Origin of the sequence: Streptacidiphilus sp. BW17 (assembly GCF_041262485.1) — a bacterium.
Lineage (GTDB): Bacteria > Actinomycetota > Actinomycetes > Streptomycetales > Streptomycetaceae > Streptacidiphilus.
Window position 1 is genome coordinate 401,261 of record NZ_JBGCCR010000001.1, and the last position, 57,671, is coordinate 458,931.

A 57,671-nucleotide genomic window follows, 5' to 3' on the forward strand; every position below is an offset into this window, starting at 1 on the left:
CGCTGGAGGCAGGACTTGGACGGGCACATCGTCGTGGTCGGCTACGGCACCAAGGGTCGCAACGCGGTGGCGACGCTGCTGCTCAAGGGCACGCCCAAGTCCGACATCGTGGTCGTCGACCCGCAGCGCCGGGTGATCGAGGCGGCCAACGCGGACGGCCTGGCCGGCGTCGTCGGCGACGCGACCCGGACCGACGTGCTGCTCCGCGCGCAGGTCGAGCGGGCGGCACAGGTGGTCGTCGCGCCACAGCGGGACGACACCGCAGTGCTGGTCACCCTGACGGTCCGCCAGCTCAACAAGGGCGCGGTGGTCGCCGCCGCGGTCCGCGAGGACGAGAACGCGCCGCTGCTGCGCGAGAGCGGGGCGACGGTGGTCGTCTCCGGCTCCAGCTCGGTGGGTCGCCTGCTCGGAGTCTCCACGCTGAGCCCGAACTCGGGCGCGGTGCTGGACGACCTGCTGACCGCCGGGCACGGGCTGGACGTCATCGACCGCCCGGTGACCCGCGAGGAGGTGGGCCGGTCGCCGCGCGACTGCGGGGACCTGGTCATCGCCGTGGTGCGCGGCAGACGGCGGCTCAGCTACTCCGATCCGGAGGCGGCGGCGCTGCAGCCGGACGACCGCGTCATCGCGGTCCATCGCCGGTAGCCCTGCCGCCCGCCGCAGGAAACCGGCACGGCCTACGGCGGTCCCGGGCCCAGCAGCCAGATCGCCCCGTACGCTGCCGAGACGGCGGTCAGCACGCCCAGCGTCGCCGCCGCGCGCGAGGTCCTGATCCGTGACAGCCAGGCGGCGAGCGGGAGCAGCAGCGGGAAGCCCGGCAGGAGCAGCCGTGGCTTGGAGTTGAAGTAGGCCTGCGCGCCCAGCGCCAGCGCGACGATCACCCCCGCGTAGACCACGGTGGCCAGCGGTGGCCGCCGCCGGATGCAGGCGACGAGCGTCCAGACCACCAGGCCGACGAAGACCAGCAGTCCGACGCCCGCCGCTGGGCTGGTCGTCAGCTGGTGCCAGACGAACCGCCCGTAGGCGGCGCCGAAGTCGAAGCCGTTGCCCCAGCCGTTCTGAATTCTGAGGTAGGCCGGGATGCCGCCGACCCACCCGGCGTAGGCGAGCAGGCCCGCGGGCGCGAGCAGCATGCCCGCCACCGCCCGCAACAGCGGGGCCTCGCGCCGCCACAGCGCGAGCAGCGCCCCGGCCCAGACCGCCGCGATGATCGCGGCCGCGCTCGGCCGGGTCAGTCCGGCCAGCGCGGAGAGCAGACCCGCCGTGATCCAGTTGCCACGCAGCACGCACCAGAGCGACCAGGCGGCCAGCGCGGTGAACAGCGCCTCGGTGTAGGCCATCGACTCCAGCACGCCGATCGGCAGCGCCGCCCAGAGCACCACCAGCACGAGGGCGGCCCGTCGACCGGCGATCCGCTCGCCGACGGCGAAGATCCCGAGCGCGGCGACCAGCGAGGCGACCGTGCTGACGGCGAGTCCGGCGTCCGCGTAGGAGAGGCCGGTGGCCACGTGCAGGCCCCGCTCCAGCCAGGGCAGCAGCGGGAAGAAGGCCAGATGGGAGTGGACGCCCGCGCCCCTGGTGCCGGGGGTCGCCTGGTAGCCGGCCCAGTGGTACCCGTGCCCGGCGATGTCGGTGTACCAGAGCGCGTCCCAGCGGGCCGAGAGCACCTGGTGCGGGCTGCGGCCCTCCGCGCCCGACCAGACGGCGAGAACGACCAGGCCGAGCACGCGGATCGCAGCGAACAGCGCGAGCGCCGGGGCGGCCCGGCGGAGCAGGGTCCGCACGAGGGTGCGTTCCGTGTCGGAGGCGTGCTCTGTACCGGTCACGTGTTCCGTGCCGGTGAGGGGTTCTGTGCGGGTGGTGCCGTTGGTGCCGTTCGTGCGAGTCAAGCGGTCCTGCTGTCGGTCGAACTCGGGCACCGACAGGTCAGACGGCGTGTCCACGAGCCAGCTCCTCGGCCGCCTGGCGGCCGACCGTCGCGCTCCGTGCCAGCGCCTCGACCACGCCGGGAAAGCCCTGTGCTCCGACGGCGGGTCCGAAGACCGCACCGACGGTCATCGTCGTGTCTTCCGCGAGCTGGCTGACGATCAACCGGACCACTGCCGCGAGATACGGGTCGTCGACCAGGTAGACCTGCCGTCTCCCCTCGCGGCGCGAGCGGACCAGCCCGGCCAGGCGCAGCTTCGCCAGATGCTGACTGACCGCAGGCAGCGTCCCGCCGACCTGCTCGGCCAGGCTGCTGACGTCGCACTCGCCCGCCGCGAGGATCCACACGATCTGCAGCCGGGTCGGCGACGCGAGCAGCCCGAAGGCCGCCGCGGCCTGCTCCAGCACGCCCTGGTCGGGCCCCTCGTACCGGTCTGCCGCCGCGCTGCCTGCCACAGCCCCCGTGGCAGCGCTGTCATCCATTCGCGTGCTCCCTCGCCCTCCCGCATCGTGCGGATCCTCGGCCTCGCCGCTCCGGTCGCCCGACCAGACTAGGCCCTCTCAACGCACAGACCCTGCAGCCGCCCGCCCTCCGGGCATGATCATGGCGCGGAGTTCGGGACGTTCGCGGACTCGGCGTAGGCCTGGGTCGGGGTCATCCCGACGCCGTTGAGCTCGACCGTGTCGTAGGTGCTGACCGGCGCGCAGACGTTGCTGTCGTTGGCGGTCTGGGAGTGCGAGTCCTGCAGTGCCGTCTTGGTGTCGACCGGCGCGGGCTTGGCGGTTCCGCCGGGGTAGGTGTCGCCGGTCGTCCAGTCGGTGCCGACCAGCAGCACGACGCCCTGCATCGAGGGGTCGGAGGAGATGTGCGAGGCGGGGATGCCCAGCGACGCGGCGACCGTCTCGGCCTCCGCCTTGTCGGTGCTGTACGAGCCGTAGTGCAACTCGGTGGTGCTGACGTTCTGCGGCGCGGTCACGGCGGTGGTGCCGGAGCCGTAGCCCTTGCCGGTCAGGTAGTTGGCCAGGTCGCCGCCACGGCCGTTGACGCCGCTGCCGTTCTCCACCTGCACGTCGATCTGCGCGGCCGGGAACGCGGGGGCCGTCGGGGACGCGCTGGCGGACGCCTTCGGCGAGGCGGAGGCCGAGGACGACGACGAGTCGCCGCTGCCCGAGGGCTTGCCGCCGCCGGAGAGCGACTGGTCGTTGACGATCGCGGCGAACAGCGACTGCGCGCTCGCTGCCGGAACCACACGGTTCTGGTTGGTCGGGTCCGCCATGGTCTGCATGGTGGTGAATGTGATGTGGCTGGTCGGCACCTTGGCCGCCTCGGCCGCCAGATTGAGCAGCGAGCCGACGCTGCCCAGGCCGCCGTCGACGGTCAGCGCCTTGGTCGCGGAGTCCGCCAGGCTGTAGAGCGCGGTCGGGCTGGTCAGCGTTCCGGCGCTCTTGACCGTGCGCATCAGCGAGCTCAGGTACATGTGCTGGGCGTAGGTGCGGCCCAGGTCGCTGCCGTCGCCGAAGCCGTGCCGGGAGCGGAGGAACTCCAGCGCCGAGACGCCCTTGAGGGTGTGGCTGCCCTTGGACAGCTTGAGGTGCGAGTAGGTGTCGTAGACGTTGTTGTCCACGCAGACGTTGACCCCGCCGACCGCGTCGGACATGTTCACCACGCCGCTGAAGTCGATCATCATGAAGTGCTGGAGCGGGATGTTCGTCAGGTCGTGGATGGTCTGCATCTGGCACTGCGGACCGTAGGCGAGGGCGCTGTTGATCTGCCCGTAGTAACCCGTGGTGGAGTTCTTCGCGTCGTTCGGGTCGGTGCAGGCCGGGACGTTCACCATGGTGTCGCGCGGGATGCTCATCACCGTGGCGTTCGACCGGTCGGCCGATATGTGGACGACCATCTCCACGTCGGCGTTGCCGTAGCCGCTGGAGCCGCAGTCGCCGCCGAGCTGGCAGTCCTCGGCGCTGTTGCGCGCGTCGGTGCCGATGACCAGGAAGTCGATGGGGGTGCGCCCGTAGGGGTCGGCCTTCTCGGCGCCCATGGAGCCGCCGATGGCGACCGTGTGGAGGTTGCCGCTGAACTTGTTGTAGAGCCAGGTACCCACGCCGGCGACGATCAGCACGAGGACGGAGAGGACGATGCCGGCGATCTTGGCAATGCGGTAGGCCCGGGACTTGGGTTTACGCCGCTTGCTCCGTCGCGCCTTGTTGCCGTCCACCTCGTCGGTCATGCTCGGTTTCCTCAGGTTTCACTTGCGTCGGGTGCCGGGTGACACCGACGGGGACGTCGGGGGCGGGTCCAGCGGTTGCACGGTTGCGCAATTCAGCAAGCGTACGCCCGTTCCCTGTGCGACTCCTGCCGACCCACGGTCGTCCTCACGCCCCGTAGTGTCAGCACCTTGTCCAAGGTTCCGTGCACCTTCCCTGGGGGCTCCCAGGAATCACCAAGCTCCAGCTCAAGCGGTTCTCACCCCTGCCGGGCGGGCTTCCGGGGCCGGGCTGCTTCGATCACGATGCGTAGCTGTCGTTGAGCCGGACGTGCCTCTCTGCCGTCGCCGGGGAGTACTGACCGAGGAGTGCTGAGGAGTGCCGAGCAGTGCTGGGGAGTGCTGTGCTCGGGGGTACCGAGGAGTAGCGTCGGCACCATGCGAGCGATCACGATTGAGACCCCCGGCGGGCCCGACGCACTGGTGCTGCGTCAGGCGCCCGATCCCGTCCCCGGTCCCGGCGAGGTGCTGGTCGACGTCGCGGCCACCGCCGTGAACCGTGCGGATGTGTTGCAGCGTCAGGGCTTCTACAACCCGCCTCCGGGCGCGTCCCCCTACCCGGGCCTGGAGTGCTCGGGCGTCATCGCCGCGATCGGCGAGGGCGTCACCGGCTGGGCCGTCGGCGACGAGGTCTGCGCCCTGCTGGCGGGCGGCGGCTACGCGGAGAAGGTCGCCGTCCCTGCGGGACAGCTGGTGCCGGTCCCCAAGGGCGTCGACCTGGTCACGGCGGCCTGCCTGCCCGAGGTGGTGTGCACGGTCTGGTCCAACGTCTTCCAGGTCTGCCACCTGCGGCCCGGTGAGACGCTGCTGGTGCACGGCGGCTCGTCCGGTATCGGCACGATGGCGATCCAGCTGGGCCGGGCGATCGGCGCGAAGGTCGCGGTGACGGCGGGTTCGGCGGAGAAGCTCGCGGCCTGCCGTGAGCTGGGCGCGGAGGTGCTGATCAACTACCGCGAGCAGGACTTCGTCGCGGAGCTGGCGAAGCTCGGCGGAGCGGACGTCATCCTGGACGTGGTCGGCGCGAAGTACCTGGACCGCAACATCGACGCGCTGGCCCTGAACGGACGGCTCGTCATCATCGGTATGCAGGGCGGCGTGCAGGCGGAGCTGAACATCGCGAAGCTGATGTCCAAGCGCGGCGCCGTCGCCGCGACCTCGCTGCGTGCCCGCCCGTTGGAGGAGAAGGCGGCCGTGGTCGCGTCGGTGCGCGAGCACGTCTGGCCGCTGATCGAGTCCGGCGTGGTCAAGCCGGTCGTCGACCGCACCCTCCCCCTGGCCGACGCGGCGGAGGCGCACCGGCTGATGGAGTCCTCGACCCACATCGGCAAGATCCTGTTGCGGGCCTGAGCGCTCCCGGCGCGGGGCCGCCGAGGTCAGCGGTCCCGCGCGGTGGCGTCAGGGCGTGTCCAGCCAGCCGGCCTGCGCGGCTTTGATCCCCGCCTCGAACCGGCTGCTGGCGTCGAGTCGTTCGCACAGGTCGTTCATTACCCGGCGGACCGTGCGGTCGCTGACCGCCAGGCGGGCCGCTGCGGCCTCGTCGGTCATGCCTGAGGCGAGAAGCTTCAGTACCTCCCGCTCCCGTTGGGTCAGGCCGTGGCGACCGGGTGCGGCGCTGGCACCGAGCGGGGTGGAGGTGTTCCAGATGCTCTCGAACATGGCCGCCAGTGCCTGCACCAGGCTGGGGTCGGTCACCAGGAGGGCGCCCTTGCCCGAAGCGCGGGCGTCGATGGGGACGAAAGCGGTGGCCCGGTCGATGACGATCAGACGGTGCGGCAGCGTCGGAGAGGTGCGGACCTCGCTGCCCGACTCGGTGAGCCACTGGGCGTGCGCCGCGGTTGCCGGATCGTTTCGGCAGGAGTCCTGCATGATCTCACGGATCGTCAGCCCGCGTTCCAGCGCTCGGGCGTCGTTGCGTCTCGCCGCCTCGAGGTCCGCCGGTTTGCGTGCCGCTCCCGGGGTGATGCCCAGCACGTCGCAACGAGCGGTCTCCACCTGCTGTTCGATGCGGGCGATCACCACGTCGGTGCCGGTCAGACGCTCGGTGCCGGTGTCCCTCGGCAGCGCCGCGGTCCGTTCGGCGATCATTGCGGCGATCTCCGCCTGGGAAGCGGCGATCCGGGCCCGCTTCCGTTCCAGGTCTGCGTTCTGCCGGGCCAGCAGCGTCTGCAGGCCGGTCTGCGGGTCGACCGCCCGCCAGCCGCCGGTGCGGTCCGAGGAACGGCGGATCAGGGCGAGCGCGAACATCTGGTCGAGTGCGTGTCGGACCTGGTCCTCGGTCAGGTCCAGGGCCAGGCAGAGTTCGTCCACGCCGAATGTCTTCTCTGCGAGCAATGTCCGGTAGACGAGCTCGGCAGTGCGGTCCAGTCCCAACGCGTCCAGCACGAGCGTGGCCCCCCTCGTCGTCCTTCGCCGAGATCCTCCACGGTTATCGGTGTACAAGCAAGCGCTGGCGCGTGACAGCCGTGTGACGAACCGCGACGCTGCCGTGGGGCCGTGTCCGGGTCCGGCCAGTCCGCTTTCGTACAGGTCAAAGCCCTGGTCGGTGCTCGGTCTCGCCGGGCAGAGTCATTCCTGTCAGCGGCTCACCGCTCCGGAACATCGGTTCCGGAATCTTCGGTGGACCGGCCGGAAAAGTCTTTTCTGGAGGAGATCCACATGGGCAACGACGCAAAGCAGCTGATGGCGAACCTGTACGCCAACGGTGCCGAGTTCGACGCCGACTGGAGCGGTGTCAGCGACGAGGCGATGACGCGTCTGCGTGAGGCGTCCGAGTCGGGCGACGCGGCGGTGCAGAGCGTGCTCACCAACCTGGCCTTCTCGAAGTTCGAGGACGCGGACCAGGCGCGCCGTCTCGCCGCGTCCCTGGCCGGCATCAAGCAGGCCGTGACCGCCAGCATCTTCGACGAGCTGCCGACCACCTCGATCGACGACCTGCGCGCCGCCGCCGAGGCCGCGGGCTACGAGGTCGAGGTCCTGGCCTGAGGCCACGGTCTGAGCAGGCGCACGCGCATTGATCCGGGTCACCGAGCCGTCTCGGCCCGGTGCCCCGGATCGGGCGCGACGCATCGGACGCACGAAGAAGGAGGAGTCGGATTCATGAACGATTCATTTGCGATCCAGGGCCTCGAGTGGCGGGCGAACTGGCGGATTGAGAATGGGAACGACTCCTACGTCGTGCCGTTTCCGACTCTGCGTCCGGCCACCCTGGTTTTCCACGGGGAGACCGAGTTCAGCTACGGCCACTACGGGATCCACCTCGGGCAGGCTGACGTCCTGACCTTCCTGGGTCCCAGCGAAGGCACCGTCACCGGCTATTTCATCGACTGCCGGGTCGGCTCGCCGACCGCCGGGATGCGCGAGACCGTGACCTGGTCCCCCACGTCGGCCCGGGCGTTGTACATCCCGAACGGAGTGGCGCACACCTTCGACGGGCTCGAGCGCGTGAACACCATCAACAGCTACGAGCTGTTTCTCCCGTCGCCGGAGGACTGGGTCCACGGCGACCTGGACTGGCAGCCCGACGCGGACATCATCAATCTCCCGCTGGACGTCGCGGACGAGGACCTGCCCTACTTCGTCCCGAACAGCCACCCGGCCGGCGAGGCCTGGTACGACCTTGTCGCCGCGCGGCAGCGCGCGTCCATCCCCCAGACAGCGCCGCTCGAGTACCCGATGACCCGGCAGATGCGGCTGGCCGACGGCACCGTCCGACGGGTCGAGCTGCGACGCCGGCTGACACGTACGGCGAAGCCGGCCTGGGAGCCCTTCGCCGGCGTGTTCGGGGTCGGCTGGGTGCGCCATCCGGTGATCCCGAGTGGGGAGGAGTCGGGATTCTCCGTCCTGGTCGACCGGTACCCGCTCTACTTCATCGACCACGGCGAGACCGGGTACACCCACGACGCCTACGGGATTCACCTCGGGCAGGAGGACCGACTGACCTTCGTCGGCCCCAAGGACCAGACCGTGACGCTCCGGCTGATCGACACCAGGCCCGACTCGCCCACCTACGGGGCGGACACCAGCTTCACCTTCACCCCGGACCCGGAGCGTTACCTGCTCCTGCCCCCGGGCGTCGGGCATGCCTTCGAGCACATCGAGAAGGTCTACACGATCAACCGTCCCCGGACGCTCCTGCCGGTGGACGGCAAGGAGTACCTGCCGGGCAACGACGTGATCGACTGGCCCGTCGAGAAGCGTCCGATCCCGCGGCTGGAGGTGAACTCCGTCCCCGCCGGAAGCGACTACTACGAGGCCAGGGTCGCCGAGCAGAAGCAGCTGCGGCAGACCCAGGCTGTCCGGTCCACCCCTGCGGTGCTGCTGACGCGGGACGAGAACGGCCGGGAGATCCGGGTGGCGCTGCGGAGAAAGGTCGAGGCGGCCTGAGCCCCACCCCGCCCGGGTGGCCGGCCAGGTGCCTGGCCATCCGGGCGAGTGTCCGCCCCGGGCGAGTGTCCGCCCCGGGCGGCTGTCCGCCCCGGGCGGCTGTCCGCCCCGGGTGGTCGATCCTGACCCGCCGTCACCACGCGCAGTCCCTGTCGCAGTCACCAGCCTCGAGCAATCGCGGAGGAGAGATGGAAGCACCGCCCCCGGACCTCGGTCGGAGTACGAGCCTGTGGCGCAACCGGGCGTTCCTGTTCCTGTGGGGAGGCCAGTCGGTCAGCGTCCTGGGATCGACCGTGTCAGGGATCATCATCCCTCTCTACGCGGTGCTCGTGCTGCACGTCTCCACGTTCGAGATGGGCCTGCTGGCAGCCGCCGGTTCCGTCCCCTACATGCTGGTCGGGCTTATGGCGGGAGCCGTCGTCGACCGGTTCCCGCGGCGTCGGCTCATGTTCTGGTGCGACCTGACGCGCGCGCTGGCGCTCGCCTCGATCCCGCTCACCATGCTGCTGTCCGGCACGCCGCCGATCGGTCAACTGCTTGCGGTCGCAGTGCTGGTAGGGGTCATGACGGTCTTCTTCGACGTCGCGTACCAGAGCTATCTGCCCGGTCTGGTCGAGAACGAGCAACTGATCGACGGTAACGGAAAGCTGTCCACGACCGAGTCCGTCGCCGAGGCGGTGGGTCCCGGCCTGGCGGGCGTGCTCATCACGGTGCTCGGCAGGGCGGGCGCGATCCTGTTCGACGTCGCCACCTATGCGCTCAGTTGCCTGTCCCTCGTCCTGATCAGGACTCCGGACGAGGTCATCGAGAAGCGCGCCGTGCCCACACCGCGGCAGCTCGTCCGTGATGTGGCCGAAGGCGCCGGGTATGTCGCACGCGATCGGATCCTGCGCAGGCTGGCGCAGTTCGCGGTGACGGTCAACCTCTTCGGCTCGGCGTACGGCTCGCTGGAGATCGTGTTTCTCAACCGCGACCTGCATGCCCAAGCCTGGATGATCGGAGCGGCCGCGGCGATCGGCAGCACCGGAGGCGTGCTCGGCGGTCTGGCCGCGGCGGCACTCGGGCGCCGCATAGGTTCCGCACGTGCCACGTGGCTGCCGCTCCTCGCGCTCGGCTGGCTCGTCCTCCTGGTTCCCCTGGCCCAGCCGGGGTGGGGCTTCGTCCTCGTGGGCCTCGGGACGGCCGGCAACGTCGCCTCCATCGTCATCTACGCGACCGGCGCGGTGAGCTACCGTCAGGCGACGTGCCCGCCTCACCTGCTGAGCCGGGTGACGTCCTGCCAGCGCTGGATCTCCTGGTGCTCGATGCCGGCCGGAGCACTCTTCGGTGGCTTGCTGGGCACCCTTGCGGGTCTGCGGGCCGGGATCTCGATCGCGGTGGTCGGCTGCTTCCTCGCCGGTCTGTGGCTCTACTTCTCCCCATTGCGCGGGATGCGTGACCTCCCGCTGGCGCGCACCGGCACGGAAAACGCCGGAGAAACCCTGGAAGAACAGCTCGAGCCGAGTTTGGCGACATGACAGAAACGGACCAACCAGGCCAATCCGTCTGGTATCTTTGTCTGCCACACAGCCAATTCTCCAGGGAGTTGCCATGAATTCTTCGGTCGAGCTGGACCGCGAAATGCGCGAGGCGATCGGACTTCGGGACAGCGGACAGTTCGAGAAGTCGTGCGCCGCATTCCAGGATCTCGCCCGCCGATTTCCCGACAGCGCCGAGGTGAGCTTCCAGGCCGCGTGGTCGCACGACCGGGCGGGACTCGAGGAGGAAGCCTGTGGTTACTACGAACGGGCTCTGCAGCTCCCGGGCCTGTCCCGGGAGGACCTCCAGGGAGCCCTGCTCGGGCTGGGGAGCACCTACCGCGTGCTGGGGCGGCATGACGAGTCCGTGGTGACCCTGGAACGGGCCGTGCAGGAATTCGCCGACTTCCCCGCTCTGCGTGCTTTCCTGGCGATCTCCTATTTTTCCGCGGGTTCGCAGGAGAAGGCGCTCGGAACTCTGCTGCGCCTGCTGGCGGACACGAGCTCCGACCCGTCGGTCGAGGAATACCTGAGGCCCATCCGGCAGTATGCCGATGAATTCCTGGAGCTCTGAGCAGCGGAATCGGCCGAGCGGGGCCTGATGGGCGGGTGTCCGGCTCCGGACATTCCGGTTCCGTCCAGGGGTGGAACCTGTTTCGGACGGGCTGCTGCAGATAGTTTCTGCCTTGCGGGCGATTCCGGACCGGAAATCTCCGACGATTCGGCCGCCGTAAGGAATCTGCTCGTCCGAGCCCATGACCCAAGGCGGACCCATGTCGAAAACCGCTCGTAATCTCCTCGTGGCGCTGGCCCTGACCCTCGGCCTCGGCGCCGCCGCCGTTCCGGTGGGCGCTTTCCACCACGCCGGCGTCGTCGACGCAGCTTCGGGGTCCGCCGCGTCCACTGCCTCGCCGAACGACTTGTCCTGGGGCTGAGATCCCGTGTCCGCACCCGGTGGACCGGCCCTTGCTCCGGTCGGCGCGCTGATCGGGATGCCAGCGGGCTGAGCCCGGGCGGCGTGCGGACGCCGGCTCTGACCCTCGCTTCATCGACGGAGGAAGTACGGCGGTGTACCTCGCCATCATCACCCTGGTTCCCGGCGCCGAAACGCCCCGGCAACCCATTGATGCGCAGGTGCTCGTAGACGTCCTGTGGACCCGGGTCGCACCGACCGACCGCATCGAGCACATCAGCACCGCGGTCTCTGCGGACGCCATCGAGCTGGGCTTCTACCTCCACGCGGAGAACCGTCGCGAGGCCGACCGGGCGGCGCAGTCGATCGGCGACCGGGCTTGCGGGACCGTCCCCGTCCTTCGCGAGTGGCGCCCGGTGCCGGGGGCGCGGGGCCAGTGAGCCGCCCGGAAAGTGATGTGCCGTCCGGACCCGGTCCGGACGGCACATCACCATGCTGTGACTACCTGTCAGCTCAGCGACTTGAGCGCGGCGGCGTCGTAGGGCTTCAGCTCGTCGAGGCGGCCGGCCAGGACCTTCGCGGCCCACTCCGGGTCCTGGAGCAGGGCACGGCCGATGGCGACCATGTCGAACTCGTCGCGCTCCATGCGGTCGAGGAGGTTCTCGATGCCCTGGACCGGGGAGCCCTCGCCCGCGAAGGCGCGGATGAAGTCGCCGTCCAGACCGACCGAGCCGACGGTGATGGCGGGCTTGCCGGTGAGCTTCTTGGTCCAGCCGGCGAGGTTGAGGTCCGAGCCGTCGAACTCCGGGATCCAGTAGCGCCGGGTGGAGGCGTGGAAGGCGTCGACGCCCGCCGCCGCGAGCGGGGCGAGGATCTCGTCGAGCTCCTCCGGGGTCTCGGCGAGGCGGGCGTCGTAGGCCTCCTGCTTCCACTGCGAGTAGCGGAAGATCACCGGGAAGTCGGGCGAGACCCGCTCGCGGACCGCGGCCACGATCTCCGCGGCGAAGCGGGTCCGGGAGACCGCGTCGCCGCCGTAGGCGTCGGTGCGGCGGTTGGTGCCCGCCCACAGGAACTGGTCGACCAGGTAGCCGTGGGCGCCGTGCAGCTCGACGCCGTCGAAACCGATCCGCTCGGCCGCAGCGGCGGCCTCGGCGAAGGCGCCGATGACGTCGTCCAGGTCGCGCTGGGTCATCGCCTTTCCGGTGCCCTCGGTCCCGTCGACGCGCAGCCCGGACGGGCCGACCGCCGGGGCGTCGGCGAAGGGCGGCTCGCCCTGGTTGCGGACCATGCCGATGTGCCACAGCTGCGGCACGATCGCGCCGCCCGCGGCGTGCACGCCCTCGACGACCTTGGCCCACCCGGCCAGCTGCTCCTCGCCGTGGAAGCGCGGCACGCGGTCGCTCTGTCCGGCCGAGTCGTGGCCGACGTAGGTGCCCTCGGTGACGATCAGCCCCACCCCCGCGGCGGCACGCCGCGAGTAGTACGACCGGACGTCCTCGCCGGGGACGCCGCCCGGGGAGAACATGCGCGTCATCGGCGCCATGGCGATGCGGTTGCGGACGGTCAGACCGTTCAGCGCGACGGGCCGGTCGAGGATCTCGGCGGCGCGGGAAGCGGAGGACGCGGTGGTGGTCATGGGGTTCCTCATGGGGTGCCGGGCAGGGGTGCGTGTGCAGCAAATGCTTGAAGAGGTCAACTGTTGTGCCGGACGGAAGATTTCTCCCAGGGGGTCCCACCGCATGTGATCCCGGACACGTTCGGGCCCTGAGAATCGTGGCTGAACGGCCGTGGCCCTCCCGCTTCTGCGGGAGGGCCACGGCGATGTCCCTTGAGAGGGCAACGGGTTGCTACGAGCTGTAGACACCGTCCGGTTCCGCTCCGCCTCGGACCCGAACCGAGGAGCCGTTGCGGACGTCGATCTTCCCGTCGGCGACCGGGACGACAACCTGGTGGGAGATCGCCTGCCCGCTTGTGAAGTCGCCGTAGACGTTGTTCAGGGTCCGCGCCGGGCCCACCGGCTTGAACAGGCCCTTGGGCGGTCCCGCTACCGCGGCCGTGACCGAGTAGGCACCGGGGTAGTAGCCGGGCGAGGGCGTTCCCGCGGTGTAGCCGACGCTGTTGAGCACCAGGTCGTAACGGCCCGGGGTGAGCCCGGACGTCGAGAGCTGCACGGTGAGCGACGTTCCGGCGGCATTGGTGGCGACGACATGATTCTGCTGGTAGTTGCTCACCACACTGCCGTTGCTGGCCAGGTTGATCTCGGTGCCCAGGTTGAGACCTGTGCCCGTCAGGACGACCTGGTTGGTGGCGTCTGCGGGGCCGGAGGCGGGCGAGATCGAGCTGACTGTCGCCTGTACCGGCGGGGTCGCGCAACCCTGCACGCAGATTCCCTGCATGGTGTAGCTGATCGGGGTAGGGCTCGTGTAGGGCATCACCAGCAGCACGCCCTGGACGGCCGCCTGCGAGGTGTTCTCGCACTGGACGGCGAGGTCGCTGACGCCACCGGAGATGCCGCACAGCCCGTACATACTGGTCCAGTCCGCGTCGTCGTAGATCGTCGCGTCCGGGGCGGCGGTTCCGCCGGACGCGACCAGGCCGATGCCGAACAGCTCCGATGGCGGCATCGACACCACCGCGCAGTACCCGGTGGTGCTCTCGGTCAACGTGCCGCTCTGCGGGGCGAAGCCGGTGCCGGACAGCTGGTGCGCAGTGCACTGCGGTGCCCAGCCCGACGCCGTCTCCACTCGCCAGGTGTCCACATGTGCGGGGATGGCGACGCCGGCGTATCCGGAGGCCAGCACGAGGACCTGGTACGACGTGGAGCCGGTGACGTTGCAGGACGGACCCCACTGACGACACACGACGGCGCCAGACGGATCGGCGACCTCAAGCACCACCCCGGCCTGGCCGGGCGCGTCGGACCGGGCGGCGAACCAGACCTTGTCCGTCGCCGCGGCCGAGACCTTCAGACATTCCGCGTCCAGAGCCGAGGTCAGCACCAGACCGGTTGATGGCCCACCCACGGTGGTAGACGTCGGGGCGGTGCAGGCGGCCGTCTGCGTGACGTCGCGGCGGACCACCTTGTAGGTGTCAGGGGCGGTGAGGCCGACGGCCATCACCAGAGCGGTGTAGGCCGTCCCTTGCGAGTAGGAGCAGACCGTGGTGGTGGAGTCCTGACAGATCAGCTTGCCGGTCGCATCGTTGACGTTGATGCTTCCAAACTCGGTGTTGCTGTCATTGGTGTAGTCGATCATCTCGCCGGTGGAGTGCTGCGCGGCGGGGATGGTCAGGCACTGCACGGTCGAACTGGGCGTGAGCGTGACTTCAGCACCCCAGGACCCGCCGAAGCCCGACTGCGGCCAGGCCGAGCAGCCGGAGGTCGAGTCGGTGCGCTGCACGAGAACCTGGTAGCCGCCGTTGGCCTCCTGCGCGTTCAGGACCACGTGGAACGGCGCGGTGCCGGTCAGCTGGCAGACGGCGTAGGTGAAGGAGGCGTTGGGGCACTGCTGGACGCCGGTGGCGTCCAGAACCTGCATCTGCGGCGAGCTGCCGTCGGCCGTCGGCTGGTCGAACATGTAGTCCGTCAGGCCGGAAGCGGTCGGCAGGGTCAGGCAGATCTCCTCGCCCATCCCGGCGAAGTTGCCCTTGGCGGCGCCACTCGCGAAGTCGGTGTCCGAGGCCGCGGTGCAGCCACCCGCCTCGTCCGCGGCGATGAAGGCCACGCCGAAGGCCGAGGGGGAGGGGAGGTACTGCTCGGCCACGAAGTCGTAGCTGCCCGCGGCCAGCTGGCAGGTGGGGCCGAAGTTGGCGCAGGCGGCGGTGCCGCTGGTGGTGTAGAGGCTGCCGGTGACTCCGCCGGAGGCCGCTGATGCCGCGTAGACCTGGTATTGGTCGGCCTTGGTGACGGTCAGGGTCCGGCACGCCACGGTGGAGCCGGTGTCCGGCACCTGGCCGTAGGTCAGCTGTGCTGCGGTGACGCAGCCCTGTGGCTGGGTCAGGTCACTCAGCTGCAGGTAGTAGCTGTCGGCGCTGCCCTGCTGGTCGTAGGCCAGGACGCGGTAGGGGGCTGTGCCGGTCAGCGCGCAGTCGCTGTTGGTGTATGCGGAGCACACCTGCGTGCCGGTGGCGTCGTACACCGTGACCTGGACCTGCTGGTACGAAGCGGCGGTCAGGGCGGTGTGCAGGACGCTGCCGCTGGTCATGGCGAGCGTGTAGCAGTTGCCCATGCTGCCCGCTGCCAGCGTGCCCTGGACCGCCGACGTGCCGAAGGAGGTGTCGGCCGCCGAGCAGGAGGTGTCCGAGAGCAGGGCGACGTAGGACAGCGTGAAGGCGTTGCCGCCGTCCTGGATCGCCAGGGTGTAGCTGCCGGACTGGGTGGTCGGGCAGACGGCCGTGGGCGAGTAGGACGACTGGCAGGTGACCACGGAGCCGTTCGGAGCCGTGACGGTGATCATCAGTGCGCCGCCCGCCGACGACATGGCTCGCACGGCGAGCAGGTCGGTGGCGGAGGGCAGGCTGAGCGTGTAGGTGTCCGTCCCGGCCGGCGCTGTGCAGGGGTAGACGGTGTCCGCCGTGATGGAACCCGAGCAGGTGCTCGCCACGGTGCTCTGGGCCAGGACGCGGTGGGTCGTCGCGGCGCGCAGCGACGTCGCGCGGGTGGCGGCGGGGCCGGTCCGGGGCGCGGTCGGCAGGGGCTTGGCCGCGGGCGGAGGCACTGGCTTGGTGACGGTCTTGCGGTGCGCGGCGGCGGGTGCGGTCTGGATCGCCTTCGCGGTCTGCCCGGCGTGGGCGGCGGAAGAGCCGTGCGCGGTCGCCGCACCCGCGACCGGCTGGGAGACGACGGCGTAGGCAGCGCCGGTCGGAGCGAGCAGCGCGGCCAGGACCGCGACGAGCAGCGCGAGCACCGACCAGGCCGACCCGCGCCTGCGTCCGGGTCTCGGGCATATGGAGTTTGCAGGTGTTGGCATGCTTTTTCCGATTCCCCCTCAATGTGGAATAAAGAGAATTTCGAGAAGTTCTGACGGGAGACGTTCTGAAACGTCCGAGGGCCCGTGGGCCGCTGGTCACGACCCTTGTGGGCCTTGCGGTGAGGCGGGCAGGGCGGAGCGTAGCAGTGGGTCTGCATCCGTGGATGTGAATTTCCCGGCAGGCACGACCGCCGTGAATTGAGTCGAAGGCGACAAATACGTGGTGCTGCTCGGGGGCGTCGGTCCGGGTGGCCAGGGCGGCCTTGGTCGCGGCGTTCGGGGGAGGGGCGGCCTGAACGGCGTAAGCCTGCTTGCTCAGCGTTCGAGTCGATGCCCTAATTGCCCTATATGAGCGTGTTGTCGGGTGGGTCGATGCCGGTTGCGGCGAGCGTGGTGGGGCTCGCGGTCGCTGCCGTACTCGCGCTCGGTACGCCGCTGGCCTGGGCGAACGAGGCAGGTACCGGTTCCGCTTCGGCCGGCATCACGGTCCGGCTGCCCGACGGCCATCCGCTCCGCTTCGTCTCGGTGCGGTCCGCCCGGACGCCGACCCGGACGCCCGCGCACCGCCCGTCGCACGTGCCCGGCCACCGGCCGCCCGGCGGTGTGGCGAGCGCCCCGCCCGTGAATCCCGCGCCCGGCGGGCCGCCCGGCGCGGACCCGTCCGTGAGCGCGCTGCCGCTCCCCGTGGTCAGCCCGTTGTTCCCGTCCCCGCCCGCGAGCGGCAAGCCGTCGGCATCGAGCGCGGCGTCGAAGGAGCCCCGTCCCGGCGCACCGGGGCGTCCCGCGCCGGGGGGCACGCCGTCTCGTGCGCCGGGCGGGGGCGGGTCGGGGAGCCGCTCGCAGCAGGTGGTTTCCGTGCCCGTCGGTCAGGACGCGGTCCAGCCGATCGACCAGGCGCCGCGACCGGCCGCCAGCGTCCCCCCGCCGCTCGGCCCGCAGGCGGTCCTGCCGCCGGAGTCGGTGCAGCAGGCGGGCCCGAGGGCGCGGTTGGCCGCCCGGGACACCGGCCTGGACCTCGGCCCGCACGCCCGGATGCTCGGCGTGGGTCTGGCCCTGATCGGGGCCGGAGCTGCGCTGTTCGGCTGGCGGATCCGTCGGCTGTAGACCGCACGCAGAGCGAACCGCACACGTGTTCTGTCGAATATCACGCCCTCTTGACACCCCTGTGGGACAGAATGTCGTTCATGAACAGCCCGAGCTCTCGGCCAGAAGAAGGCCCCCAGGTCCTGATCGTCGGCCCCGACGGCATGCCCGTCGGCGCCGGCTCCTCCGTTGAGGGTGAGCCGAGGGAGCTGCCGATAACGGAGATGGTGGAGCAGCCCGCCAAGGTCATGCGGATCGGGAGCATGATCAAGCAGCTGCTCGAAGAGGTGCGCGCGGCACCTCTGGACGAGGCCAGCCGGGTGCGGCTCAGGGAGATCCACGCCAGCTCGGTCAAGGAGCTGGAGCAGGGCCTCGCGCCCGAGCTCGTCGAGGAGTTGGAGCGGCTGTCGCTCCCCTTCACCGAGGACGTGGTCCCCAGCGAGGCGGAACTCCGCATCGCGCAGGCGCAGTTGGTGGGTTGGCTGGAGGGTCTCTTCCACGGCATCCAGACCGCGCTCTTCGCCCAGCAGATGGCTGCCCGGGCGCAGTTGGAGCAGATGCGGCGCGCGCTGCCGCCGGGTGCGCCGGGCCACGACGAGGGCGAGCCGGGCCACGGCGGTATCCACGCCGGTCCGTACCTCTAGTTCTTCCCGCTCTCCTCGCTCCCGCTCTTCTCGTTGTTTGGGCTCCTTTTCCGTAGCCGTACGCGATTTCCCTCTGCGTACGGAAGTTCGCAGCGGTTCAGGGCGGACGCACTGCCGACTGCCTGCGGAGGCTCAGGTTCCGTCCGGTTCAGGGTTGGACCGGACGGAAAACCCGGCTGTGTGAGGCCCTGCCCGTACCGCTAACGTTGGGCCCTGACGGCGCGCCAAGGGGTAGGCCGGTTGGGGGAGACGAGCGCATGAGCGAGCAGGGCGGCGCGGACGGCGCGGGGCGGACGGTCGGCCACGGCCGTTATGCGCTGCGGGACTTGCTCGGCCAGGGCGGTATGGCCACGGTCCATCTCGCGGACGACACGGTGCTGGATCGGCCGGTGGCCGTGAAGACGATGCTCGGCGAGATGAGCCGCGAGCCGTCGTTCCGCGAGCGGTTCCGCCGCGAGGCGCAGGCGGTCGCCCGGCTCAACCACACGAACATCGTCGCCGTGTACGACAGCGGCGAGGACGACACCGACGGCACCCCCGTGCCGTTCATCGTCATGGAGTACGTCGAGGGCTCCTCGCTCAGCTCGGTGCTGCGCAAGGACATCACCGAGCTCGGCGCGATGCCCACCGAGAAGGCGCTGAAGATCACGGCCGACGTGCTGGCCGCGCTGAGCGCCTCGCACGAGGAGGGCCTGGTCCACCGCGACATCAAGCCCGCCAACGTGATGCTGACCAAGCGCGGCGTGGTCAAGGTGATGGACTTCGGCATCGCCCGCGCGATGCAGTCGGGCGTCACCTCGATGACCCAGACCGGCATGGTCGTCGGCACCCCGCAGTACCTCTCGCCCGAGCAGGCGCTCGGCAAGAGCGTGGACGCCCGTTCCGACCTCTACTCGGTCGGCTGCATGCTCTTCGAGCTGCTGACCGGTCGCCTGCCGTTCGAGTCCGAGTCGGCGCTGGGCATGGCCTACCAGCATGTCCAGGAGACGCCGCCGGCGCCGTCCAGCATGAACGCGGCGATCCCGCCCGCGGTCGACGCGCTGGTCGCGCGGGCGCTGCGGAAGGACCCGGCGCACCGGTTCCCGACCGCCGACGCGATGCGCGAGGAGTGCCAGCGCGTCGCCCAGGGCGCGGGCACGGCGGCCAACCAGCCGCAGATGCTGGTCGACGGCCCGCACCAGGGGCACGTCGGCGGCTCCGGCCAGAACGCCGTCTTCCCGGCGGCCCAGGGCCCGTTGAACACCCCGATGCCGCCGGTGCAGACGCCGTACCCGCAGCAGATGGGCGGGCAGCAGATGGCCCCCCAGCACATGGGCCAGACGCCGCCGCCCTACCCGCAGCGTCCGACGCCGCCGCCGTTCGCGCAGCCGCGCCCCACGCCGCCGCCCTTCGCGCAGCAGGGTCCGGCGCCGACGCCGCCGCCGTTCGCGCAGCAGCGGCCCACGCTGCAGCCGTTCACCCAGGCACGGCCGACCCCGGTGCCACAGCGTCCGGCGCCGACTCCGCCGCCGTTCGCCCAGCCCCGGCCCCCGGCGCCCGCGCAGGCTCCGTACGTGCCGTCGGGGGCGCCGCAGACGGACGCCGCGCGCGGCTGCGGCCGGCTGGTGCTGATCCTGTTCATCGTCGGCGTGGTCTTCGCCGGGTTGATAGTGCTGATCGCGGTGCTCGCGTTCAACAGCTCGTCCAACGACAACACCGGCGGACTTGGCAGGACGCCCGTGGCCGGAGTGGTTCAGGCGGACCGTGGTGTGTAGGCCACTTCGTGGTTTCGGCCTTCTGACCTGCGGCGCTCCGCATCGTCCTCCGGAAACCGGTAGCGTGCGGAGTTGGTTCCTCCCTCTCGGGAACGGCTGAGAGGCGCGGCGAAGCGCGATCCCCGGCGCCCGCCCGGTTCAACCGGGCAGTACAAGCAGTACGGGACAGCAGTACGGGACAACGGGGCAGTACGGATCGACGACGGCACGGAACGACGGCGGAGAACGATGGCAGACACGCAGCACCCCGGGGACGAGGACGCCATGGATCCCCGGTCCGGGTACGGCGCTGCGGGAGCAGCCGACGCGTCCGGTCCCTTCGTCACCACCAGTGGCCTGAGCGTCGTGGGCGACGGCCGCTACCGGCTGGTCCGCCGGCTGGGCCGCGGCGGGATGGCGGAGGTCTACGCCGCCGAGGACCAGCGGCTCGGCCGCACCGTCGCGATCAAGGTGCTGCGGCCCGAGCTGGCCGAGGACTCCATCGCCCGCACCCGCTTCACGCGTGAGGCGCACTCCGTCGCCGCGCTGAACCACCACGCCGTCGTCGCTGTCTACGACACCGGCGAGGAGGCGCGCGGCCACGAGACCGTCCCGTACATCGTGATGGAGCTCGTCGAGGGCCACACGGTCCGCGAGCTGCTGCAGAGCAAGGAGCCGCCGCCGGTCGACCAGGCGCTGATCATCACCGCCGGGATCCTCGAGGCGCTCGCCTACAGCCACAAGCACGGGATCGTCCACCGCGACATCAAGCCGGCCAACGTCATCATCACCAACTCCGGTGCGGTCAAGGTGATGGACTTCGGCATCGCCCGCGCGCTGACCGGGGCCACCTCGACGATGACCCAGACCGGCATGGTCATGGGCACCCCGCAGTACCTCTCCCCCGAGCAGGCCCTCGGCAAGGCGGTCGACCACCGCTCCGACCTGTACGCCACCGGCTGCATGCTCTACGAGCTGCTGACGCTGCGTCCGCCGTTCACCGGCGACACGCCTCTCTCCGTCGTCTACCAGCACGTTCAGGACATGCCGGTGCCGCCGTCCCAGGCGAACCCGCGGGTCCCGGCGGTGCTGGACGCCCTGGTGATGCGCTCGCTGGCCAAGGACCCGGACGACCGGTTCCAGTCGGCGGACGAGTTCCGCGCCCACATCCAGCACGCGCTGCGCCAGATGCACGGCGGGACCGGCCCGACCCAGATCCTCGGCCAGGTCGGCGGGGTCTCGCCGACCGCCCCCACGGCGATGATCGCCTCCGCGCCGGGCGACGACTACCACCCGACCACGGTGCTGGGCGCGGCGACCCCGCCGCAGCCGATGCCGGCGGCAGGCGGCGGCATGGGCGGCGCGGTGCCGCCGACCTACGACGACCACTACGACGACGAGGGCGCGGGCCGCAACCGACGCGGACTCTTCGCGGTGATCGCGGTCCTGGTGGTCGCGGCGGCGGTGGCGGTCGGTGTCGCGCTCGCGATGAACGGCAGCGGCGGTAGCGGAGGCGGGCCCACGACGTCGTTGTCGCCGACGGTCACCCCGAGCACGACGCCCTCGCAGACCCCGAGCCAGAGCATCACGCCGTCGCAGAGCCAGACGCCGAGCTACACGCCGTCGTACACGCCGAGCTACACGCCGTCGTCCACGCCCCCGGTCTCCCCGTCGACGACGCCGAGCACGACACCGTCGCAGACCACCTCGGGATCCCCGAGCACGACGCCTTCGGCGCCGGCGACGTCGCCGTCGACGCCGTCCGCGCCGCCGTCGACCGACCACACCACCCCGCCGGGCTCGCCGTCGGCGGGCTCGACGTCCTGACGTTTCGCTCCCGGAGGTAGTTGCAACCCCCAGGAGCGCGGGGCTCTGCTGATGTGCGGCTCCGCCGCGTGGGCGCGGCAAGCCTGGGCGTTCGCTCCCGCAGGTGGCTGCACTTTTCTCAGGGGCGCGAGGCTCTGCTGATGTGCGGCTCCGCCGCGTGGGCGCGACAAGCCACCCAGTGTCGTGAGTCCCCGAACTACCAGGGCCATCCGCACAGGGTGGTAACTCGCGCAGCTCCCCGCGCCCCGAGACAGTGCGACGTCCCTCTGCGAAACAGTGACCCTCACTGTGTGTACGCCTCCGCGACGAGCGGGTAGCGGTCCGTCCACCAGACGATCTGCGCCGCCGCCGCGGGAAACAGCACGCTTGCGCGGTCGTCCCGCCGCGCATAGCGCCAGCGGAGCATCCAGAAGTCGTTGAGCCGCTCCCACCAGACGCGGTGGACCGCCGCGGTCAGGTGCTCGGGTGTCGCGCCGGAGGCCTCGCGGTAGGCGCGGGCATAGGCGGTGATCCGGGTCAGGTCCATGGCACCGCTCGCCTCGTCGGAGAAGAACTGCGTCGCCGCACGAACCGCCTCCTCCGCGACGGGTTTGATGCCGAGCCGGTCCCAGTCCAGGACCGCCGCGACGCGTCCGTCGCGCCGCAGCAGGTTCAGCGGGTGGAAGTCGCCGTGCACCCACCCGGCCGGGGGCGCGCTGCGTGGGCCGGGGCGGCGGTGGGCGTGGGCGGCGAGCAGGACGCGGCGTTCGAGCAGCCGACGCTCCGCCAGGGCGTCGAACGGGTCGGCGGGGTCGCGGCGGGCCCGGGAGCGCGCCGCGGAGAGCAGGTCGGCGATGGTGCGCCGGGTGTCCAGCGGGTCCGCGCTGGGCCAGGGGCCGGGGTCGAGGACGGGCGGCTGGATCCGCCGCAGCTCGGTGTGGATCCGGCCGAGCAGCGTGCCGAGATCGGCCCCGGCGGCGAGGGGGAGGGCCCGCCCGGTCGGTGGCGGCGCGCCCTCGACGAAGGGGAAGAGCGCGTAGCGGCGGCCACGCAGCAGCACCAGGGTCCGCCCGTCCGCCGCCGTCACCGGCGGTACCGTCGGCAGTCCGGCCGCCGCCAGCGCGGCGATGGTGCGGTGCTGGGCGGCGAGCGCGCCGCTGGAGGCGTGGCCGCCGTCGTCGAGGTACTGCTTCAGCACCCATGTGGCCCGGCTACGGCTGCCGTCCTGCTGTTCGATCGTGACCAGCCAGACGCGGTTCAACAGCCCGTGCCGGGTGCGCTCCACCGCGACCGGGCGACCCACCCCGAACCGGGCGACGACCCCCACCAGCCACCCCGGTACGGAACCCGGAACGGCTGATAATGCACTTGTCGGAGCAAAAGCCTGACCCTGCGTCACGAGCCAGATGGTACTGCCGCGTTGGCGGGTACGGCCGTTCGCGATCTTCTCTGACCGGCTCTGATCGTCAGCCTTCGGACGCGTGCATCTTCGCGACGTACGCGGCGGCCTGTGTGCGCCGTTCCATGCCCAGTTTTGCCAGCAGGCTGGACACGTAGTTCTTGACCGTCTTCTCCGCGAGGTGCAGCTCGCCGCCGATCTGCCGGTTGGTCATGCCCTCGCCGATCAGGTCGAGGATCCGGCGCTCCTGCTTGGTCAGACCGGTCAGCCGTTCGTCCTCCTTCTCGCCGCCGTCGCGAAGGCGTTCGAGTACGCGGGAGGTGGCGACCGGGTCCAGCAGCGACTTTCCGGCCGCCACGTCGCGGACCGCCGAGAGCAGGTCGGTCCCGCGGATCGCCTTGAGGACGTAACCGCTGGCCCCGGCCATGATCGCGTCGAAGAGCGCCTCGTCGTCGGAGAAGGAGGTGAGCATCAGGCACCGGATCTCCGGCAGCTCGGAGCGGATCTCCCGGCAGACCTCCACCCCGCTGCCGTCGGGCAGCCGGACGTCGAGCACCGCCACGTCCGGCCGGGTGGCCGGGATCCGGGCCAGCGCCTCCGCGGCCGTGCCGGCCTCGCCGACCACCTCGATGTCGGATTCCAGCGAGAGCAGTTCATGGACGCCGCGACGTACCACCTCGTGGTCGTCGAGGAGAAAGACCCGTATATGTCCTGTATGTCCAGGTTTGCTCATGGTCACAGCCTTGCATACGGCTCACCGAGTTGCCGTGCACGGAGGAGCTTTTGTCCCGGTTTAGGGGTGAGCATGGTAGTTGGACGTCCTAGGACAGAGGAAATTGGGTCTTCCCCTGGGTAACGTTCTCGAAGAGGATCAGGGCACACCTATCCGCCGATCCGATGTCGTCGCCCACCCGAAGCGATGACGCACGGAGCAGGCGACCGGACCGGTTGCCGGCAACCCCGGAGGCCGGAAATACCGAGGAGTGAACGTGACCGTCGAGAGCACGGCGGGGACGGCGACCGCTGCCGTCCCGGAGCTGGTGCAGCTGCTCACCCCAGAAGGCGAGCGAGTCGAGCACCCGCGCTTCTCCCTGGAGACCACTCCGGAAGAGCTGCGCTCCATCTATCGTGACCTGGTCCTGGTACGCCGTTTCGACGGCGAGGCCACCGCGCTGCAGCGCCAGGGCGAGCTGGGCCTGTGGGCCTCTCTGCTGGGACAGGAAGCCGCTCAGGTCGGCTCCGGCCGCGCCCAGCGCCCGGGAGACTGGGCCTTCCCGACCTACCGCGAGCACGGCGTCGCCTGGTGCAAGGGCGTCGACCCGTTGAACCTGCTCGGCATGTTCCGGGGTGTGAACCACGGCGGGTGGGACCCGTACGAGAAGAACTTCCAGCTCTACACCATCGTCATCGGCTCGCAGACGCTGCACGCGACCGGCTACGCGATGGGCATCACCAAGGACGGCTCCGACGACGCCGTGGTCGCCTACTTCGGTGACGGCGCGTCCAGCCAGGGTGACGTCAGCGAGGCCTTCACCTTCGCCTCGGTCTACAACGCCCCCGTGGTCTTCTTCTGCCAGAACAACCAGTGGGCCATCTCCGAGCCCACCGAGCGGCAGACCCGCGTCCCGCTCTACCAGCGCGCGGCGGGCTTCGGCTTCCCGGGTGTGCGGGTGGACGGCAACGACGTGCTGGCCTGCCTCGCGGTCACCCGCTGGGCCCTGGACCGCGCCCGCGCGGGCGAGGGTCCGACGCTGATCGAGGCCTTCACCTACCGCATGGGCGCCCACACCACCTCCGACGACCCGACCCGCTACCGGATCGCGGACGAGTTGGAGGAGTGGAAGCTCAAGGACCCGATCGAGCGGGTCAAGTCCTACCTGGTCCGTGAGGACTGGGCGGATCAGGAGTTCTTCGACGCGGTCGAGGCGGAGAGCGAGCAGTTGGCCCGCCGCGTCCGCGAGGGCGTCCGCAACATGCCCGACCCCGACCCGACCTCGATCTTCGAGCACGTCTACGCCGAGGGCCACGCGCTCGTCGACGAGGAGCGTGCTGAGTATGTGGCGTACGCGGCGTCGTTCGACGGCTCCGAAGAGGTTGGGGAGGGCCGCTGAGATGGCCGCTGAGAACTACAGCATGGTGAAGGCCCTCAACGAGGCGCTGCGGCGCTCGCTGGAGGCCGACCCGAAGACCCTGATCATGGGCGAGGACGTGGGCCGTCTGGGCGGCGTCTTCCGGGTCACCGACGGACTGCACAAGGACTTCGGCGACAGCCGCGTCATCGACACCCCGCTGGCCGAGTCCGGCATCATGGGCACCGCGATCGGCCTGGCGCTGCGCGGCTACCGCCCGGTGGTGGAGATCCAGTTCGACGGCTTCGTCTACCCGGCCTTCGACCAGATCGTCACCCAGCTGGCCAAGATGCACGCGCGTGCGCTGGGCCACGTCAAGCTGCCGATCACCGTGCGCATCCCGTTCGGCGGCGGCATCGGCGCGGTCGAGCACCACAGCGAGTCGCACGAGGCGTACTTCGCCCACACGGCCGGTCTGAAGGTCGTCTCGCCCTCCAACCCGCTGGACGCGCACTGGATGCTGCGTCAGGCGATCGCCTCGGACGACCCGGTGATCTTCCTGGAGCCGAAGCGCCGCTACTGGGACAAGGGTTCGGTGGACCCGCTGGGCGAGGCCCCGACCCCGCTGCACTCCGCCCGAGTCACGCGCCCGGGTCGGGACCTGACGCTGGTCGCCTACGGCCCGATGGTCAAGGTCTGCCTGGAGGCGGCCGAGGCCGCCGCTGAGGACGGCCACCAGATCGAGGTCGTCGACCTGCGCTCGCTCTCGCCGCTGGACATGGACACCCTCACCGCCTCGGTCAAGCGGACCGGCCGCGCGGTGGTGGTCCACGAGGCCCCCGTCTTCATGGGCATGGGTTCGGAGCTGGCCGCCCGGATCACTGAACGCTGCTTCTACTCCTTGGAGGCCCCCGTGCTCCGGGTCGGCGGATACTTCTCGCCGTACCCGCCGAGCCGGGTGGAGGAGACGTACCTGCCGGACCTCGACCGGGTGCTCGACGCCGTCGACCGCGCCCTCGCCTTCTGACGGGGGATGGAGAGCACCATGAGTACTGCGGTTGAGAACGTTCGTCAGTTCAAGATGCCGGATGTCGGCGAGGGACTGACCGAGGCCGAGATCCTCAAGTGGTTCGTCCAGCCCGGCGACACGGTCGCCGACGGCCAGGTCGTCTGCGAGGTGGAGACGGCGAAGGCGGCCGTCGAGCTGCCGATCCCGTTCGACGGGGTGGTGCAGGAGCTGTTCTTCGGCGAGGGCACGACCGTCGACGTCGGCACGGCGATCATCAGCGTCGCCGTTGCGGGCGGCGCTGCGGTTCCGGCGGAGGCGGCTGCTCCTGCGGCTGCCTCCGCTGCCGAGGAGGAGACCGAGCCGGAGCGGCGCGAGGTGCTGGTCGGGTACGGCCCGCGCTCGGGCTCGTCGAAGCGGCGGGCGCGGAAGCCTGCGGCTGCGGCGGCGCCGACGGTCGTGCAGGCGGGCGGGGAGGGGACGTACTACGCGCCCAAGCCGGCTGCGGTTGCACCGGTCACCCCGGCTGCACCGGTCGCTCCGGCTGCTCCGGTCACCCCGACTGCTCCGGCCGTTCCCGCGTCCGGTGAGCGTCCGCTGGCGAAGCCGCCGGTGCGGAAGCTGGCCAAGGACCTGGGCATCGACCTGGCCGCAGTCACCCCGACCGGCCCGCAGGGCACGGTCACCCGCGAGGACGTGCACGCGCACGTCACCGCGGCGACGGCGCCCGTGGCCGTCGCGGCTCCGGTGGCGGCACCGGCCGCTCCCGCCGCCGAGCCGGTCGCGGTCGTGTCGGGTGCGGTCGTGTCGGGTGCGGAGGACGTCCGGATCCCGATCAAGGGCGTGCGCAAGGCGACCGCGGCGGCGATGGTCAGCTCCGCGTTCACCGCGCCGCACGTGACCGAGTGGGTCCAGGTCGACGTCACCCGCACGATGAAGCTGGTCCGCAGCCTCAAGGAGAGCGGCGAGCTGGGTGCGGGCGTGCGGGTCAGCCCGCTGCTGCTGGTCGCCAAGGCCTTGCTGATCGCCATCCGGCGCAACCCGGAGATCAACGCCAGCTGGGACGAGGCCAACCAGGAGATCATCCACAAGCGCCGGATCAACCTCGGCATCGCCGCGGCGACTCCGCGCGGCCTGATCGTCCCGAACATCAAGGACGCGGGCAGCATGGCTCTTCCCGAGCTGGCGGGCGCGCTGACGTCGCTGATCGAGGTGGCCCGCGAGGGCAAGACCTCGCCTGCGGCGATGCAGGGCGGGACGGTGACGATCACCAACGTCGGCGTCTTCGGCGTCGACTCGGGCACCCCGATCCTGAACCCGGGCGAGGCCTCGATCCTGGCCTTCGGCCAGGTCCGGGAACTCCCTTGGGTGCACAAGGGCCGGGTCGTCCCGCGCCTGGTGACCACGCTGGCCCTGTCGTTCGACCACCGGATGGTCGACGGCGAACTGGGCAGCAAGGTCCTGGCGGACACGGCGGCAGTGCTGGAGCAGCCGAAGAGGCTGATCAGCTGGCAGTAGGTGCAGTTGCACCTTCCAGGGGCGCGAGTTGAGGTTGCGCTCCCGCAGGTGGTTGCAACACCTAGGGGCGCGGGGAACTGCGCGACAAGCCACCGTGTGTGGTGAGTCGCCGGGCGCACAGGGCCATCCGTCACAGGGTGGTTCTCGCGCAGTTCCCCGCGCCCCTGTTGTTGCTGGCCACTCGCATCAGTTCCCAGCCCCCTGAGCAACTGCATGGTCCCCACCTGCCGCACCCGGCTCACTCGCGGGGGTGAAGTTGGGCGGGAGCTGTATAGCGGTGAGCGGCACGCGGAGACGATCCGCCCCGTGCGTCGTCACCTGAGTGTGTTTCTGCTGCTCCTGGTCCTGCTCCTGGCGGGCGCCGCCCCGCCGCCCGCGCTGGCGTCCGAGCCGCGCGTTGTCGACGAGGCCACGCTCGTCGACAACGGGCCTGCGGCGAACCGGATCACGCTGGTGCTCATCGGGGACGGCTACACCGCCGACGAACTCCCGCGCTTCCGTGCGCAAGCCGCGGATACCTGGCGGGCACTCAGTTCCGTGGAACCGTTCCGGAGTTACGCGCCGCTCTTCGACGTGCGGCGGATCGACCTGGTGTCGCCGCGCTCCGGGATCGGTGCCGGCTCGCCGCTCGGGATGCACTTCGGGTGCCAGGGCATGCCGCGGCTGCTCTGCGCGGACGACGACGCCGTCACCCGGTACACCGGCACGCCGGACGGGCCCGAGTACGTCATCGCGCTGGCCGACTCCGACCGGTACGGCGGTGGTGGTGGCACCGGGGTGACCACGCTTGCCGCCGGGGCGACGGGCGCCGGGCTCATCATCCAGCACGAGATGGGGCACACCGTCGGGGGTCTCGGCGACGAGTACGACGCCGCGCCGGGCGGGGACAGCGACTTCCCCAACCTCTCCTCCGCCGACGCCGACACGCTCGCGGCCACGCACGCCAAGTGGTGGCGCTGGCTGGGCGCGGAGGACCCCACCGGCGGACTGGTCGGCGCGTACCGGAGCGCCAACGGTCTGTACCGGCCGACCCAGGACTCGATCATGCGGACCCTGGGCGCCACCTACAACCTGCCCTCCCGCGAGGCGATCATCGAGTCGCTCTACCGTCACGTCAGCCCTGTCGACACGGTCTCACCGGCCGCCGACGGCAGCGCGGTCGACGCCGGGACGACGCTCCGCGTCGCGCCCGTGCTCCCCGCAGACCCCGAAGCCGACGGCAGCCGACTGACCGTCAGCTGGACGGTCGACGGCGGGCCCGCGCCCGGCAGTCTGCTGGGTGAGCGCGGGCTGGCGTTCGACACCAGGGGGCTGGAGCTGCCGTCGGGCGCGCGGGTGACGGTCCGAGTCGTCGTCACCGACCGTACGTCGTGGGTCCGTGACGACGCCTTCCGGCGGCGGCGGATGAGCAGGACGTTCAGCTGGGTCGTGACGGCGAAGTGAGGGTTGTGACGGTTCCGACGGGCTGGAGCCGGGCAAGGTCAAGTTCTGCTAACGGGCTGCAGTCACCCTTAGGGGTGACAGGGAGGCATATGAGAGTGTGTGAGCGCAGGTAGGCACTGGGGTGGGGAGATATCGGGTGGGCGAGCGTAAGCGCGGTCGGAGCGTGGCGATCAAGGCCGCTCTTGCGGGTCTTGTCACGCTGGGTGTGGCCGGTGCGTTCGTCGCGCCGACCGCGTTCGGCGCGAGCGCCAACGGGCCGACACCGGCGGCGAGTTCGAGCACCGGTTCGTCCGCTGCGGCTGCTGCCTCCTCGGCTCCGTCCGGTGGGGCCGCGACGCCCGGTGCGCCCGGTTCGGGCAGTATGTCCGTCGCCCCGCGCGTCGCCACGGTGGCCGCCACCACGTGGAACTCCGCCGCCGCGGCGAAGTTCTGGACTCCGGCGCGCATCGCTGCGGCGATTCCGGACGAGGCGGCCCCGGCCAAGGTCGGCGGTTCCGGTGTCCAGGCCGCGTCCACGACCGTCTCCCACGCGGCCACGACCGCGTCCAACACGGTGACCTCGGCCACGATCGCGCACTCGTACCACTTCGGCGGGACGCCGGAGACGGGCATCATCGTCTACGCGTCGAGCAACCTCACCACCCACTACTGCACCGCCAGCGTGGTCAACAGTGCCGGGCGCAACATGATCCTGATGGCCGCCCACTGCAACCCCGGCAGCTGGATGGCCTACGTGCCCATGTACCAGCACGGTGCGCTCAGCCAGCCGTACGGGATCTGGGCGGTCACCAAGGTCTTCAAGGACGCCCACTACAGCAGCGGCGAGTCCGACGCGAGTGACTACGACTACGCCTTCGCCCAGGTCGCGCCGAACGCCTCGGGCCAGCTGATCCAGAACGTGACCGGCGGCTACCACCTCGCCTACACGTCGAGCTACTACCTCTACATCACCGCCCTCGGCTACCCGGACATCTCCTCGGACCCGACGGACGAGGCGATCCGCTGCAGCCCGAACTACCGGACCGGCAAGCTCGCCGGCTACCGGCAGATGGTGCTGTACTGCACCGGTTTCTACGGTGGCACCTCCGGCGGTCCGTGGGTCACCTACTTCAACGGGACGACGGGCAACCTGATCGGCCTCACCGGCGGCTACGAGGAGGGCGGGCCCAACAGCTGGACCAGCTACAGCCCGATCTTCGACAGCCGGATCTTCTCGCTCTTCAGCTACGCGCAGACGCACTGACGCCACCGGCTGATGCCTGGCTGACCCCGGGTGACTCCCGGCTGACTGCGGCTGAGGGGTACGTCTCACTTTCCAGACGGCAGGAACAGGCCCAAAGGTCCTACCTTTAAGCTGTCAGCATCATGTCTGCTGCCGAGCCTGCCGCCGCGTCCGGTACCGCTGCCACCACCGCAACTGCCGCGACCACCGCCGATGGCGCCGACGCGGCGATCGGGCTCCGGCGGGAGCCGCCCGGCGGGCGGGGCGCGTGGACCGCGTGGGGCATCGGCGTCACCGTCTACGTCCTGGCCGTGGTCCACCGGACCAGCCTCGGCGTCGCCGGGCTGGACGCGGCGGCGCGGTTCGGGATCAACGCGTCGGCGCTGTCGACCTTCTCCATTCTGCAGATCCTGATCTATGCGGGCATGCAGATCCCGGTCGGCCTGCTGGTCGACCGTTTCGGCCCGCGCCGCATCCTCAGCGCGGGCCTGGTGCTGCTCACGGCCGGGCAGCTGGGCTTCGCGCTGGCCACCTCGTTCACCCCGGCGCTGCTCGCCCGCGGTGTCCTGGGCTGCGGCGACGCGATGACCTTCGTCAGCGTCCTGCGCATCGGCGCGCGCTGGTTCCCGGCCTTCCGCAACCCCTTCATCGCCCAGCTGACCGGCCTGGTCGGCACGGTCGGCAACCTGGTCAGCACGCTGGTGCTCTCCCAGGTCCTGCACAGTGCGGGTTGGACGCCGACCTTCGCCACCACCGCGCTGTTCGGCGTGGTCGTGCTGGCCGTGGTCGTCCTCGCACTGCGGGAGACGCCGGACAGTGCGCCGCGCGAGCCGCTGTTCGCGCGCCGCGCACGCGCGACCGAAGCAGCGGTCACCCCGCGTCCGGCGGGTTTCTCGCTGCTGGAGCAGATCCGGGTGAGCTGGCGCGAGCCGGGCACCCGGCTGGGCATGTGGGTGCACTTCACCACGGCGTTCCCGGCGTCGAGCTTCCTGCTGCTGTGGGGGATGCCCTTTCTGATGGACGGTCAGGGCATGTCCCGCGCGGAGGCGGGCGGGATGCTCAGCCTGGTGATCCTCAGCGGGATGGGCTTCGCGGTCCTCTTCGGCCAGCTGATGTCGCGCCGGCCGGGCCTGCGGACGCCGACGGTCTTCGCGGTGGTGCTGGGCACCGGCGCGGTCTGGGCGGCGGTGCTGCTGTGGCCGGGCGGCGGCGCGCACGTGCCGCTGTGGCTGCTGCTGGTCCTGGTCGTGGTGATGGGCAGCAACGGCCCCGCGTCCCTGATCGGCCTCGACTACGCCCGCCCGGTGAACCCGCCGGAGCGGGTGGGGACGGCCTCCGGCATCGTCAACATGGGCGGCTTCATCGCCGCGGTCATCGCGCTGTTCCTGATCGGCTTCGTCCTCGACCTCGCGACCCCGCACGGCGGCGCGGACTACACGCCCGCGGCGTTCCGACAGGCCTTCGCGATGCTGTACATCCCGATGGCGCTGGGGCTGTTCCAGATCCTGCGCCTGCGCGGTCGGGCGCTGGCCCGCGAACGCGAGCTGGCGCGCGGGCGGTAGTCGCAGGGGCATTGCACTATCTGGGGGCGCGGGGCTCTGCTGATATGCGGCTCCGCCGCGTGGGCGCGAGGAACCACCCAGTGGGGATGGCCCTGCCCGTTCGGCGACTCACCACACGGGTGGCTTGTCGCGCCCACGCGGCAGGGCCGCTAGTCAGCAGAGCCCCGCGCCCCCGGACGTTTGCAACGTCCCTTGCGCAGAAAGCTCTGCCCTCAGGGTGTGACCGAGAAGTTGTCCAGGATGCGACGCGCCAGCGCCTCGTCGCCCTCGGACTTCACGTCCGCCGACGATCGGGCGATCCGACCGCACGCGAGGCGGGCGTACGTCTCCCAGTCCATGCTGAACCGCGCCGCAGGCGCCAGCGGGACGGTGGCGTCGACACTGCCGCGGCCCCCCTCGTCGACCCGGACGGTGGTCATGAACTCCTGCGCGCCGTGGACGTCGAAGACGACCGTGCAGCCCGCGGGAGCGCCCGCCAGCTTCGCGACGGCGCGCGGCAGCAGCTCGACCAGGTAGTCACGGGTGATGCCCGCCGCCGCGCTGTCCAGGCCGCCGGGAGCGCGGAGCGCCCTGCGGATGTCCTGCTCGTGGGTCCAGACGTCGAAGACGCGGGTGCGGAGCAGCTGGTGGTAGGGAACGTCCCGGGTGTACGGGCCCATCGGCCAGCGGACCTCGTCCGTCGGCTCGTGGCGTGGCTGCCGCAGCGCGCGGGACCTGCGGATGATCGTGTACTCGAGCTCCGCGGTCATCTCCGGAGCGGTGTGGCAGCGCCGCTTGTCGACCGGCACCTCGCAGTAGCGGGTGAACTCGTCGACCACGTGCCGCAGGTCGCGGGGCAGGGTGTGGATCGGTCGGGGGTCGCCCAGCAGCTCCAGCTCCATGCCTATGACGTGGGAGACCACATCGCGGACGGACCAGCCCGGGCACTCGGTGGGGCGGTTCCACTCTCCCTCACTGAGCGGGGCGACCAGCTCGGATATGGCCTCGATGGACTGGGTCCAGGCATCGGCGTACGCCTGAACCGTCTGCTTGTCGGTCACGTTCACGACCCCTTGAGCGGTGCAGCCAATTGCGCTATCGGCACGTTACGCTGCCTGCTGTCCCCAGGTCAGCGCTTTCCGGTGTTGATCGGTCTTGATCGTAGGGCCCCTGACGGAGTGGGTGGTACGGTGCGCGCTTCTCTTGTCCAGATCGATGTCAACGAAGCGGAGTCCGTGGACGACCGCAGGACGCGCGTGAGCGCGCTGGTGCGGGCCCAGCACGGGGCGGACCTGGTGGTGCTGCCGGAGCTCTGGAACCTGGGCGGATTCGCCTACGACGCGTGGGCACCGGGCGCGGAGCGGCTGGACGGGCCGACCGCGGAGGCGATGTCCGCCGCCGCGAGGGGCGCGGGCGTCTGGCTGCACGCCGGCTCGATCGTCGAACGCGACCCGGACGGGCCGCTGTTCAACACCTCGCTGCTCTTCGCGCCGGACGGCGAGCTGCACGCCGTCTACCGCAAGATCCACCGCTTCGGCTTCGACAGCGGTGAGGCGGCGCTGATGGCGGCCGGGCAGGAGGTCTGCGTCGTCGACACGCCGTTCGGTCGGATGGGCCTGGCGACCTGCTACGACCTGCGGTTCCCGGAGCTGTTCCGGGCGATGCTGGACCGTGGCGCGGAGCTGTTCGTCGTCCCGGCGGCCTGGCCGGCCCGGCGCGCCGAGCACTGGTCGCTGCTGGCCCGCGCCCGCGCGGTGGAGGAGCAGGCCCTCGTCCTCGCCTGCAACACCGCGGGCACCCACGGGGGCGTCCCGCAGGCGGGCCGCAGCGTCGTGGTCGACCCGTGGGGTGCGGTCCTGGCGGAGGCCAACGGCGGCGAGTCCGGCAGCGCGGAGGAGGTGCTGACGGTCGACCTGGACCCGTCGGTCGTCGCCCGCACCCGCGAGGAGTTCCCGGTCCTGCGGGACCGTCAGAAGTGGTGACCGGCCACCAAGTGGCAGGAAGATGCCAGTGGGTTCAGTGATGCCACTGATGGCAGTGGTGGCAGATTGAACGGTGACTCACCGAGGTCGCCATGATGATCCACGCTCTCACCGGATTCTGGTTGGCCTGCGACCAACTATGCGGTAGATGTGATGAGTGCCTGACAAAACAGCGTCCCTCGAGACGCCTCTCCCCTCACAGGCGCGCTCTTCGCTGTGGCGCCATCGTGATTTCATGCTGCTCTGGGGCGGCGGTGCGGCCAGCGATCTCGGTTCGGCCGTGTCCACGCTGCTCATCCCGCTGCTGGCTGTTCAGAGTCTCGGAGCGACGACGTTCCAGGTGGCCATGCTGAGCCTGGCCCGCAGACTGCCCGCAGCGGTCTTCGCCCTGCCGGCGGGGGTCGTGGTGGACCGGCTGCGCAAACGGCGGTTGATGCTCTGGTGCCAGGTCCTCAGCGCGCTGGTCGTGGGCTCGGTGCCCGCCGTCGCGTTCGCCGGGCACGTCCAGCTGTGGCAGCTCTACGCCGTCACCGCCGTGGTGGGCAGCATCACCGTCTTCTTCAGCATCGCCGATGCCAGCTACCTGCCCAACGTGCTGACCCGCGAGCAACTCGTCGACGGCAACGGCAAGCTGAACGCCACCGAGACCGCCTCCGACGCGGCAGGCCCGGCGCTCGGTGCGCTGCTGGCCGGAGTGGTGACGGCCGCGCGGGCCGTCGCCGTGGACGGTGTCTCGTACGTGGTCGCCGCTGTCACACTGCTGCTGATGCGCTCGCCGGACCCCCGGCCCGAGCCGGACCGGACCCGGACCGCGCCCGTCAGCTTCCGCGTGGCGATGACCGAGGGCCTGCGCTTCGCCTGGCGTAACCCGGTGCTGCGGGCGATCACCTGCTGCACCGCGACGGCGAACCTGGGCATCGTCGCCGTGGGCAGCCTGGAGGTGGTCTACCTCGTCCGCGCACTGCACACCTCGGGCCCGCTCGTGGGTGTGGTGATCGGGACCGGCGTGCTGGGCGGGTTCGTCGGCAGTCTGCTGGCCAAGCCGCTGACCGCCCGGCTGGGCAACGCCCGGGCGATGTGGGTGTCGTTGATCGTCTGTGCCCCCTTCGCGCTGCTGATGCCGCTGGCGGGCCCCGGCGCGGGACTGATCCTCTACTCGCTCGGATGGGGCGTCTTCAACGCGGGCGGAGCCGTCTACCAGACCGCGCAGATGGCCTACCGGCAGTCGAGCATCCCCAGGGAGATCCTCGGCCGCGTCAACGCCGGTATCCGCTGGGTGATGTGGAGCACGATGCCGCTCGGCGCCCTGCTCGGCGGCACGGTGGGCACCTGGTTGGGGCTTCGCACCGCGCTCTGGGTCGCCACCGGCTTCCTCGCTGCGACGGGCCTGTGGCTGCTCGCCTCACCGCTGCGCGGCTGGCGGGACATTCCGGAGAGTCAGTCCCGCTGATCCGTACGGGCGTTGCGCTGGTTGCGCGTCGAGCGGATCAGGGAGAGCAGCTCGCGCGCCGGGCCCTTGGGCTTCGCGCCCTTGGGCCACACCGCGCGCAGGGGGCGCTCCAGCACCAGGTCGGCCACGGGCACGGCGACGAGCCGGCCTGCGGCCAGATCGTCGGCCACCGCGAGTTCGCTGACCACGGCGGGCCCCGCACCGCTGGTGGCCGCTGACTTGAGCGCTGTCGTCGACGCGAGCGTGAGCAGTGGCTCGGCCAGTCCGCCGACGGGGGCGAGGGCCGCGTCCAGCACCTCCCGGGTGCCGCTTCCGTGCTCGCGCAGGATCAGCCGGGTGCCGGCGACCTCGGCGGGAGAGAGCGGGCTGCGCCGTCGTGCCCACCGGTGTGCGGGGGCGACGAGCACCAGCAGGCGGTCGCGTGCGACGACCACGCCGTCCAGGCCCGTCGGGATCCGCACACCCTCGACGAAGCCGAGGTCCGCCTCCCCGTCGAGGATGTGCGCGGCCACCTCGGTGGAGTTCGCCGCGCGCAGGGTCACGGCCGTGCCGGGCAGCGCCGCGTGCAGGGCCAGCAGCCAGCCCGGCATCAGGTACTCGGCGACGGTCAGGCTCGCCGACACCCTCAGCCGTGCGTCCCGGCGTTCGCGCAGTGCGGAGATTCCGGCGTCCAGCGCCTGCGCCGCGCCCACGACCTGCGCCGCCCACTCGGCGACGAGCGCACCGGCCTCCGTGGGCCGGGAGCCGCGCGGGGAGCGTTCCAGCAGCGTGACGCCGATCTGCCGCTCCATCGCGGCGATCCGGGCCGAGGCCGCGGGCTGGGTGATGCCCAGCTCGGCCGCCGCCCGGCCGAGGCTTCCGAGCCGGACCACGGCCAGCAGCAACTCCAGCGCGCCGAGCTCCGGTACGTGCGAGGAGAGCGGGACGTTCGCCGGGCCTGGGGTCGAACTCATAGCACCAGCTTATGTCCCCATCGGAGAATGATCCCTACCGGCGGCGACGCGCCGGAACGACGGTGGACACATGACCCCCACCGCGCTCGCCCTGCCGCTCACCAGGCGATTCACCCAGCACCCCGTCACCCGTCACCCCGTCGTCGAAGCGGCCGGCCGTTTCGGCCCGAACTGGTACGCGGCGGTGATGGGCACCGCCATCGTCGCCAACGGCGCGCACGTCCTGCCGGGCGTCGGGTCCGCGGGCTGGGCGCAGGTGTGGGCGGAGGCGTTCTGGGCGCTGGGCTTCGCGGGCCTGGTGGCGCTGGCCGGTACGCGGCTCGTGGGCCGTCTGCACCACGCGCGGGTCCGGCCCCTGGACGACCCGTCCGTCGCGGTCTTCCTCGGCTGCCCGCCGATGGCGCTGATGGCCGTCGGCTTCGGTGCGCTGGGCGCGGGCGAGCCCCTGCTCGGACCCGGCCTGGCACTGGCGCTGGACGCGGTGCTGTGGACGCTGGGGACGGTCTACGGGATCTGGGCGGCCGGGACGGTCCTGTACCGGCTGGCCATGCACTATGACGTGGCCCGCGCGGACTCCGCGCCGACCTGGCTGCTGCCAGTGGTCGCGCCGATGGTCTCCGCGACGCTCGGCCCCGCGCTGATCCCCCATCTGCCGTCCGGGCAGGCGCAGTCGACCATGCTGCTCGCGTGCGTGGCGATGTTCGGCATCAGCCTCGTGGCGGTGCTGATGCTGCTGCCGACGCTCTTCGCCCGACTCGCCCACGAGGGGCCGCTGCCACCGGTGTTGATCCCCACGCTGTTCCTGGTGCTGGGCCCGCTCGGGCAGTCCGTCACGGCGGTGACCCAGTTCGCCGCGCACGGCCCGGCGGAGTTCGGCGGCGTCCTGGGCGGCTTCGCGCTGCTCTACGGCGTGCCGGTGTTCGGCTTCGCACTGCTGTGGCTGGCGATCGCGGGCGCGGCGACGGTCCACGGCCTGCGGAACGGGATGCCGTTCGCCATGACCTGGTGGGCGTACACCTTCCCGGTGGGCACCTGCGTCACCGGCGCCGCGGGCCTCTACGCCCGCACCGGTCTCGCCGCCTTCGCGGTCGCGGCGGTGGCGCTGTACGCGCTGCTGGTGTCGGCCTGGGCCGTGGCGGTGGTGCGCACGGCCCGATCGCTGCCGACGTTCCTGCGCGGCTGAGGTCAGGACGCCTCGGGGTAGGTGACCGAGGTGTCGGCCCAGTCGAGGGCGGCGATGATGGTGTGCCGCAGCTGGGCCTCGGTCCAGGTGGTGTCGAACTCGAGCGGCAGCACGGGGGACACCTCCTCGAGCGTCGAGATCATCGGGCTGTGTGCGACTGCCTTGTCGACCAGCAGCACGACGGGCTTGCGAAGCGCGGTGGCCCAGCCGAGCTCCATGCCGACACCGGCCGAGAGGGGCGAGCCGACATACGCGACGGCGAGGTCCGCGGACTGCATCGCCCGGAACGCCGAGGGGACGCGCATGCCTATACCGACACCGCGAGTGGCCCAGACGTCGTCGTGGTGCGTGCTGAACACGCTGACACCGGCGTCGAGCAGAGCCTCCCGCACCGAGGAGATTCTGCCGCGAAGCGCCAGGCTGAAGACACCGTCGGCGGGACCGGTGAGGCGGAGGGAAGGGGCAGCGAGGAAGACGCGCATGGTGCGGCGTGCGTCGGCCGCGAGCTCGGCGTCGGACAGCTCGGTCATCACGATCGGCTCCATCGACAAGGTTGACCGCGAAACGACAAGTCCCGTACGTTGCAGGATGAATGTCGCCCGGTCAGACAGGGATTCAGGTGCCGGCGCCGGCAACCCTTGGGGGGATGCTTCGATGGTGCTGGGAGGAACGTGTGAGAGTCCACGAGAGGCCTGTGGCATGAAGCTGTCGCGCACTGGCATGAGAAGGCGTCACTCGTCGCTGTCCCGTCGCTTCAACAGACCCAGCTGAGCTGCGCGGACGCCTGCCTCGAAGCGGCTTTCGGCGCCGAGCTCCTGCAGCAGGGTGGCGATGTGGCGTCGGCAGGTTCTCACCGACATGCCGAGCCGTCGGGCCACCACCTCGTCCTTGAGGCCTTGGGCGAGCAGTTCCAGCAGTGACCTCCTCAGGTCGTCGGAGGCGTTCTGGTAGCCGGGGCCTTCGTCGAGGAACGGGCTGGAGGTGATCCAGAACTGCTCGAACAGCGTGCAGAGGAACGAGATCAGCACCGGCTCGCGGACGACGAGCGCGCCCGGCATCTGATCGGCGTGGGTGCGCTTGGGGATGAACGCGATCTCGCGGTCGACGATGAAGAGGATGTCGGGCAGTTGGTCGGCGGTCCGTATCTCCGCCCCGGCCTCCACCATGGCGCTGACATAGGACCGCATGTGGAGCTGGGTCCTCGTGGTGTGCTGGTAGATCATCCGGAAGCGCACGCCACGTCGCGCGATGTTGAGGTCGAAGGGCAGGGACTGGAGCTGTGCGGTGCTGCGCTTGCCGCCGGGCTGGACGGTCATGAGGTCACGGGTGCACTTGGTGGCGGCATTGTTGATCAGCAGCTGGACCTCCGCGGGGTCCGAGATGATCTCCAGACCACCGCTCACCGGTCCCGAGATGGTCCGACCGAGGTAGGCCGGCATGAGCTGCAGCAGTTGCTCCCGGGTGCCCTCCGCGGCGGTCCGGTAGGCCCGGATCGCCTCCTCGTAGGGTTCCGCGAGCTTCGCGGCCGCCAGCTCCGGGTTGATCGGCCGTAGCCGTTGGTCGCTGGGGGAGATCGGCTGCAGCAGGAAGTGGGCCACGAGCTCGTCGCGCGCCTGCTCCAGGACATCCTTGTCGAGGCCGGTCGCCGCGGCGGCGTTGTCCCAGACGAACTCTCCGTCCATCAGGGCGCGCCGGTAGATCGCGACTGCCTCCGCGCTCAGAGCGTCGGGGAGCTCCGGGCTGCTCATCGAAGCTATGCCCACTTCATCCCGTTTCATCCTGTGGCCATTTCAGGTCTGGTCATTTGTTGCCACTATCGAATACTGACTGGTGCCAAATGCGTACCCCATTGTGGTGGATGGCCGCCCTCCGGTCGGCGGTCATCCATGGGATCGATCTTGTCCATCTGGTCGGGACGATCCCCGAGAGAGAGGAAATACTCCATGCGCGCGTCGCACCGTACGTTTTGGAGGGCCGCTCTCGCTGGAAGCGTTGCCATCGCGGCACTGATCATCGGCTCCGGCGCGGCGTCCGCTGACACGACTTGGGGCGGTAGTCAACCGTCCGCCGTTGTCGCACAGCAGTAAGAAGCTCCCCGGCCGATCCTCCTCGGCGACCGGGGTAAGCGACAACTGAGGGGCCGTGCCTCCCCGGACACGGCCCCTCAGTTGACGCATTTCTCGTGACATGTCCGCGTCAGCGGGTGTTCCCCTCGCCGCGGGGCTTGGGACGCCAGACGACGAGCGCCGAGCTCTGCTGGTACGGCACCAGGTCGCGGCGGTACGACGCGTGGACCGCCGCGGCTGCGGCCTCCGCCGCGCCCTGGAGTTCGGCGACGCGGGCCTGGAGCGCGGCGACCTGGTTCTCCAGCTCGATGATGCGCTTGATACCCGCGAGGTTGATGCCCTCCTCCTGGGAGAGCCGCTGGACCTCGCGGAGCTGCTCGATGTCGCGGGACGAGTAGCGCCGGCCGCGTCCGGCCGTGCGGTCGGGGGAGACCAGGCCGAGCCGGTCGTACTGACGCAGCGTCTGCGGGTGCAGACCGCTCAGCTCCGCCGCGACCGAGATGACGTAGACGGGGGTGTACTCCGTCAGTTGGTACGCCACCCGCGGGCCGCGTGCCGCTCCGCCGCCGACCGGGTTGGAGCCGACCGGGTTGCCGCCGACCGGGTTTCCTGGAGCCCCCATGCCGGGGCCTCCCACGCCGGGGGTTCCGCCGTCGTTGGTGCCGGGCATCTCACGCCTCCTCGGCTGCCTTGAACAGCGCCGCCCGCGGGTCGTCCGCGGCCGTCGCCTCGCGGTACTTCTCCAGTGCCGCCCTGGCCTCGCCCTCCATCTCCGGAGGGACCGCGACCTCGACGGTGACCAGCAGGTCGCCGCGGGTGCCGTCCTTGCGGACCGCGCCCTTGCCTCGGGCCCGCATGGTGCGGCCGTTGGCGGTGCCCGCCGGGATCTTCATGGTGACCGCCGGACCGCCGAGGGTCGGCACCCGGATCGTGCCACCCAGCGCCGCCTCAGGGAAGGAGACCGGCACGCTCACCGTCAGATTGTCGCCGCGTCGGCCGAAGACCGGGTGCGGGGTGACGTGGACCGTCACGTACAGGTCGCCCGCCGGGCCGCCGCGCTCGCCCTGGGCGCCCTTGCCCTTGAGCCGGATCCGCTGCTCCTCGCCGACCCCGGCCGGGATCCGCACCTGCATGGTCCGGGCCGACGTCGCGCGACCGCTGCCGTGGCAGACCTCGCACGGGTCGTCGACCAGCAGGCCGCGGCCCTTGCAGTCGCGGCAGGGCTCGCTCAGCGCGAAGCTGCCCTGGCCCCGGCTGATGTGGCCGGTGCCGACGCAGGTCGGGCAGACCCGAGGGGTGGTGCCGGCCTTGGCTCCGGTGCCCGCGCAGGCCTTGCACGGGGACTGGCTGGTCATCCGGATCGGGACCGTGGCGCCCTCGACCGCCTCGACGAAGCTCAGCGTGACCTCGGACTCGACGTCCGCGCCGCGCCTCGGCTGGGTGGTGGTGCCCCGACCGCGGCCGAAGAGGCCGCCGAAGAGGTCGCCGACCCCGCCGCCGAAGCTCCCGCCCTGGCCGCCCTGACCGGGCTGTGGGGCGCCGCCGAACAGGTCGCCCAGGTCGAAGTTGAACCCGCCCTGGCCCGCGCCGCCGCGGAAGCCGCCGTTGGCGAAGAGCGTGCGCGCCTCGTCGTAGTCCTTGCGGCGCTTCGGGTCGGACAGGACGTCGTTGGCCTCGGAGATCTCCTTGAAGCGCTCCTCGGCGGCCTTGTCACCCTTGTTGGCGTCGGGGTGGAACTCCCGGGCTGCTACTCGTCGGCGTCACTCTTCTTGCCCTTGGCAGCCTTGCCCTTGGCGTCCTTCGACGAGTCGGAGGAGTCCTCGGCAGAGTCCCCGGCGGCCTCGGCGGACTCGCCGCCGCCGGCCGACGCGCCGCCCGGCTCCGGCTCGGCCACCGCGACCCGCGCCGGACGGATGATCCGGTCGCCGATCTTGTAGCCGGGCTGCAGGATCTGCACGCAGGTGGTCTCCTCCACGTCTGCCGAGTAGCTGTGCATCAGCGCCTCGTGCAGCTGCGGGTCGAAGGTCTCACCCTGCTTGCCGAACTGCTGCAGGCCGAGCTTGGCCACGACCGTCTCCAGCGATTCGCCGACGGACTTGAAGCCGCCCACCAGCTCGTCGTGGTCCCGGGCGCGGCCGATGTCGTCCAGCACCGGCAGCAGGTTCTCCAGGATCGCGGCGACCGCGATCTCACGCACCGTCACCCGGTCGCGCTCGACGCGCTTGCGGTAGTTCTGGTACTCGGCCTGCAGCCGCTGGAGGTCGGCGGTGCGCTCCGCCAGCTGCTTGCGCAGCTCGGCGGCGGACTCGCCCCCGGCCTCCTCCGCCGGGGCCTTGGCGTCCGCGGGCTTGCTGCCCGCGGCGTCACGGCCCTTGGCGGCCTTGCCGGAAGCGGCGCCGGGCTCCTCAGCGTCGCCCCGCGTCTCCTCCGTCGTCACTGGGCACCGCCCTCGCGCTTCTCGTCGTCGACGATCTCGGCGTCGACGACGTCGTCCTCGGCCTGGGCGGCGTGCGGGGCGTCCGAGGGGGCGTCCGTGGCAGCCGCGCCGTCACCGGCGTTGGCGTAGAGGGCCTGGCCCAGCTTCTGGGAGACGGTGGAGAGCTTCTCGGAGGCCTCGCGGATGGCCGCGCTGTCCTCCCCCTTCAGCTTCTCCTTGAGCTCGGCGACAGCGGCGTTGACCTCGTCCTTGACGTCGCCCGGGACCTTGTCCTCGTTGTCCTTGACGAACTTCTCGGTCGTGTAGACGAGCTGCTCGGCGGTGTTGCGGGTCTCGGCGGACTCGCGGCGGCGGTGGTCCTCCTCCGCGAACTGCTCGGCCTCGCGCATCATCCGCTCGATGTCGTCCTTCGGCAGCGCCGAGCCGCCGGTGACGGCCATGCGCTGCTCCTTGCCGGTACCGAGGTCCTTGGCGGAGACGTGCATGATGCCGTTGGCGTCGATGTCGAAGGTGACCTCGATCTGCGGCAGACCACGCGGCGCCGGCGGCAGGCCGGTCAGCTCGAACATGCCGAGCTTCTTGTTGTACGCCGCGATCTCGCGCTCGCCCTGGTAGACCTGGATCTGCACGGACGGCTGGTTGTCCTCGGCCGTCGTGAAGATCTCGGAGCGCTTGGTCGGGATCGTGGTGTTGCGCTCGATCAGCTTGGTCATGATGCCGCCCTTGGTCTCGATGCCGAGGGACAGCGGGGTGACGTCGAGCAGCAGGACGTCCTTGACCTCGCCCTTGAGGACACCGGCCTGGAGGGACGCGCCGATGGCGACGACCTCGTCCGGGTTGACGCCCTTGTTGGGCTCCTTGCCGCCGGTCAGCTCGCGGACGAGCTCGGCGACGGCGGGCATACGGGTCGAGCCGCCGACCATGACCACGTGGTCGATCTCGGACAGCTGGATGCCGGCGTCCTTGATGACGTTGTGGAACGGGTTCTTGCAGCGCTCGAGCAGGTCCGCGGTCAGCTGCTGGAACTGGGAGCGGGTGAGCTTCTCGTCCAGGTGCAGCGGGCCCTCGGCGGACGCCGTGATGTAGGGCAGGTTGATCGTCGTCTCGGCAGCCGAGGACAGCTCGATCTTGGCCTTCTCGGCCGCCTCGCGCAGACGCTGCAGCGCCATCTTGTCCTTGGACAGGTCGACGCCGTGGCCGTTCTGGAACTGCTTGACCAGGTGGTCGACGACGCGCTGGTCCCAGTCGTCACCACCGAGGTGGTTGTCACCGTTGGTGGCCTTCACCTCGACGACGCCGTCGCCGATCTCCAGCAGCGAGACGTCGAAGGTGCCGCCACCGAGGTCGAAGACCAGAATGGTCTGGTCGTCCTTGTCGAGACCGTAGGCCAGGGCGGCGGCGGTCGGCTCGTTGACGATGCGCAGGACGTTGAGGCCCGCGATCTCACCGGCCTCCTTCGTCGCCTGACGCTCGGAGTCGTTGAAGTAGGCGGGGACCGTGATCACCGCGTCGGCGACCTTCTCGCCCAGGTAGGACTCCGCGTCCCGCTTCAGCTTCTGCAGGATGAACGCAGAGATCTGCTGCGGGTTGAAGTCCTTGCCGTCGAGGTTGATCTTCCAGTCGGTCCCCATGTGGCGCTTCACGGACCGGATGGTCCGGTCCACGTTGGTGACCGCCTGACGCTTGGCGACCTCGCCGACCAGCACCTCGCCGTTCTTCGCGAAGGCGACGACGGACGGTGTGGTCCGGGCGCCCTCGGCGTTGGTGATGACGGTGGGCTCACCGCCTTCGAGGACGCTGACGACAGAGTTCGTCGTACCGAGGTCGATTCCGACCGCACGAGCCATCGTGAAACCCTCCCAGAGAGGAAGTTGAGCTGAACAGACTCAACAGTGCCGCATCGGATCGCCTTCGTCAACAGAGCTGAGCGACATCGGCTCAACTTTATGTCGCCTTGACGCCGCAGCCCCCCGGATGACGCATGTCACCTCTGCTTCCGCTGTGGTTTGGGTACGGGAATCGCTACGCTCGGCATGAACTGCGATAAGTTACTGCTGAGTACACCCCAGTCCAGCAGCAGAGTCCGTAGCTCCGTAGGTGCTAGAGGAGCCCCCATGCAAATCGCCGCGATCATCGTGTCGCTGGTCCTGGCCGTGGTCGGCGTCGCGCTCTTCGTGCGCGCGATCCTCCAGATCTACGGCTTCGTCCGGCTCGGCCAGAACGTGCCCGCCGGCCTGCGCACCAACGGCTGGAAGGACCGGACGGTCACCGTCGTCCGGGAGTTCCTCGGCCACACCCGGATGAACAAGTGGGGCATCGTCGGTGTCGCGCACTGGTTCGTCGCCGTCGGCTTCTACACCCTGGTGCTCACCCTGGTGAACGCCTTCGGTCAGGTCTTCGACGCCGACTTCACCTTGCCGATCATCGGCAAGTGGGCACCGTTCGAGGTCTTCACGGAGCTCATCGGCGTGCTGACCACACTCGGCATCCTGGTGCTGATCGTGATCCGGCAGCTGAGCCGCCCGGACAAGCCCGGCCGCAAGTCGCGCTTCGCCGGCTCGAACATCGGCTTCGCCTACTTCATCGAGGCCGTGATCCTGATCATCGGCCTCGCCATCATGACCCTGCGCGGTCTTGAGGGCGTGCTGCGCGGGGTGAACCACTACGAGGTCAACTTCCTCTTCTCCTACCCGCTGACGGTCGCCTTCCGCGGGCTGTCGCTCGACACCGTGAAGAACCTGGTCTACCTGGTCGCGGCGATCAAGATCGCCGTCTCATTCATCTGGATGATCACGGTCTCGCTGCGCACCGACATGGGTGTCGCCTGGCACCGGTTCCTCGGCTTCCCGAACATCTGGTTCAAGCGCAACGCCAAGGGCGAGGTCGCGCTCGGCGCGCTGCTGCCGATGCACAGCAACGGCCAGCCGATCGACTTCGAGGACCCGGCCGACGACGCCGTCTTCGGTGTCTCCCAGGTCGAGGAGTTCTCCTGGAAGGGCATCCTCGACTTCTCCACCTGCACCGAGTGCGGTCGCTGCCAGTCGCAGTGCCCGGCCTGGAACACCGGCAAGCCGCTGTCGCCCAAGCTGCTGATCATGGGCCTGCGCGACCACGCCTACGCCAAGGCCCCCTACCTGCTCGCAGGTGAGGACAAGTCCGGCGTCCCGGCCGCCGCTGTCGCCGAGGCCGAGCGCCCGCTGATCGGCACCGCCGAGGAGAACGGCGTCATCGACCCGGACGTGCTGTGGTCCTGCACCACGTGTGGCGCCTGCGTCGAGCAGTGCCCGGTGGACATCGAGCACATCGACCACATCGTCGACATGCGCCGCTACCAGGTGATGATCGAGAGCAGCTTCCCGACCGAGGCCGGGACGATGCTCAAGAACCTGGAGAACAAGGGCAACCCGTGGGGTCTGGCGACCAAGGCCCGTCTGGACTGGGTCAAGGAGCTCAAGAAGGAGACCGGCATCGAGGTGCCGATCATCGGTCAGGACATCGAGCCCACCGAGGTCGAGTACCTGTACTGGGTCGGCTGCGCCGGCGCTCTTGAGGACCGGGCCAAGAAGACCACCAAGGCCTTCGCCGAGCTGCTGCACACCGCGGGCGTCAAGTTCGCGATCCTGGGCAAGGAGGAGACCTGCACCGGTGACTCCCCGCGCCGCCTGGGCAACGAGTTCCTCTTCCAGATGCTCGGCGCGCAGAACGTCGAGACGCTGAACGCGGCGCTGGAGGACGCTCCCACCAAGCGGATCGTCGCCACCTGCCCGCACTGCTTCAACACCCTGGCGAACGAGTACCCGCAGCTGGGCGGCCACTTCGAGGTCATCCACCACACCCAGCTGCTGCAGCACCTGATCGATACGGGCAAGCTGCTGCCGGTCAACCCGGTCGAGGGTCTGATCACCTATCACGACCCGTGCTACCTGGGCCGTCACAACAAGGTCTACAGCCCGCCGCGCGAGATCATGGACAAGGTCCCCGGTCTGCGTCAGCAGGAGATGCACCGCCACAAGGAGCGCGGCTTCTGCTGCGGCGCCGGTGGCGCGCGGATGTGGATGGAGGAGCGGATCGGCAAGCGCATCAACACCGAGCGCGTGGACGAGGCGCTGTCGCTCAACCCCGACATCGTGTCCACCGCCTGCCCGTTCTGCCTGGTGATGCTCTCCGACTCGGTCAACGGCAAGAAGAACGAGGGCGCCGCCAAGGAGAACCTGCGCGTCGTGGACGTGGCCCAGCTGCTGCTGGAGTCGGTCAAGGCCGACCCGGCCGAGCCGCAGGCCCCGGCCGAGGAGCCCGAGCCGGTCTCGTCCTGAGTCGGTCTCGTCCTGGGCCGCTCCGGCCTGAGCCGCCTCACCGCGTGAGCCACTGACGGCCCGCCTGATCGCCGCCTGCGAAAAGCAGGTGGGGACCGGGCGGGCCGTCGGCGTCGAGTCTCCATACGTTCTCCACTTGGGTGTTCGAATGCTGCGGCTACGATCCGTCCCATGAGTTACGGCGGCGGTTTCCCACCCTCCAACGCTCCGCGTCCCCCGGAGCCGGACTGGGCCGCGCTCGCGGACCGGAACGAGCAGGTGTCGCGCCGCCGCCGGTGGGTGGTGGCCGCCGGAGCGGGAGGCGCGGTCCTGGTGGTCGCGGCGGCCGTCGTCGTGGGTGTACAGGCCCTCGGAGGCAGCGGCAGCAAGGGCAGCGCCCTGGCCGGGTCGTCGGCCTCCCCAGCGGCCTCACAGAGCGCCTCAGCGTCCCCGGTGCCCTCCACCCCGCCGTCCGTCCCGCCCACGCCGGTGGCGGTCCGACTGACGGACGGGCGCGGCGGGGTGCCGCTGACGGTGGCGTCCGGGGCCACGGTCCACCCGGGCAACGGCAGCAAGGTGCTCTGGTTGGACGGTTCGCCGGAGGCCTACGCCGACGCGCCCGGTCCGGTGGTCGACACTGCCCGCAGCTTCACCGTCTCCGCCTGGGTGCTGGACAAGGCGCCGACCGGGGCGGTCATGGCGATCAGCCAGGGCCAGGGGGGCTACTACACCTTCGCGCTGGGACGGGACTACTGGCCCGGCCACGAGAGCTGGGTCTTCAAGGTCCAGTCCGCGGCGGGCGACCAGGACAAGACCACGTATCCCGTCTACGCCAAGTCACCGGCCGCGCTGAACACCTGGGTGCTGCTCACCGGCACCTACGACGCCGCCCACCGCACCATCGCGCTGTACGTGAACGGCAAGCTGCAGCAGCAGGCGAAGGTGCCGGGCATCTGGAGGAACGCCGGGGCGCTGCAGGTCGGCCGGGTCGCCTACAAGGGCCAGTGGACCGACAACTGGAACGGCATCCTCGGCCATGTGCAGGTCTGGAACGCGGCGCTGACGCCCGCTCAGGCCGCAGCGGCGGTCAAGGACAGGTCCGGTGTGGTTCCGGCCCACTCCTGGCTGGTGAGTTGAGTCGAGGGGTCGGCAGCCAGGGATGGGCCGCCGACCCCTCGACGAGTCTCAGTGCGTGAGTTCGGCGACCGGCTCGGCAGCCGGGACGTGCCCGCCGTCCGCGATGACCGCGCCACGCAGGACCGCGCCGTCGGCGACCGTGGCGTTCTCGCCCAGCACGCAGGACTCGACGTCCGCGCCCGCGCCGATCACCACACCGTCCATCACCACGCTGCCGTGGACGCGGGCGTCCTCGCGGACGATCGCCTTGCGGCCGATGGTCGTTCCGCCGGACAGCGTCGCGCCGTCGGCCACCTCGGCGTCGTCGAGGACCAGGGCCTCGCCCGGGGCACCGGGCAGCGCGGGGCTGGGGACCAGGCCGCGGACCAGGTCCGTGGAGCCCTTGACGAAGGCCTGCGGCGTGCCAAGGTCGAGCCAGTAGGACGTGTCGACCACGCCCAGCACCCGGCCGCCGTCGGCCAGCAGCCCGGGGAAGACCTCGCGCTCCACCGAGACCTCGCGTCCGGCCGGGATGCGGTCGATCACCGAGCGGGTGAAGACGTAACAGCCCGCGTTGATCTGGTCGGTGACGATCTCCTCCGGCGTGGTCGGCTTCTCGCGGAAGTCGAGCACCCAGCTGTCCTCGTCGGTCGGCACCAGGCCGAACGCGCGCGGGTCGGCGACGCGGGTGAGGTGCAGCGTCACGTCGGCCCTGGCGTCACGGTGACGCCGCACCAGGTCGGCGATGTCGAGGCCGGAGAGGATGTCGCCGTTGAAGACCAGGACCGGCTCGTCCGGGCCACTGGTCAGCAGTTCGGCCGCGTTGCGGATGGCGCCGCCGGTGCCCAGCGGCGTCTCCTCGGTGATGTAGCTGAGCTCGATGCCGTAGGCCGAGCCGTCGCCGAAGTGCGCCCGGAAGGCGTCCGGCAGGTAGGACGTGGCCAGCACCAGCCGCGTGACGCCCGCCTCGGCGGCGCGACGGACCAGGTGCTCCATGATGGGCACGCCGCCCGCGGGCACCATCGGCTTCGGGCGCGTGAGCGTCAACGGGTGGAGCCGGGTGCCCTTTCCGCCGACGAGCAGAAGCGCCTGGGTCATGTGAATCCCCTTGTGCCAAATCGAATCTCCGCCAGCGTCGTCCCGGACGGACTTCGTTGATACCACGCCAAATCGGCCGTCAGGTGGCCGGGGGGTGACCACCCGAATGTGGACGGCAGGGCCCCGCTTGCCCGCTGCACGCCTGCTCGGACGGGCTGGGGCAGGCCCGGAATATATCGGATGTACAACGATCCACTGGGGGCAAACCGGGCTATTGCCCACCCAACTCTCTTACCCCCCAGTGCCATGTGCGAATATTTTCACTCAATCCACACTGGTGACGTCACGATCGACCGGCGGGCGTCCCATGCCCGACAGCGCGTGCGTCTGATCACCTCTGTCCATGGAGTGGTACGCGTCTCATGAGTGCATCACGAGAAGTCGATCTTGTGGTGATCGGCCTCGGCTATGTCGGCCTGCCCCTGGTACGGGGAGCTACCCGGGCGGGACTGCGGGTGGTGGGACTGGACCGGAGCGACGCGGTCGTGGACGGTCTCAACTCCGGTCGCTCGCACGTCGACGACATCACCGACGCAGATCTGCAGGAGCTGCTCCGCCAGGGGTTCCGGGCGACCGTCGACGGTTCGGTGATCGCCTCTGCCGCCGCGGTGGTGATCTGCGTGCCGACGCCGCTCACCCAGCACGGTGCTCCCGACCTCACGGCGGTCAACAGCGCCGTCGCGACCGTGGCCGCTCATCTGCGGCCGGGAACGTTGGTCGTGCTGGAGTCCACCACCTACCCCGGCACCACGGACGACGTCGTCCGGCCGGCCCTGGAGGCCGGCGGCCTGCGGGTCGGCACCGACGTCCACCTCGCCTTCTCGCCGGAGCGGATCGACCCGGGCAACCCGGTCTTCGGGCTGGAGAACACCCCGAAGGTGGTCGGTGGCTGCACCCCCGCCTGTACCAAGGCCGCGCGACGGCTCTACGAGCGGTTCGTCGACGAGGTGGTGGAGGCGCGGAGCCCGCGTGAGGCCGAGATGGCCAAGCTGCTGGAGAACACCTACCGGCACGTCAACATCGCCCTGGTCAACGAGATGGCGATGTTCTGCCGGGAGATCGGCGTCGACCTGTGGGACGCGATCCGCTGCGCCTCGACCAAGCCCTTCGGCTTCGCGCCGTTCTACCCCGGGCCGGGCGTCGGCGGGCACTGCATACCGATCGACCCCAACTACCTCTCGTACAAGGTCCGTTCTCTGGGCATCCCGTTCCGGTTCGTCGAGTTGGCGCAGGAGATCAACCAGCGGATGCCGCTGCACGTCGTGCAGCGCGCGGTGGACCTGCTGAACACCCGTGCCAAGGCTGTCAACGGCTCGCGGGTGCTGCTGCTCGGCGTCACCTACAAGCCGGACATCTCCGACCAGCGGGAGACGCCCGCGACCGCCGTCGCGGTCGAACTGCTGCGCCGCGGTGCGGACCTGCGGTACTACGACCCCAACGTCCCGGAGTGGAGCGCGGCCGGCACCCCGGTGGCCCGGGTGACGGACTGTCTCGGTGAGGCGGAGACCGCCGACCTGACGATCCTGCTCCAGCCGCACCGTGAGATCGACGTCGAGGCCCTGGCCGACCGCGCCGACCTGCTGTTCGACACCCGCGGCCGGACGGTCGGGCACCCGCGGGCGGTGCAGCTGTGAGCCTGGTCCAGGGCGCGGAGGAGCAGGGCCCGCAGGAGCAGGCCGCCGAGGAGCCCGGCCCGGCGGTGGGGGCGACCGCCTCGGGCAGTGGGCGGGGCGGGCGCAAGCGCCACCGGAGGAAGCGTCACCTCAAGGTGTCGTACTTCGTCTTCGTGGCCCTGTCCGTGGTCATCGCCACCAAGATGCGCGGCTCCTCGGTCCACATCTACTCGATGCTGGCCATCGGCCTGCTGTCGATCAAGATGTTCCTGGCGCTCTTCTACCACCCGCGGCGGGCCACCGCCGCGGAGGCACGGCAGCTCGACGAGAAGTGGGTCACCGCGGTGATGCCCATCTACAACGAGGACCCTGCCATGTTCGAGCAGGGCCTGCGCAGCATCCTGGCCCAGAGCCGCCTCCCCAACGAGGTGCACGTCATCGACGACGCGAGCGCGGACGACGGCGGCCTGCGCACCGCCCGTCGGCTGGCCCGCGAGTTCGAGGCCCGCGACGTGGTGTTCAAGGTCAGCGCGCAGCCCGAGAACAAGGGCAAGCGCGAGGCGCTGGCGCGCGGATTCCTGGACGCGCCCTACACGGACTTCTTCCTCTGCGTCGACTCGGACACGGTGCTCACCCGCGACACGGTGCGCGAGCTCATCGTCCCGCTGTCGGACGACCGGATCATGGCCTCGACCGGCATGGTGCTGGCCCTGAACCACGACCGCAACATCTTCACCCGGCTCCAGGACCTCCGCTACGGCAACTCGTTCCTCTTCGAGCGGGCGGCCTACTCGCAGCTCAAGTCCGTGCTCTGCTGCTGCGGGGCGCTGTCGGTCTACCGCGGCGACCTGGTGCGCAAGTACCTGCCCGACTTCCTCAACCAGCAGTTCCTGGGCAAGCCCGCGGTCTTCGGCGACGACCGCCGGATGACCAACTACGCCCTGATCGAGGGTCAGGTGGTCTTCCAGGAGTCCGCCGTGGGCTACACCGCGGTACCGGAGCGGCTGCCGCACTTCCTGCGGCAGCAGGTGCGCTGGAACAAGTCGTTCTTCCGCGAGTCGCTGTGGGCGCTGCGCAAGCAGAAGAAGACCCGCCCCGCCTTCTGGCTGACCTGCATGGAGCTGTCGCTCTGGCTGGTCTTCGGCACGGCGATGGTCTACTCGCTGGTGGTGAACCCCATCCTGAACCCGCAGGCGTTCCTGCGGCACATCGCCGACTACGGCATGTTCATGGTGCTGATGGGGTACCTGCGCAACGTCCGGTACCTGGACTTCCCGCGCCGCAACATGGGCCTGGTCAAGCGGTTCGGGATGTTCCTGCTGGCTCCGGTGTACGGGGTGATCCAGCTGACCCTGCTGACGCCGCTGCGCTTCTACGCGCTGGCGACGCTCAACCGGGGCAAGTGGGGTACGCGGCAGGCGGGCGTCGAGGTCACCGCCCAGTCGAGCGGCGACGAGGGCGACTACTCCGCGATGTGGGAGGAGGACGAGCCCGGCTTCCCGATCGGGGAGGAACTCGCCCTCCCCGATCAGGTCCGCTGATCAGGCCTGTTGATCGGGTCCGGTGATCGGTCCGCTGATCAGGTCCAGTAGGTCATCGCCTTGGCGATGGTGACGACCGGGATGCCCCGGTCGGCGATGGCCGCCATCACCGAGGCGAAGGCCTGCTGACTGATCTGCGTGCTGGAACCCGGTGCGCCGGTGACCAGTTCGTGGAAGGTCAGGATCAGCCAGTCGCCGTCGTGGGCGCAGCGGTCCAGGCTGCCCCCGAGGCCCAGGACCGCGGACATGGGCTCGCCGGTGGTGTACTGGCCGTCGTTCAGCCCGGTGAGGGCCTTGAGCCGGTAGGGCATGGCCGGCGGCACCGACTCGGTGGTCTCCGAGACGATCGACCGGGCGGTCTTGAAGTACCGGCGCGCGATGCTGTCGACCGGAACGCCGTCCGTGGTCTGCTGGAACGCGCCGTGCGGGTAGGCGAAGTGGTCCGTGGCGAACCGGTGCGCCTCCAGCCAGGAGCGCAGCTGCCGCAGATCGGCGTCCACCTGCTGGGAGTTGAGCTGGTTGTAGCCGAGCGCGTGCGCGGCCGTCCCGTAGGCGTGACCGGCCATCTCCCAGCCGGAGCCGTTCTGCAGGGAGCTCATCTGGTTCGTGGTCAGGAACCGTGAAGTGCCGATCGCCTGGGCGATGTTGTAGATGGTGCCGGTGTAGCCGTGCCGGTCCATCACCGGGCGGGCCAGGTCGTGAACCGAGGCGTAGGAGTCGTCGAAGGTGATCGAGACGGCTCCGCGCGGGAAGACCGAGGCGGTGTCCGGGATCAGTTCGACCGACTGCAGGTGGTAGGTCACCGGCCCGCCGCCGTCGTCGTAGACCGCGAAGGACATGTCGGTGAAGCCGGACGTCTGCGAGGGCACCGAGTAGGGGGAGAGCGCGTACCCGCCCAGGGACTTGGAGACGTCGGCCCACTGCAGGTGGACCGTCACCCACTCGCCCGAACCGACGTAGTTGGCCGTCGTGCGGGAGTGGGTGTGGTACTCCCACACGTAGCCGTTCGCCAGGCGGTCGCTGCCCACGTAGAAGGCGAGCCGGTGCAGGTGCGTGGTGTCGTCGACGCGCAGGACCAGGCGGATCATCTTGCCCGTCAGGTCGAGGGCGGGCATGCCGAGGCGGTGGACGTAGGACTGCTCCCCGTTGCCGTTCGTGGTGACCCGGACCGACTGGTCGCCGGTGGCGAAGAGGGAGTGGTCGTTGAGATCCGCCGAGGACGTGCCCTGCCCGGCCGCGGTCCAGCCGTGGCCGGACTGGAACAGCTCCGACCAACTGGCCCTGGGGCCACCCGGGCTTCCTGACGGACGTCCTGACGCTATGCCGGAAGGGGAGGTGCTGGGCCAGGGCAACGCTCCCGGGATGCGGGGTGCGGGCCCCGAACCGGCCAGCGCGGACCGGATCCCGAGCGTGCCGAGGACGCCGCCGGCGGCGAGCAGCCCGCCGACGCCCGCCATCCGCAGCACGGACCGGCGACCGGCGGGGCGCTGCCCGGCGCCGGAGCGCCGCCCGGCGGTCCCACGCTGCTCGGCGTTGTCACGGTGTTCCGCGTTCCCACGGTGCTCAGCGTTCACAGATGCACTCCAGGAATGTGCGGATCAGTGCTTGGCCATGGTGTCGACGTAATCGGCGCCGCTGTTGGCGTAGCCGTTCACGGTGTTCTCCACTGCGGCGGTCGACATGGCCGCATTGGCGTTGTAGTAGAACCAGTTGACCTTCATGTCCCAGGTCCGGGAACCGAGCAGCGGAAGATCGACGAACCACGTGTTGAAGTTGACCTCCATGCCCTCACGCGGAAAGTACTTGCCGCCGCTGCTGAACAGCTTCTGGCCGTCGAGGGAATAGGTCACCACGCCGTCGGCGGCGGTGATCACGACCGTGTGCCAGCCGGAGAGGCCCTCGTGGTTCCGTCGGGTGGCCCGGTCCCCGTTCACCGCGCTGTACCAGCTGGTGGTGTCCAGGATCGGTCCGGCGGCTCCCCAGCCGCCGTTCGGCATGTACTCGGTGTCCAGCTCGCTGTACTTCGAGTTGTACGACGAGATCGTGTAGAAGGACTCGTTGATGTGGTCGCCGTTGGTGCCGCTGTCGGGCTGGTCGCTGTAGTAGATCCGCGCGGCGTAGGTGCCGGTGGTGAAGGTCGTGGCGATGGTCTGCAGCTCGGCCTGCGAGGTGCCGGACTTGGTGCCGTCGGTGGCCGCCTGCAGTTGGAGCGCCTGGCCGCCGAGCGCGCCCGGCGTGGCGGGGAAGCTGATGCCCTTGCCGGTCCAGGTGTTCCGGACGCCCGGACCGCCGGAGCTGGTGCGGATCAGCCAGCCGTGGTCGAAGAGGGCCGGGTCCTTCGGGCCGCTGTAGTGGAAGTCGTCGAACATCACGCCCGGTCCGACGGCCAGGTGCGGGCTCGGCGAGGCCGAGGGCTGCGCGTCGGCGGAGGCGATGCCGGAGGGCTCGTCCCCCCAGGCCAGCTTGCCGTTGACGTAGGCGGTCACCGAGCTGGACGGCTTGAACGAGGTGTCGGACGCGTCGAAGGAGTGGTCGTCGGCCTGGTTCAGGTCCTTGTGGTCCGTCCGGTAGAACTGCAGGCGCAGCCCCTTGCTGTTCTCCCCGGGGCCCAGCGTCCCGGCCGCGGAGGTGAAGCTGATCTCCAGGTAGTGGTCGGCCTTGTCGGCCGGGGTGGACAGTGCCACGACCCGCCCCTGGACGTTGGAACAACCCATGGGGGCCTCAACGCAGTTGAAGCCGTAGCCGGCGCCGTCGGCGGAGAAGTAGTAGTGCAGCGTCACCTGGTCCAGCGGGATCGCGTGCTTCGAGGAGTTGATCACCTCGAACCACGGCTCCGCCACGGGCGTGACCGTCGGGGTGTTGCTCCGGTACCGGACCGTGAGATCGCTCTGCTTGGGCTGTGCGCCCTTCCACACCGGGTAGAGCGCGGTGCCCGCCGCGACCAGAACGGCCACGACCAGCAGCAGTTTGACGGTGCTCCAGAGGCGTCTGCGCGCAGACGACGGTGCAGAACCCACGGGAAGCTCCAACCGGGTACGGGTGACGCGGCAGCGCGACCCCACATATAAGCGTTTGATCTCGCCAGATGGCCGGGCAATCCTAGCGGCCTTCACGTTCTGCTTCGAGGTCGCACTGCACCCGGAGCAGGGTCAATAAAGCGGCGCCATTTCGGACATGTCGACGATGTGTCGTTCCGGGCGTCCTTCTGAACGACATGTGTCCGGGTATCACCTGCACGTTTGTCAGGCAGAACCGTTACGATCCCGCCATGACTTTTGGGGACCCGATACGGGGCGAGGGCAGCGGACCGGAGCAGGCCGGCTGGCCCGCCATGCCGGGGCAGCAGTCCGGCCAGCAGCTGCCACCGGGCGCGCAGCCTCCCCAGGGCGGGCAGACTCCGCCGGACCGCGGGCCGGCCATGCCGAACTCCGGCTACGGCTATCCGCCCCAGCAGCAGTTCCCGCAGCAGCAGTTCCCGCAACAGGGGGCGCCTCAGCAGCCGTACCCCCCGGCCGGCTCGCAGGAGCCGGACTGGAACGCGCTCGCGGAGCAGAACGAGTCGCGGAGCCGCAACCGGCGTCGCTGGCGGACCACGGCGCTCGTCGTCGGCGCGGTCGTCCTCGTCGGCGGTGCCTGCGCGGGGGCGTTCCTCACGTTGGGCAAGCACAACACCCCGACGCCGGTCGCCACGGGCTCGCCCTCCGCGTCGCCGTCCGCCACCGCGCACCAGCAGCAGCTTTCGGACGCCGAGGGCACCGTCCCGCTGGCCGTCGGTTCCGCCGCGACCCTGGCCCCGGTGGCACCGGAGGCGGGCGGTCAACCGGGCAACGGGACCCAGGCGTTGGCCTTCAACAGCAGGCCGGAGTCCTACGCCGGTTCCACCGGCCCGGTCGTCGACACCCAGAACAGCTTCACCGTCGCCGGCTGGGTGATGAACAGCGCCAAGCAGGACGGCCGCACCGCGATCAGCCAGGGTGACGACGGCTACTACGCCTTCGACCTCGGCCGTGACTTCTGGACCAAGCACAACAAGTGGGTCTTCAAGGTCCAGACCGCCGCCGGGAACCAGGACAAGACCGTGTACGCGGTCTACTCCAAGGCCGACGCGACGCAGAACGCCTGGGTCTTCCTCTCCGGAACCTACGACGCCACCGCGCACACCATCTCGCTCTACGTCAACGGCCAACTCCAGGGCACGACCAAGGTGCCCGGCATCTGGTCGGACACGGGCACCCTGCAGCTGGGTCGACTCCGCTACCAGGGCAGCTGGGTCGACCACTGGAACGGTCAGATCACCGACGTCGAGTGCTGGAACACGGCGCTGACCGCGCCCCAGGTGGCCGGCGCCATGAAGGGGACGGCCACCGCCGCGCCCGACCACGCCTGGCTGGTGCACTGAGCGCTCCCGGACGGTTCCCGCCGGGCGGCTGGTTGGTCCACCTGCGGCGTCCTGACTGTGCTCTTCGTGTCACAGCTGTGTTCCGGGTGACCTCGTGATCACGTGGTCCTGCGGGTGACGGGTACCTTCGGGATGTGCGACTTCGTGGAATGAGGATCGGCGGCAACCGGCAGGCCCAGGGCGTGACGGCCCCGCCCGTGCCGGCTGCCGTCCCGACGGCGGACCCGGCGGACGAGCCGGGCCACACCCGTGCCTTCACCGTGCCCGAGATGCCCGCTGCGGCCTGGTCGGGCGGCCCGGACGGCTACAGCCCGGACGGCTACGGCGCGCCCGGGTACGGCCGTGACGGGTACGACCCGGACGGATACGGCACGGAGCAGGACGCGGGCGGGGACGAGAACGTCACCACTTACCGGGCCGGCCAGCCGCATCCCAAGGTCGGCTCGGGGCGGCTGGACTGGAAGGCGCTGCTGCGCGGCATCGTCGAGCACCCCACCCGGACCTTCGCGCAGATGCGCGCGCACCAGGTCTGGGGCCCGGCGCTGGCCGTCTCCGCGCTCTACGGCGTGCTCGCCACCTTTGCCATCGGCGACACCAGCAGCCAGGTGCTGCACTCCACGTTCACGCTGGCGCTGATGATCGTCGTCTCCAGCGCGGTGGGCTTCGTGCTGGCGGGGTTCATGTTCGGCTCGGTCACCCACGTGCTGGCCCGACGCCTGGGCGGCGACGGCGCCTTCGCGCCGACGGTCGGGCTGTCGATGCTGATCTCCTGGCTGACCGACGTGCCCCGGCTGCTGCTGGCGATCTTCCTGCCCGCCGGCAACGGCGTGGTCCAGCTGCTCGGCTGGGCGACCTGGGCGTACTGCGCCTGGCTGTTCGCGGCGATGCTGCGGCAGCTGCACGACCTGCCCTGGGGCAAGGCGTTGACGGCGGCGGCGCTGCAGTTGCTGATGCTGCTCGTGGTGATCAAACTCCCGACGCTGGGCTGAGCCGCTGGGCTGAGCCGCTGGGCTGAGCCGCTGGGCTGAGCCGCTGGGCTGAGCCGCTGGGTTGAGCCGCTGGGCTGAGCCGCAGCGGCGCCCGTGCGGTTGAATGGAGCAGCCGGTCGAACGGTCGGCAAGGACCTGCCGACCTCCCCGACCCTGCTGACCTCCCCGACCTCCCTGATCTGCCGTTCGGAGTCACCCATGACCGCGCCGTCGTCCGCCCTTCCCGCCGCCTCCACGCAGGTGACCTTCCCGGCCGGAGCCGTCGAGGGCCACTCGGTGGTCGTCGGCTGTGTCCCGCTGCCGGACGGTCGCCACGGCGTCGTGGTCGAGCGCACGCCGTTCCACCCGCTCGACCACACCTGGCCCGACCAGCCCGCCGACACCGGCACGCTCGGCGATCAGGCGGTCCTGGACTGCGTCACCGGCGGTCTGAGCCCCGAGGGCGAGCTGCTGCTGGGCGCGGACATCCCGGTCCGGCGCGGCGACGCGGAGTGGTCCTGGCTGGTCGTGCACGTGGTCGCCGAGCCGGTCGCGGTCGGCGAGGAGGTCGACCTGCGCGTCGAGGCCGACCGCCGGGCGGCGCTCAGCGCCTCCCACACCGGCTGCCACCTGCTGGCGCTGGCGCTCAACGGCGCGCTCGCGCCGCGCTGGCGCAAGGACCCGGGCCGCACCGACTCGCTGGGCAGCCCGGACTTCGACTCGCTGGCGATGGACACCTCGCGGATGGACACCGCCGCCAGCTACGACGTCTACCGGATCGGCAAGTCGCTGAAGAAGAAGGGCTTCACCGTCGACGGCCTGGCCGAAGAGCTCCCCGCGATCACCGACGCCGTCAACGCCCGCCTCGCCGCCTGGGTCGCCGCGGACGCAGAGGTCCGGATCGAGGCCCCGAGCCCCGAGCTGACCGCGCGCCGCGAGTGGCACGCGTCGCTCCCGGAGGGCCACGCCTCGATCTTCTGCGGCGGCTCCCACCTGCACCACCTGGGCGAACTGGCCGCGCTCACGGCCGAACTGCGGCTCAACGAGGACGGCACGGAGCTGACCGTCACCACCACGCCCAAGCGGGCGTGAGCTGTTCCGACCCTGCCTAGATCTTGGTCCGGTGGAAGTTCATG

At 70.4% G+C, this 57,671-nt stretch carries 45 protein-coding genes and 3 pseudogenes (2 of these 48 running past the window's edge); 28 read left to right on the top strand and 20 right to left on the bottom strand.

The genetic code is table 11. The features are described from left to right. Window positions 1–645, top strand: partial view of a TrkA family potassium uptake protein gene (locus tag ABH940_RS01790; protein WP_370071254.1) — the 3' portion only. The gene continues 342 nt to the left of window position 1, outside the view; only the last 645 of its 987 coding nucleotides appear in the window; its start codon lies beyond the left edge, outside the window; its stop codon occupies window positions 643–645. Window positions 646–677: 32 nt separating this feature from the next. Here ABH940_RS01790 and ABH940_RS01795 read toward each other — a convergent pair whose 3' ends face one another. The 3 genes and pseudogenes from ABH940_RS01795 to ABH940_RS01805 all read right to left on the bottom strand — a co-directional run bounded on the left by ABH940_RS01795 (window position 678) and on the right by ABH940_RS01805 (window position 4,157). After that, a complete protein-coding gene (locus tag ABH940_RS01795) occupies window positions 678–1,943 on the bottom strand; it encodes a hypothetical protein (RefSeq protein WP_370071184.1) in 1,266 nt (421 codons plus the stop codon). Window positions 1,944–2,070: 127 nt separating this feature from the next. Continuing rightward, window positions 2,071–2,409 (bottom strand): annotated as a pseudogene (locus ABH940_RS01800) (ArsR/SmtB family transcription factor); the annotation flags it as partial. Window positions 2,410–2,528: 119 nt separating this feature from the next. After that, window positions 2,529–4,157, bottom strand: a complete 1,629-nt coding sequence (locus ABH940_RS01805; protein WP_370071186.1) for an LCP family protein — start codon at window positions 4,155–4,157, stop codon at window positions 2,529–2,531. Window positions 4,158–4,571: 414 nt separating this feature from the next. Here ABH940_RS01805 and ABH940_RS01810 point away from each other — a divergent pair, with 414 nt between their 5' ends. Beyond that, a complete protein-coding gene (locus ABH940_RS01810) occupies window positions 4,572–5,540 on the top strand; it encodes an NAD(P)H-quinone oxidoreductase (RefSeq protein ID WP_370104011.1) in 969 nt (322 codons plus the stop codon). 48 nt (window positions 5,541–5,588) lie between these two features. Here the strand turns inward: ABH940_RS01810 and ABH940_RS01815 are convergent, their stop codons facing one another. Further along, window positions 5,589–6,575 carry a LuxR C-terminal-related transcriptional regulator gene (locus ABH940_RS01815; protein ID WP_370071190.1) on the bottom strand — a complete coding sequence of 329 codons (987 nt, stop codon included), beginning with the start codon at window positions 6,573–6,575 and terminating at the stop codon, window positions 5,589–5,591. A gap of 273 nt (window positions 6,576–6,848) precedes the next feature. Here ABH940_RS01815 and ABH940_RS01820 point away from each other — a divergent pair, with 273 nt between their 5' ends. The 6 genes from ABH940_RS01820 (at window position 6,849) to ABH940_RS01845 (ending at window position 11,446) form a co-directional block, all read left to right on the top strand. Continuing rightward, complete coding sequence (locus ABH940_RS01820) at window positions 6,849–7,175, top strand: hypothetical protein (RefSeq protein ID WP_370071192.1); 327 nt, start codon at window positions 6,849–6,851, stop codon at window positions 7,173–7,175. 114 nt (window positions 7,176–7,289) lie between these two features. Further along, entirely contained in the window at window positions 7,290–8,576 is a 1,287-nt protein-coding gene (locus tag ABH940_RS01825) for a dTDP-4-dehydrorhamnose 3,5-epimerase family protein (protein WP_370071194.1), read from the top strand. A gap of 188 nt (window positions 8,577–8,764) precedes the next feature. Beyond that, window positions 8,765–10,093 (top strand): MFS transporter, encoded by a 1,329-nt coding sequence (locus ABH940_RS01830; protein ID WP_370071196.1) that lies wholly within the window; start codon window positions 8,765–8,767, stop codon window positions 10,091–10,093. A 73-nt stretch (window positions 10,094–10,166) separates the two neighbouring features. After that, window positions 10,167–10,667: a tetratricopeptide repeat protein gene (locus tag ABH940_RS01835; protein WP_370071198.1), complete on the top strand. Its 501-nt coding sequence runs from the start codon at window positions 10,167–10,169 to the stop codon at window positions 10,665–10,667. Window positions 10,668–10,866: 199 nt separating this feature from the next. Continuing rightward, window positions 10,867–11,028, top strand: a complete 162-nt coding sequence (locus ABH940_RS01840; protein ID WP_370071200.1) for a hypothetical protein — start codon at window positions 10,867–10,869, stop codon at window positions 11,026–11,028. Window positions 11,029–11,161: 133 nt separating this feature from the next. Continuing rightward, the gene (locus ABH940_RS01845) at window positions 11,162–11,446 is read left to right on the top strand and encodes a hypothetical protein (RefSeq protein WP_370071202.1); all 285 of its coding nucleotides are present in this window, start codon (window positions 11,162–11,164) and stop codon (window positions 11,444–11,446) included. Between the two features lie 68 nt (window positions 11,447–11,514). Here the strand turns inward: ABH940_RS01845 and ABH940_RS01850 are convergent, their stop codons facing one another. Together ABH940_RS01850 and ABH940_RS01855 are read right to left on the bottom strand one after the other, a co-directional pair. Continuing rightward, a complete protein-coding gene (locus ABH940_RS01850) occupies window positions 11,515–12,642 on the bottom strand; it encodes an NADH:flavin oxidoreductase (RefSeq protein WP_370104013.1) in 1,128 nt (375 codons plus the stop codon). A 211-nt stretch (window positions 12,643–12,853) separates the two neighbouring features. Further along, the gene (locus ABH940_RS01855; RefSeq protein ID WP_370104015.1) at window positions 12,854–15,973 is read right to left on the bottom strand and encodes a hypothetical protein; all 3,120 of its coding nucleotides are present in this window, start codon (window positions 15,971–15,973) and stop codon (window positions 12,854–12,856) included. A gap of 372 nt (window positions 15,974–16,345) precedes the next feature. Between ABH940_RS01855 and ABH940_RS01860 the strand changes: the two genes are divergently transcribed. The 4 genes and pseudogenes from ABH940_RS01860 (at window position 16,346) to ABH940_RS01875 (ending at window position 21,260) form a co-directional block, all read left to right on the top strand. Next, complete coding sequence (locus ABH940_RS01860) at window positions 16,346–17,077, top strand: hypothetical protein (protein WP_370071208.1); 732 nt, start codon at window positions 16,346–16,348, stop codon at window positions 17,075–17,077. Window positions 17,078–17,157: 80 nt separating this feature from the next. Beyond that, complete coding sequence (locus ABH940_RS01865) at window positions 17,158–17,700, top strand: bacterial proteasome activator family protein (protein ID WP_370071210.1); 543 nt, start codon at window positions 17,158–17,160, stop codon at window positions 17,698–17,700. Window positions 17,701–17,957: 257 nt separating this feature from the next. Next, window positions 17,958–19,409: pseudogene (locus ABH940_RS01870) on the top strand (protein kinase); the annotation flags it as partial. 273 nt (window positions 19,410–19,682) lie between these two features. After that, window positions 19,683–21,260 carry a protein kinase gene (locus ABH940_RS01875; RefSeq protein WP_370071212.1) on the top strand — a complete coding sequence of 526 codons (1,578 nt, stop codon included), beginning with the start codon at window positions 19,683–19,685 and terminating at the stop codon, window positions 21,258–21,260. Between the two features lie 283 nt (window positions 21,261–21,543). Here the strand turns inward: ABH940_RS01875 and ABH940_RS01880 are convergent, their stop codons facing one another. Together ABH940_RS01880 and ABH940_RS01885 are read right to left on the bottom strand one after the other, a co-directional pair. Continuing rightward, complete coding sequence (locus ABH940_RS01880; protein WP_370071214.1) at window positions 21,544–22,566, bottom strand: phosphotransferase enzyme family protein; 1,023 nt, start codon at window positions 22,564–22,566, stop codon at window positions 21,544–21,546. Window positions 22,567–22,705: 139 nt separating this feature from the next. Next, window positions 22,706–23,371, bottom strand: a complete 666-nt coding sequence (locus tag ABH940_RS01885; protein WP_370071216.1) for a response regulator — start codon at window positions 23,369–23,371, stop codon at window positions 22,706–22,708. 250 nt (window positions 23,372–23,621) lie between these two features. Between ABH940_RS01885 and pdhA the strand changes: the two genes are divergently transcribed. The 6 genes from pdhA to ABH940_RS01915 all read left to right on the top strand — a co-directional run bounded on the left by pdhA (window position 23,622) and on the right by ABH940_RS01915 (window position 31,458). Next, window positions 23,622–24,749, top strand: a complete 1,128-nt coding sequence (gene pdhA, locus ABH940_RS01890) for a pyruvate dehydrogenase (acetyl-transferring) E1 component subunit alpha (protein WP_370071218.1) — start codon at window positions 23,622–23,624, stop codon at window positions 24,747–24,749. A gap of 1 nt (window position 24,750) precedes the next feature. After that, window positions 24,751–25,734 carry an alpha-ketoacid dehydrogenase subunit beta gene (locus ABH940_RS01895; RefSeq protein ID WP_370071220.1) on the top strand — a complete coding sequence of 328 codons (984 nt, stop codon included), beginning with the start codon at window positions 24,751–24,753 and terminating at the stop codon, window positions 25,732–25,734. Between the two features lie 18 nt (window positions 25,735–25,752). Next, window positions 25,753–27,231: a dihydrolipoamide acetyltransferase family protein gene (locus tag ABH940_RS01900; RefSeq protein WP_370104017.1), complete on the top strand. Its 1,479-nt coding sequence runs from the start codon at window positions 25,753–25,755 to the stop codon at window positions 27,229–27,231. A gap of 306 nt (window positions 27,232–27,537) precedes the next feature. Next, window positions 27,538–28,674 (top strand): M64 family metallopeptidase, encoded by a 1,137-nt coding sequence (locus ABH940_RS01905; RefSeq protein ID WP_370104019.1) that lies wholly within the window; start codon window positions 27,538–27,540, stop codon window positions 28,672–28,674. Between the two features lie 136 nt (window positions 28,675–28,810). Then, window positions 28,811–29,917 carry a hypothetical protein gene (locus ABH940_RS01910; RefSeq protein WP_370104020.1) on the top strand — a complete coding sequence of 369 codons (1,107 nt, stop codon included), beginning with the start codon at window positions 28,811–28,813 and terminating at the stop codon, window positions 29,915–29,917. A 122-nt stretch (window positions 29,918–30,039) separates the two neighbouring features. Continuing rightward, a complete protein-coding gene (locus ABH940_RS01915) occupies window positions 30,040–31,458 on the top strand; it encodes a nitrate/nitrite transporter (RefSeq protein ID WP_370104022.1) in 1,419 nt (472 codons plus the stop codon). Window positions 31,459–31,670: 212 nt separating this feature from the next. On the opposite strand, the gene ABH940_RS01920 is transcribed toward ABH940_RS01915, so the two are convergent. Next, window positions 31,671–32,498 (bottom strand): maleylpyruvate isomerase family mycothiol-dependent enzyme, encoded by an 828-nt coding sequence (locus tag ABH940_RS01920; protein WP_370071231.1) that lies wholly within the window; start codon window positions 32,496–32,498, stop codon window positions 31,671–31,673. Between the two features lie 129 nt (window positions 32,499–32,627). On the opposite strand from ABH940_RS01920, the gene ABH940_RS01925 reads away from it, so the two are divergent. Further along, window positions 32,628–33,419: a carbon-nitrogen family hydrolase gene (locus tag ABH940_RS01925; protein ID WP_370071234.1), complete on the top strand. Its 792-nt coding sequence runs from the start codon at window positions 32,628–32,630 to the stop codon at window positions 33,417–33,419. A 157-nt stretch (window positions 33,420–33,576) separates the two neighbouring features. Then, the gene (locus ABH940_RS01930; protein ID WP_370071236.1) at window positions 33,577–34,869 is read left to right on the top strand and encodes an MFS transporter; all 1,293 of its coding nucleotides are present in this window, start codon (window positions 33,577–33,579) and stop codon (window positions 34,867–34,869) included. On the opposite strand, the gene ABH940_RS01935 is transcribed toward ABH940_RS01930, so the two are convergent. Then, a complete protein-coding gene (locus ABH940_RS01935) occupies window positions 34,857–35,822 on the bottom strand; it encodes a LysR family transcriptional regulator (protein ID WP_370104024.1) in 966 nt (321 codons plus the stop codon). The genes ABH940_RS01930 and ABH940_RS01935 overlap by 13 nt on opposite strands. 70 nt (window positions 35,823–35,892) lie before the next feature. Here ABH940_RS01935 and ABH940_RS01940 point away from each other — a divergent pair, with 70 nt between their 5' ends. Continuing rightward, complete coding sequence (locus ABH940_RS01940; protein ID WP_370104025.1) at window positions 35,893–37,005, top strand: C4-dicarboxylate ABC transporter; 1,113 nt, start codon at window positions 35,893–35,895, stop codon at window positions 37,003–37,005. A 2-nt stretch (window positions 37,006–37,007) separates the two neighbouring features. Here the strand turns inward: ABH940_RS01940 and ABH940_RS01945 are convergent, their stop codons facing one another. The 6 genes and pseudogenes from ABH940_RS01945 to dnaK form a co-directional block, all read right to left on the bottom strand. Next, on the bottom strand, window positions 37,008–37,535 hold the full coding sequence (locus ABH940_RS01945; RefSeq protein WP_370071242.1) for a hypothetical protein: 528 nt from the start codon (window positions 37,533–37,535) through the stop codon (window positions 37,008–37,010). 201 nt (window positions 37,536–37,736) lie between these two features. Beyond that, entirely contained in the window at window positions 37,737–38,753 is a 1,017-nt protein-coding gene (locus tag ABH940_RS01950; protein ID WP_370071244.1) for a LuxR C-terminal-related transcriptional regulator, read from the bottom strand. A 448-nt stretch (window positions 38,754–39,201) separates the two neighbouring features. Next, window positions 39,202–39,693, bottom strand: a complete 492-nt coding sequence (locus tag ABH940_RS01955) for a heat shock protein transcriptional repressor HspR (protein WP_370071256.1) — start codon at window positions 39,691–39,693, stop codon at window positions 39,202–39,204. Window positions 39,694–39,742: 49 nt separating this feature from the next. Next, window positions 39,743–40,825: pseudogene (gene dnaJ / locus ABH940_RS01960) on the bottom strand (molecular chaperone DnaJ); the annotation flags it as partial. Further along, the gene (gene grpE / locus ABH940_RS01965; RefSeq protein WP_370072694.1) at window positions 40,819–41,508 is read right to left on the bottom strand and encodes a nucleotide exchange factor GrpE; all 690 of its coding nucleotides are present in this window, start codon (window positions 41,506–41,508) and stop codon (window positions 40,819–40,821) included. The gene grpE and the pseudogene dnaJ, both read right to left, overlap by 7 nt. Beyond that, window positions 41,505–43,355: a molecular chaperone DnaK gene (gene dnaK / locus ABH940_RS01970; RefSeq protein ID WP_370072695.1), complete on the bottom strand. Its 1,851-nt coding sequence runs from the start codon at window positions 43,353–43,355 to the stop codon at window positions 41,505–41,507. Before dnaK ends, grpE begins: the two co-directional genes overlap by 4 nt. Window positions 43,356–43,622: 267 nt before the next feature. Between dnaK and ABH940_RS01975 the strand changes: the two genes are divergently transcribed. Next, window positions 43,623–45,821, top strand: coding sequence for a (Fe-S)-binding protein (locus ABH940_RS01975; RefSeq protein ID WP_370072696.1), 2,199 nt, complete (start codon window positions 43,623–43,625; stop codon window positions 45,819–45,821). A gap of 171 nt (window positions 45,822–45,992) precedes the next feature. Next, on the top strand, window positions 45,993–46,937 hold the full coding sequence (locus ABH940_RS01980) for a LamG domain-containing protein (protein WP_370104027.1): 945 nt from the start codon (window positions 45,993–45,995) through the stop codon (window positions 46,935–46,937). A 48-nt stretch (window positions 46,938–46,985) separates the two neighbouring features. Here the strand turns inward: ABH940_RS01980 and ABH940_RS01985 are convergent, their stop codons facing one another. Then, the gene (locus ABH940_RS01985) at window positions 46,986–48,014 is read right to left on the bottom strand and encodes a sugar phosphate nucleotidyltransferase (RefSeq protein WP_370072698.1); all 1,029 of its coding nucleotides are present in this window, start codon (window positions 48,012–48,014) and stop codon (window positions 46,986–46,988) included. A gap of 362 nt (window positions 48,015–48,376) precedes the next feature. On the opposite strand from ABH940_RS01985, the gene ABH940_RS01990 reads away from it, so the two are divergent. Beyond that, the gene (locus ABH940_RS01990) at window positions 48,377–49,648 is read left to right on the top strand and encodes a nucleotide sugar dehydrogenase (protein ID WP_370072699.1); all 1,272 of its coding nucleotides are present in this window, start codon (window positions 48,377–48,379) and stop codon (window positions 49,646–49,648) included. Beyond that, complete coding sequence (locus tag ABH940_RS01995; protein WP_370072700.1) at window positions 49,645–51,168, top strand: glycosyltransferase; 1,524 nt, start codon at window positions 49,645–49,647, stop codon at window positions 51,166–51,168. The genes ABH940_RS01990 and ABH940_RS01995 overlap by 4 nt, the downstream gene beginning before the upstream one ends. Window positions 51,169–51,206: 38 nt before the next feature. On the opposite strand, the gene ABH940_RS02000 is transcribed toward ABH940_RS01995, so the two are convergent. Then, entirely contained in the window at window positions 51,207–52,742 is a 1,536-nt protein-coding gene (locus tag ABH940_RS02000; RefSeq protein WP_370104030.1) for a polysaccharide deacetylase family protein, read from the bottom strand. Between the two features lie 24 nt (window positions 52,743–52,766). Next, on the bottom strand, window positions 52,767–54,185 hold the full coding sequence (locus tag ABH940_RS02005; protein ID WP_370072702.1) for a cellulose binding domain-containing protein: 1,419 nt from the start codon (window positions 54,183–54,185) through the stop codon (window positions 52,767–52,769). A gap of 251 nt (window positions 54,186–54,436) precedes the next feature. Between ABH940_RS02005 and ABH940_RS02010 the strand changes: the two genes are divergently transcribed. The 3 genes from ABH940_RS02010 (at window position 54,437) to ABH940_RS02020 (ending at window position 57,627) form a co-directional block, all read left to right on the top strand. Then, window positions 54,437–55,567: a LamG domain-containing protein gene (locus ABH940_RS02010; RefSeq protein WP_370072703.1), complete on the top strand. Its 1,131-nt coding sequence runs from the start codon at window positions 54,437–54,439 to the stop codon at window positions 55,565–55,567. Window positions 55,568–55,701: 134 nt separating this feature from the next. Next, on the top strand, window positions 55,702–56,556 hold the full coding sequence (locus ABH940_RS02015; protein ID WP_370072704.1) for a YIP1 family protein: 855 nt from the start codon (window positions 55,702–55,704) through the stop codon (window positions 56,554–56,556). A 198-nt stretch (window positions 56,557–56,754) separates the two neighbouring features. Further along, the gene (locus tag ABH940_RS02020; protein ID WP_370072705.1) at window positions 56,755–57,627 is read left to right on the top strand and encodes a metal-dependent hydrolase; all 873 of its coding nucleotides are present in this window, start codon (window positions 56,755–56,757) and stop codon (window positions 57,625–57,627) included. Window positions 57,628–57,643: 16 nt separating this feature from the next. Here the strand turns inward: ABH940_RS02020 and dcd are convergent, their stop codons facing one another. Continuing rightward, window positions 57,644–57,671, bottom strand: partial view of a dCTP deaminase gene (dcd, locus tag ABH940_RS02025; RefSeq protein ID WP_370072706.1) — the 3' end only. Its footprint extends 548 nt past the window's final position; the window shows 28 of its 576 coding nt (coding positions 549–576); its start codon lies off the right edge, out of view; it ends in the stop codon at window positions 57,644–57,646.

Coding starts and splice junctions, on each gene's coding strand:
- ABH940_RS01805 (WP_370071186.1), bottom strand. CDS start 4,157: ATGACCGACGAGGTGGACGGCAACAAGGCGCGACGGAGCAAGCGGCGT.
- ABH940_RS02020 (WP_370072705.1), top strand. CDS start 56,755: ATGACCGCGCCGTCGTCCGCCCTTCCCGCCGCCTCCACGCAGGTGACC.
- ABH940_RS01980 (WP_370104027.1), top strand. CDS start 45,993: ATGAGTTACGGCGGCGGTTTCCCACCCTCCAACGCTCCGCGTCCCCCG.
- ABH940_RS01940 (WP_370104025.1), top strand. CDS start 35,893: ATGACCCCCACCGCGCTCGCCCTGCCGCTCACCAGGCGATTCACCCAG.
- ABH940_RS01935 (WP_370104024.1), bottom strand. CDS start 35,822: ATGAGTTCGACCCCAGGCCCGGCGAACGTCCCGCTCTCCTCGCACGTA.
- ABH940_RS01955 (WP_370071256.1), bottom strand. CDS start 39,693: ATGGGGGCTCCAGGAAACCCGGTCGGCGGCAACCCGGTCGGCTCCAAC.
- ABH940_RS01860 (WP_370071208.1), top strand. CDS start 16,346: ATGCCGGTTGCGGCGAGCGTGGTGGGGCTCGCGGTCGCTGCCGTACTC.
- ABH940_RS01875 (WP_370071212.1), top strand. CDS start 19,683: ATGGCAGACACGCAGCACCCCGGGGACGAGGACGCCATGGATCCCCGG.
- ABH940_RS01825 (WP_370071194.1), top strand. CDS start 7,290: ATGAACGATTCATTTGCGATCCAGGGCCTCGAGTGGCGGGCGAACTGG.
- ABH940_RS01885 (WP_370071216.1), bottom strand. CDS start 23,371: ATGAGCAAACCTGGACATACAGGACATATACGGGTCTTTCTCCTCGAC.
- ABH940_RS01990 (WP_370072699.1), top strand. CDS start 48,377: ATGAGTGCATCACGAGAAGTCGATCTTGTGGTGATCGGCCTCGGCTAT.
- ABH940_RS02010 (WP_370072703.1), top strand. CDS start 54,437: ATGACTTTTGGGGACCCGATACGGGGCGAGGGCAGCGGACCGGAGCAG.
- ABH940_RS01950 (WP_370071244.1), bottom strand. CDS start 38,753: ATGAGCAGCCCGGAGCTCCCCGACGCTCTGAGCGCGGAGGCAGTCGCG.
- ABH940_RS01900 (WP_370104017.1), top strand. CDS start 25,753: ATGAGTACTGCGGTTGAGAACGTTCGTCAGTTCAAGATGCCGGATGTC.
- ABH940_RS01810 (WP_370104011.1), top strand. CDS start 4,572: ATGCGAGCGATCACGATTGAGACCCCCGGCGGGCCCGACGCACTGGTG.
- ABH940_RS01840 (WP_370071200.1), top strand. CDS start 10,867: ATGTCGAAAACCGCTCGTAATCTCCTCGTGGCGCTGGCCCTGACCCTC.
- ABH940_RS01835 (WP_370071198.1), top strand. CDS start 10,167: ATGAATTCTTCGGTCGAGCTGGACCGCGAAATGCGCGAGGCGATCGGA.
- ABH940_RS01945 (WP_370071242.1), bottom strand. CDS start 37,535: ATGACCGAGCTGTCCGACGCCGAGCTCGCGGCCGACGCACGCCGCACC.
- ABH940_RS01975 (WP_370072696.1), top strand. CDS start 43,623: ATGCAAATCGCCGCGATCATCGTGTCGCTGGTCCTGGCCGTGGTCGGC.
- ABH940_RS01850 (WP_370104013.1), bottom strand. CDS start 12,642: ATGACCACCACCGCGTCCTCCGCTTCCCGCGCCGCCGAGATCCTCGAC.
- ABH940_RS01865 (WP_370071210.1), top strand. CDS start 17,158: ATGAACAGCCCGAGCTCTCGGCCAGAAGAAGGCCCCCAGGTCCTGATC.
- ABH940_RS01985 (WP_370072698.1), bottom strand. CDS start 48,014: ATGACCCAGGCGCTTCTGCTCGTCGGCGGAAAGGGCACCCGGCTCCAC.
- ABH940_RS01915 (WP_370104022.1), top strand. CDS start 30,040: ATGTCTGCTGCCGAGCCTGCCGCCGCGTCCGGTACCGCTGCCACCACC.
- ABH940_RS01855 (WP_370104015.1), bottom strand. CDS start 15,973: ATGCCAACACCTGCAAACTCCATATGCCCGAGACCCGGACGCAGGCGC.
- ABH940_RS01895 (WP_370071220.1), top strand. CDS start 24,751: ATGGCCGCTGAGAACTACAGCATGGTGAAGGCCCTCAACGAGGCGCTG.
- dnaK (WP_370072695.1), bottom strand. CDS start 43,355: ATGGCTCGTGCGGTCGGAATCGACCTCGGTACGACGAACTCTGTCGTC.
- ABH940_RS01820 (WP_370071192.1), top strand. CDS start 6,849: ATGGGCAACGACGCAAAGCAGCTGATGGCGAACCTGTACGCCAACGGT.
- ABH940_RS01830 (WP_370071196.1), top strand. CDS start 8,765: ATGGAAGCACCGCCCCCGGACCTCGGTCGGAGTACGAGCCTGTGGCGC.